Annotated in this window: 60 protein-coding genes (1 of these 60 running past the window's edge); 42 read left to right on the top strand and 18 right to left on the bottom strand. The window is 42.9% G+C overall.

The genetic code is table 11. From position 1 onward, the window contains the following. Window positions 1-181 precede the first annotated feature (181 nt). Window positions 182-1381, bottom strand: coding sequence for a DUF4407 domain-containing protein (locus P2W82_RS19445; protein ID WP_336517599.1), 1200 nt, complete (start codon window positions 1379-1381; stop codon window positions 182-184). 212 nt (window positions 1382-1593) lie between these two features. Between P2W82_RS19445 and yidC the strand changes: the two genes are divergently transcribed. Continuing rightward, window positions 1594-3432, top strand: coding sequence for a membrane protein insertase YidC (yidC, locus tag P2W82_RS19450; RefSeq protein WP_336517600.1), 1839 nt, complete (start codon window positions 1594-1596; stop codon window positions 3430-3432). A 97-nt stretch (window positions 3433-3529) separates the two neighbouring features. Next, window positions 3530-4189 carry a hypothetical protein gene (locus tag P2W82_RS19455; protein ID WP_336517601.1) on the top strand — a complete coding sequence of 220 codons (660 nt, stop codon included), beginning with the start codon at window positions 3530-3532 and terminating at the stop codon, window positions 4187-4189. 34 nt (window positions 4190-4223) lie between these two features. On the opposite strand, the gene P2W82_RS19460 is transcribed toward P2W82_RS19455, so the two are convergent. Further along, entirely contained in the window at window positions 4224-4574 is a 351-nt protein-coding gene (locus P2W82_RS19460) for a hypothetical protein (RefSeq protein WP_336517602.1), read from the bottom strand. A gap of 145 nt (window positions 4575-4719) precedes the next feature. Between P2W82_RS19460 and P2W82_RS19465 the strand changes: the two genes are divergently transcribed. From P2W82_RS19465 to P2W82_RS19475, 3 genes are all read left to right on the top strand, one after another. Then, window positions 4720-6141 carry a tetratricopeptide repeat protein gene (locus P2W82_RS19465; protein ID WP_336517603.1) on the top strand — a complete coding sequence of 474 codons (1422 nt, stop codon included), beginning with the start codon at window positions 4720-4722 and terminating at the stop codon, window positions 6139-6141. 97 nt (window positions 6142-6238) lie between these two features. After that, complete coding sequence (locus P2W82_RS19470; protein ID WP_336517604.1) at window positions 6239-7009, top strand: phosphosulfolactate synthase; 771 nt, start codon at window positions 6239-6241, stop codon at window positions 7007-7009. Then, the gene (locus P2W82_RS19475; RefSeq protein WP_336517605.1) at window positions 7006-7737 is read left to right on the top strand and encodes a shikimate dehydrogenase family protein; all 732 of its coding nucleotides are present in this window, start codon (window positions 7006-7008) and stop codon (window positions 7735-7737) included. The genes P2W82_RS19470 and P2W82_RS19475 overlap by 4 nt, the downstream gene beginning before the upstream one ends. Before the next feature lie 3 nt (window positions 7738-7740). Here P2W82_RS19475 and P2W82_RS19480 read toward each other — a convergent pair whose 3' ends face one another. Genes P2W82_RS19480 through P2W82_RS19500 form a run of 5 tightly spaced genes read right to left on the bottom strand, consistent with a single transcriptional unit; the run spans window position 7741 to window position 10548 of the window. Further along, window positions 7741-8172 (bottom strand): acyl-CoA thioesterase, encoded by a 432-nt coding sequence (locus P2W82_RS19480; protein ID WP_336517606.1) that lies wholly within the window; start codon window positions 8170-8172, stop codon window positions 7741-7743. A gap of 30 nt (window positions 8173-8202) precedes the next feature. Beyond that, window positions 8203-8835, bottom strand: coding sequence for a hypothetical protein (locus P2W82_RS19485; RefSeq protein ID WP_336517607.1), 633 nt, complete (start codon window positions 8833-8835; stop codon window positions 8203-8205). Between the two features lie 13 nt (window positions 8836-8848). Further along, window positions 8849-9418 (bottom strand): RNA polymerase sigma factor, encoded by a 570-nt coding sequence (locus P2W82_RS19490; protein WP_336517608.1) that lies wholly within the window; start codon window positions 9416-9418, stop codon window positions 8849-8851. A 35-nt stretch (window positions 9419-9453) separates the two neighbouring features. Beyond that, the gene (gene rdgB / locus P2W82_RS19495; protein ID WP_336517609.1) at window positions 9454-10047 is read right to left on the bottom strand and encodes an RdgB/HAM1 family non-canonical purine NTP pyrophosphatase; all 594 of its coding nucleotides are present in this window, start codon (window positions 10045-10047) and stop codon (window positions 9454-9456) included. After that, complete coding sequence (locus tag P2W82_RS19500; protein ID WP_336517610.1) at window positions 10048-10548, bottom strand: hypothetical protein; 501 nt, start codon at window positions 10546-10548, stop codon at window positions 10048-10050. Between the two features lie 77 nt (window positions 10549-10625). Here P2W82_RS19500 and P2W82_RS19505 point away from each other — a divergent pair, with 77 nt between their 5' ends. From P2W82_RS19505 to P2W82_RS19650, 30 genes are all read left to right on the top strand, one after another. Next, entirely contained in the window at window positions 10626-11690 is a 1065-nt protein-coding gene (locus P2W82_RS19505) for a branched-chain amino acid aminotransferase (protein ID WP_336517611.1), read from the top strand. Between the two features lie 120 nt (window positions 11691-11810). Continuing rightward, the gene (gene rpsL, locus P2W82_RS19510) at window positions 11811-12203 is read left to right on the top strand and encodes a 30S ribosomal protein S12 (protein ID WP_336517612.1); all 393 of its coding nucleotides are present in this window, start codon (window positions 11811-11813) and stop codon (window positions 12201-12203) included. A gap of 22 nt (window positions 12204-12225) precedes the next feature. Next, window positions 12226-12693, top strand: coding sequence for a 30S ribosomal protein S7 (rpsG, locus tag P2W82_RS19515; protein ID WP_336517613.1), 468 nt, complete (start codon window positions 12226-12228; stop codon window positions 12691-12693). Between the two features lie 256 nt (window positions 12694-12949). Beyond that, a complete protein-coding gene (locus P2W82_RS19520) occupies window positions 12950-13198 on the top strand; it encodes a hypothetical protein (protein WP_336517614.1) in 249 nt (82 codons plus the stop codon). Between the two features lie 353 nt (window positions 13199-13551). Continuing rightward, entirely contained in the window at window positions 13552-15696 is a 2145-nt protein-coding gene (gene fusA / locus P2W82_RS19525) for an elongation factor G (protein ID WP_336517615.1), read from the top strand. Between the two features lie 217 nt (window positions 15697-15913). Continuing rightward, window positions 15914-16219 carry a 30S ribosomal protein S10 gene (gene rpsJ / locus P2W82_RS19530; RefSeq protein WP_336517616.1) on the top strand — a complete coding sequence of 102 codons (306 nt, stop codon included), beginning with the start codon at window positions 15914-15916 and terminating at the stop codon, window positions 16217-16219. A gap of 304 nt (window positions 16220-16523) precedes the next feature. Then, a complete protein-coding gene (rplC, locus tag P2W82_RS19535) occupies window positions 16524-17141 on the top strand; it encodes a 50S ribosomal protein L3 (protein ID WP_336517617.1) in 618 nt (205 codons plus the stop codon). 19 nt (window positions 17142-17160) lie between these two features. Then, window positions 17161-17799 carry a 50S ribosomal protein L4 gene (gene rplD / locus P2W82_RS19540; RefSeq protein WP_336517618.1) on the top strand — a complete coding sequence of 213 codons (639 nt, stop codon included), beginning with the start codon at window positions 17161-17163 and terminating at the stop codon, window positions 17797-17799. 35 nt (window positions 17800-17834) lie between these two features. Further along, window positions 17835-18134 carry a 50S ribosomal protein L23 gene (rplW, locus tag P2W82_RS19545; protein ID WP_336517619.1) on the top strand — a complete coding sequence of 100 codons (300 nt, stop codon included), beginning with the start codon at window positions 17835-17837 and terminating at the stop codon, window positions 18132-18134. Window positions 18135-18176: 42 nt separating this feature from the next. Next, a complete protein-coding gene (gene rplB / locus P2W82_RS19550) occupies window positions 18177-19016 on the top strand; it encodes a 50S ribosomal protein L2 (RefSeq protein ID WP_336517620.1) in 840 nt (279 codons plus the stop codon). A 43-nt stretch (window positions 19017-19059) separates the two neighbouring features. After that, entirely contained in the window at window positions 19060-19332 is a 273-nt protein-coding gene (gene rpsS, locus P2W82_RS19555) for a 30S ribosomal protein S19 (protein ID WP_336517621.1), read from the top strand. A 55-nt stretch (window positions 19333-19387) separates the two neighbouring features. Further along, window positions 19388-19741 carry a 50S ribosomal protein L22 gene (rplV, locus tag P2W82_RS19560; RefSeq protein ID WP_336517622.1) on the top strand — a complete coding sequence of 118 codons (354 nt, stop codon included), beginning with the start codon at window positions 19388-19390 and terminating at the stop codon, window positions 19739-19741. Between the two features lie 26 nt (window positions 19742-19767). Beyond that, on the top strand, window positions 19768-20586 hold the full coding sequence (rpsC, locus tag P2W82_RS19565) for a 30S ribosomal protein S3 (RefSeq protein WP_336517623.1): 819 nt from the start codon (window positions 19768-19770) through the stop codon (window positions 20584-20586). A 60-nt stretch (window positions 20587-20646) separates the two neighbouring features. Beyond that, on the top strand, window positions 20647-21069 hold the full coding sequence (gene rplP, locus P2W82_RS19570; protein WP_336517624.1) for a 50S ribosomal protein L16: 423 nt from the start codon (window positions 20647-20649) through the stop codon (window positions 21067-21069). A gap of 32 nt (window positions 21070-21101) precedes the next feature. Continuing rightward, window positions 21102-21311, top strand: coding sequence for a 50S ribosomal protein L29 (rpmC, locus tag P2W82_RS19575; RefSeq protein ID WP_336517625.1), 210 nt, complete (start codon window positions 21102-21104; stop codon window positions 21309-21311). Between the two features lie 75 nt (window positions 21312-21386). Continuing rightward, window positions 21387-21647: a 30S ribosomal protein S17 gene (gene rpsQ, locus P2W82_RS19580; protein WP_336517626.1), complete on the top strand. Its 261-nt coding sequence runs from the start codon at window positions 21387-21389 to the stop codon at window positions 21645-21647. A gap of 89 nt (window positions 21648-21736) precedes the next feature. Continuing rightward, the gene (gene rplN / locus P2W82_RS19585; protein ID WP_116873575.1) at window positions 21737-22105 is read left to right on the top strand and encodes a 50S ribosomal protein L14; all 369 of its coding nucleotides are present in this window, start codon (window positions 21737-21739) and stop codon (window positions 22103-22105) included. Window positions 22106-22160: 55 nt separating this feature from the next. Then, complete coding sequence (gene rplX, locus P2W82_RS19590; RefSeq protein WP_336517627.1) at window positions 22161-22523, top strand: 50S ribosomal protein L24; 363 nt, start codon at window positions 22161-22163, stop codon at window positions 22521-22523. Next, on the top strand, window positions 22523-23092 hold the full coding sequence (gene rplE, locus P2W82_RS19595) for a 50S ribosomal protein L5 (protein ID WP_336517628.1): 570 nt from the start codon (window positions 22523-22525) through the stop codon (window positions 23090-23092). Before rplX ends, rplE begins: the two co-directional genes overlap by 1 nt. Window positions 23093-23145: 53 nt before the next feature. Further along, window positions 23146-23415 (top strand): 30S ribosomal protein S14, encoded by a 270-nt coding sequence (gene rpsN, locus P2W82_RS19600; RefSeq protein ID WP_336517629.1) that lies wholly within the window; start codon window positions 23146-23148, stop codon window positions 23413-23415. A 105-nt stretch (window positions 23416-23520) separates the two neighbouring features. Next, on the top strand, window positions 23521-23919 hold the full coding sequence (gene rpsH, locus P2W82_RS19605) for a 30S ribosomal protein S8 (protein WP_336517630.1): 399 nt from the start codon (window positions 23521-23523) through the stop codon (window positions 23917-23919). Between the two features lie 127 nt (window positions 23920-24046). Then, entirely contained in the window at window positions 24047-24601 is a 555-nt protein-coding gene (gene rplF, locus P2W82_RS19610) for a 50S ribosomal protein L6 (protein WP_336517631.1), read from the top strand. Between the two features lie 117 nt (window positions 24602-24718). Next, complete coding sequence (gene rplR / locus P2W82_RS19615) at window positions 24719-25072, top strand: 50S ribosomal protein L18 (RefSeq protein ID WP_336517632.1); 354 nt, start codon at window positions 24719-24721, stop codon at window positions 25070-25072. A 35-nt stretch (window positions 25073-25107) separates the two neighbouring features. Beyond that, window positions 25108-25626, top strand: a complete 519-nt coding sequence (gene rpsE / locus P2W82_RS19620) for a 30S ribosomal protein S5 (protein WP_336517633.1) — start codon at window positions 25108-25110, stop codon at window positions 25624-25626. Between the two features lie 67 nt (window positions 25627-25693). Continuing rightward, window positions 25694-25873, top strand: coding sequence for a 50S ribosomal protein L30 (gene rpmD, locus P2W82_RS19625; RefSeq protein WP_336517634.1), 180 nt, complete (start codon window positions 25694-25696; stop codon window positions 25871-25873). 82 nt (window positions 25874-25955) lie between these two features. Then, entirely contained in the window at window positions 25956-26405 is a 450-nt protein-coding gene (rplO, locus tag P2W82_RS19630; protein ID WP_336517635.1) for a 50S ribosomal protein L15, read from the top strand. Window positions 26406-26476: 71 nt separating this feature from the next. Further along, on the top strand, window positions 26477-27811 hold the full coding sequence (gene secY / locus P2W82_RS19635) for a preprotein translocase subunit SecY (RefSeq protein WP_336517636.1): 1335 nt from the start codon (window positions 26477-26479) through the stop codon (window positions 27809-27811). 1 nt (window position 27812) lies between these two features. Beyond that, entirely contained in the window at window positions 27813-28634 is an 822-nt protein-coding gene (gene map, locus P2W82_RS19640; protein WP_336517637.1) for a type I methionyl aminopeptidase, read from the top strand. A gap of 39 nt (window positions 28635-28673) precedes the next feature. Then, window positions 28674-29918: a BaiN/RdsA family NAD(P)/FAD-dependent oxidoreductase gene (locus tag P2W82_RS19645; protein WP_336517638.1), complete on the top strand. Its 1245-nt coding sequence runs from the start codon at window positions 28674-28676 to the stop codon at window positions 29916-29918. Window positions 29919-30110: 192 nt separating this feature from the next. Then, entirely contained in the window at window positions 30111-31397 is a 1287-nt protein-coding gene (locus P2W82_RS19650) for an aminotransferase class V-fold PLP-dependent enzyme (RefSeq protein ID WP_336517639.1), read from the top strand. Between the two features lie 7 nt (window positions 31398-31404). On the opposite strand, the gene P2W82_RS19655 is transcribed toward P2W82_RS19650, so the two are convergent. The 5 genes from P2W82_RS19655 to P2W82_RS19675 form a co-directional block, all read right to left on the bottom strand. Continuing rightward, entirely contained in the window at window positions 31405-33063 is a 1659-nt protein-coding gene (locus P2W82_RS19655; RefSeq protein ID WP_336517640.1) for a Kelch repeat-containing protein, read from the bottom strand. Window positions 33064-33381: 318 nt separating this feature from the next. Then, a complete protein-coding gene (locus P2W82_RS19660) occupies window positions 33382-35121 on the bottom strand; it encodes a Kelch repeat-containing protein (protein WP_336517641.1) in 1740 nt (579 codons plus the stop codon). 136 nt (window positions 35122-35257) lie between these two features. After that, window positions 35258-39568 carry an HYR domain-containing protein gene (locus P2W82_RS19665; protein ID WP_336517642.1) on the bottom strand — a complete coding sequence of 1437 codons (4311 nt, stop codon included), beginning with the start codon at window positions 39566-39568 and terminating at the stop codon, window positions 35258-35260. Between the two features lie 452 nt (window positions 39569-40020). After that, window positions 40021-40464: a DUF1572 family protein gene (locus P2W82_RS19670; protein ID WP_336517643.1), complete on the bottom strand. Its 444-nt coding sequence runs from the start codon at window positions 40462-40464 to the stop codon at window positions 40021-40023. 117 nt (window positions 40465-40581) lie between these two features. Beyond that, window positions 40582-41157: a hypothetical protein gene (locus tag P2W82_RS19675; protein ID WP_336517644.1), complete on the bottom strand. Its 576-nt coding sequence runs from the start codon at window positions 41155-41157 to the stop codon at window positions 40582-40584. Window positions 41158-41543: 386 nt separating this feature from the next. Here P2W82_RS19675 and rpsA point away from each other — a divergent pair, with 386 nt between their 5' ends. Continuing rightward, on the top strand, window positions 41544-43388 hold the full coding sequence (gene rpsA, locus P2W82_RS19680; RefSeq protein WP_336517645.1) for a 30S ribosomal protein S1: 1845 nt from the start codon (window positions 41544-41546) through the stop codon (window positions 43386-43388). Window positions 43389-43566: 178 nt separating this feature from the next. Here rpsA and hxpB read toward each other — a convergent pair whose 3' ends face one another. After that, entirely contained in the window at window positions 43567-44229 is a 663-nt protein-coding gene (gene hxpB / locus P2W82_RS19685) for a hexitol phosphatase HxpB (protein ID WP_336517646.1), read from the bottom strand. A gap of 254 nt (window positions 44230-44483) precedes the next feature. On the opposite strand from hxpB, the gene P2W82_RS19690 reads away from it, so the two are divergent. The 3 genes from P2W82_RS19690 (at window position 44484) to P2W82_RS19700 (ending at window position 48495) form a co-directional block, all read left to right on the top strand. Beyond that, entirely contained in the window at window positions 44484-46268 is a 1785-nt protein-coding gene (locus P2W82_RS19690) for a T9SS type A sorting domain-containing protein (protein ID WP_336517647.1), read from the top strand. Between the two features lie 104 nt (window positions 46269-46372). Further along, a complete protein-coding gene (locus P2W82_RS19695; protein WP_336517648.1) occupies window positions 46373-47143 on the top strand; it encodes a lysophospholipid acyltransferase family protein in 771 nt (256 codons plus the stop codon). A 227-nt stretch (window positions 47144-47370) separates the two neighbouring features. Beyond that, entirely contained in the window at window positions 47371-48495 is a 1125-nt protein-coding gene (locus P2W82_RS19700) for a carboxypeptidase-like regulatory domain-containing protein (protein ID WP_336517649.1), read from the top strand. A gap of 218 nt (window positions 48496-48713) precedes the next feature. On the opposite strand, the gene P2W82_RS19705 is transcribed toward P2W82_RS19700, so the two are convergent. Both P2W82_RS19705 and P2W82_RS19710 read right to left on the bottom strand, forming a co-directional pair. After that, a complete protein-coding gene (locus P2W82_RS19705) occupies window positions 48714-49226 on the bottom strand; it encodes an acyl-CoA thioesterase (protein ID WP_336517650.1) in 513 nt (170 codons plus the stop codon). 41 nt (window positions 49227-49267) lie between these two features. Then, a complete protein-coding gene (locus P2W82_RS19710; RefSeq protein ID WP_336517651.1) occupies window positions 49268-50368 on the bottom strand; it encodes a mandelate racemase/muconate lactonizing enzyme family protein in 1101 nt (366 codons plus the stop codon). A gap of 269 nt (window positions 50369-50637) precedes the next feature. Here P2W82_RS19710 and P2W82_RS19715 point away from each other — a divergent pair, with 269 nt between their 5' ends. Further along, a complete protein-coding gene (locus tag P2W82_RS19715) occupies window positions 50638-51159 on the top strand; it encodes a fasciclin domain-containing protein (protein WP_336517652.1) in 522 nt (173 codons plus the stop codon). A gap of 188 nt (window positions 51160-51347) precedes the next feature. Beyond that, complete coding sequence (locus P2W82_RS19720; RefSeq protein ID WP_336517653.1) at window positions 51348-52586, top strand: proline dehydrogenase family protein; 1239 nt, start codon at window positions 51348-51350, stop codon at window positions 52584-52586. Between the two features lie 187 nt (window positions 52587-52773). Here the strand turns inward: P2W82_RS19720 and P2W82_RS19725 are convergent, their stop codons facing one another. The 3 genes from P2W82_RS19725 to P2W82_RS19735 all read right to left on the bottom strand — a co-directional run bounded on the left by P2W82_RS19725 (window position 52774) and on the right by P2W82_RS19735 (window position 57275). Further along, complete coding sequence (locus P2W82_RS19725) at window positions 52774-53877, bottom strand: glycoside hydrolase family 43 protein (RefSeq protein WP_336517654.1); 1104 nt, start codon at window positions 53875-53877, stop codon at window positions 52774-52776. Between the two features lie 37 nt (window positions 53878-53914). Beyond that, on the bottom strand, window positions 53915-56059 hold the full coding sequence (locus P2W82_RS19730; protein WP_336517655.1) for an alpha-glucuronidase family glycosyl hydrolase: 2145 nt from the start codon (window positions 56057-56059) through the stop codon (window positions 53915-53917). Window positions 56060-56231: 172 nt separating this feature from the next. After that, window positions 56232-57275: a LacI family DNA-binding transcriptional regulator gene (locus P2W82_RS19735; RefSeq protein ID WP_336517656.1), complete on the bottom strand. Its 1044-nt coding sequence runs from the start codon at window positions 57273-57275 to the stop codon at window positions 56232-56234. 338 nt (window positions 57276-57613) lie between these two features. On the opposite strand from P2W82_RS19735, the gene P2W82_RS19740 reads away from it, so the two are divergent. Further along, window positions 57614-57671 carry the 5' portion of a SusC/RagA family TonB-linked outer membrane protein gene (locus P2W82_RS19740; RefSeq protein WP_336517657.1) on the top strand. The gene runs 3134 nt beyond the window's last position, so the window shows 58 of its 3192 coding nt (coding positions 1-58); it begins with the start codon at window positions 57614-57616; the stop codon falls past the right edge of the window.

Raw genomic sequence — 57671 nt, forward strand, 5'->3', positions numbered from 1 at the left:
ACCTCCTTTTTATACAGCTCAATTGTGTATAAACCTATATCCAAAACTGAAAATAAAAAAAGCTGCCTCATTTTACTTTTGAGACAGCCTCTTTTATTTGCAGTTTAATCAAAACCAACAGGTCCAGGTAACGTTTGTCTATAAATTAATCTCTGTCAGGAATTGTCAGGTCTGGGTTCTTTTAATTCTCCTGCTTACTCAATATATCTCTCTTTATTTCATTCCACATTCCGTCAAAACTTCTGTTATTATCCTCGCGGAATCTTGTAGAAAGAGATCTGATTTTTTCTTCCCTGTCTTCTTTTGTAAGATTGAAAAACCCGCGGATCATATCTGCATCATTTTCGTAGGCGAGTTCATTGTATAGTGTTTTGAGCGCCTTCTCTTTTTGGATATTATCAAAAGCCATATTCTTTTCCATCTCTTCGCGAAGCATCGCCTTCTGCTCATAACTTCCTGCCGGTAATAGTGATTTGGCAATGATCGGCATGAGTTCAATCAACATCAATATTGCTACAATCAGGTAATACCTGTATTTTAATGCATCATTACCTTTCAAAAGATTGTTCAAGGCTTCCGCGCGCGTAAGAAAACCGTTGTTCAATGTTGCTGCAAATAGTTCTTCTTCTTTTCTCTTTGTGGAGTCGATGCTTTGAAGAGAAGATTGGATCTGATCTTTTCCTGGCTGATTGACTCTTATCAGGGCCTGGAATTCAGCATCCAGTTTTTCATATTCTGCTTTTTTTGCGAGAGCTATTCTTTCAATACCCACTTTGCCGGTACCACCCGTACCATCAGCTTCGCGGATGTAATTTTCACGAGCGAGATTGACATCTTTAAGTAACGACTGCTCTTTGTCGTCGATTGAATTTTTTTCCTGTGTCAGCTCCAGTTTCTTTTTCTGGTACAGCGTGTCCAGCTCATTTGCTTTGCGTTGTTTTCTGCCTTCATTGTCCAGGCTGATCTGTACTTTGATTTCTTTATCAAACAAATAAAGAATTGCAGGTTGCGCCATAAAAACACCGATGGTCAGTGCGAGTAATCCTCGGAACAGGTAAGGCCGGATTTTCTTTTTGTTTCCTGAATGAATGCCTTTAATCAGGGCCCTGTCGATACTCAGGATAATAAATCCCATGAACAGACCCAGCGGAACAAATATCCAGGCCGACTCGATTGCGGTAGAAAAAAAGTAAGTCCATGCCAGGGTTGCAAAAAGCCACGTCGTCATCACGATCATACCGACGATTGAATATCGGTTTCTGTCGATCACGCATTCTGATACGATTTCTTTTTCGGCAGTGGAAAGCCACCATAAAAATTCCTGAAATGCAGAAGGTTCATAGGTTGCGCGCTGCGCAACCGAAATTGGTTGATTTGCCATTAAAGTCTGTTTTACCGTTTCAACAGACAGGGAGACGCTAAAACAATCCGACAGGTTGGAAGGAGATGTAAAGCTATCAGGAAAACGTGATTTGCGGTCTCAAAGTATTGATTAGCTGTTAAAAAGCTGTCAAAGCCACCACCGGAAAACATTCCTTCAAAGTTCCCGTCCTTTGTTACCTTTGCCGCTCAAATTTTGATAAACGATTTCAAATGAAACTGGATAGAAATTCGGTGATTGGTTTTGTGTTGTTGGCTGTATTGTTTTTTGGCTATTTCTACTTTACAAGGCAGGGTCAGATCGAGCTTGAAAAAAAGCAGAAGGCTACGCAGGACTCATTGGCAAAACTGCCCCGTCGAAATGATACTTCAAATGCTCCTGTAATTACACAAATTCCCGACTCCAACGTTCAGGTGCCAGCCACAGGGAGCCTGATCCAGCAGGGCCAGGGAACAGAAGAATTGAAAACACTTGAAAATGACCTGGTACGCATCGTTTTTTCCAACAAAGGCGGGCAACCGAAGATTGTAGATCTGAAGAAGTACAAATCGGTTGATAGTTCCCAGGTGAGAATGGTCGATACATCTTTCGATAAATTGTCATACATGATCAATACTGGTACGAATAACACCGCCAGCATAATTGATCTGTATTTCAGTGGCGGAGATGTAAAATCAAATCCTGACGGGAGTCAATCAATTTCTTATCGCCTTGGCGATTCAACCGGCAAAAGCATAGAGCATGTATTTACATTGAGCAAAGATCAGTACATGGTCGATTGGGCAGTGAATCTGAAAGGTGCAGACAAATTGTTTACCCAGAATGCGCTTAATCTGCTCTGGCAGACAAGGGCTGTTCAGCATGAATATGATATCAAGGGTGAGAAGAGAGAAACGCAAATCGGATTGTTGGAAGGAGATGGATTTGACTACTTCACAATGGGAGACGGACTGAACAAGAAATTTGAAGAAGGCGTGAAGTGGATCAGTCTTAAACAGAAATTTTTTAACACGACTGTCATTGCGGAGAGTGGTTTTTCTTATGCTGAGATTAACTGTCAGGTTCCACACGATTCAACTCAGATCGTGGCAAGTGCAGTAACCAATCTCAGATCTACCATTCCTGTAGGTTCGGACATTCCTTTGAAATACCGGATTTATTACGGACCGAATGATTTTAAAATTCTGAAGAGTTATAAAAATGACATGGAAGACCTGGTAAATCTGGGTCAGGGCTTTTATGCGTTTGTAAAATATATCAACCGGTGGATAGTATTACCGGTATTCAATTTTTTCACAAAGTTTGTTGTTAGTTATGGACTGGTGATTGCTTTGCTGACCATTTTCATCCGGTTGCTTACTTCTCCACTGGTGTACAGCAGTTACCTGAGTGGTGCGAAAATGAAAGCTTTACGTCCTGAAATTGATATCCTTAAAGCGAAATACAAGGAGGATCAGCAGGCATTCAGCATGGAACAGATGAAATTGTTCAGAACCGCAGGGGTTAACCCTTTGGGTGGTTGTATTCCGGCACTTTTACAGATACCGATATTCTTTGCGCTATACAGTTTCTTTAACTCCAATATTGCGCTCCGCGGAGAAAAATTCTGGTGGGCGAACGACTTGTCCAGTTATGATGCTGTGATTAAATGGAGTTACGAGCTTCCGTTTATAGGAAGTCACATCAGTTTATTTACCATACTCGCGGTTGTAACAAGTTTGTTGATTTCTCTGTACAGTATGAGTATGACACCGGATCAGAATAATCCTGTGTTGAAATACATGCCATATATTTTCCCGGTTTTGTTATTGGGCATATTCAATAGCCTTCCTTCAGCATTAACATGGTATTACACTGTGTCCAACGTAATTACGCTTATATTGCAGTTTGTAATTCAGAATTACATCATCAATCATGATAAGATCCTGGCGCAGCTGGAAGAAAACAAAAAGAAGCCGCGCACGAAACCCAAATGGCAGGAGCGATTAGAACAGATGCAGGAGACACAGAAGAAGGTGGATCAGATGAAAAAGAACAATCAGAAAAAATAATCAATACATGGCCCGCAATGCGGGTCATTCTTTTAACAGTTACGCCTGCAACCCGCGAAGGGATTTGATTATCTTTAATCCAATTTATAAATAACATATGAAGAAGAGCATTCTCTTCCCCGTTATACTGATCGTATTTTCTACAAATCTTTTTGCTCAGAAGACGTTATCTGAGGGATCAATACAATATGATGTATCTGTGCAAACAGGAACTACAGAACCTAAAATGGCTGATATGTTTGACGGTGCAAAAGCTACCTTATTGCTAAAGGGAACAATGAGTCGTTCAGAACTTAGCAGCGCATTAGGTAGCACAACAACAATTTTTGATCATCGTACGGGAACCGGCGTTGTACTAAGGGATTTCGGCTCTCAGAAGTTGCTGATAAAAATGAATCGCGCAAACTGGACCGACAAGAACAAGAAATATAGCGGAATCGTTTTTAAAAAGACTGGCGAAACAAAAATGATTGCTGGCTATAAATGTGAAAAAGCAGAAGCAGTTTTGAAAGACGGAAGTTCTTTCACGGTATTCTATACTCCTGATATCGTTCCTGAAAATGCAGAATATGATGCTCAGTTTAAAAATCTGCCGGGTCTTCCTTTGGAATATGAGTCCATCCAGGGTAAGATGAAAATAAAATATACCGCTTCTAAAATCAGCTTTGATCCGGTTCCGGTAGGAAGGTTTGAAATTCCCACTTCAGGATACCGGGAAATGACCTATGAAGAAAGCACAAAACGCCCAGGTCAGTAAAAAAATCAACAGAATTGGAATTTGCAGCGAAGAATTACCTGATAGCAGGAGCCATCGGAGTTTTGAATTTCTGCAGGAAAGTTTTGGTTTTGTAAGGGATAAAGATGGTCACATTGCCTTTTTGGTACGCCATCATTGAATTGAGGGTCGTAACCTTATCAGCCCTTCTTGAACCAAAAGTTTTGTTCGAGATATTATAACCTGAATTCAGAGAAATGTTCAGGTTCTTTTTAATACTTGAGAATGATGATTTCTTTGATTTGGATCCTCCACCATTCATGGTTCCGTCAACAGCAAAAACAGTCTGCGTAAAAGCGATCACCACGAAGATGGTGGCAATTTTTTTGCAAACATTTTTTAAGGTGCTATGTTTTGGTTTGTCCATGTGCTACAAATATAATTAAAAAGTTTTTATAAAATCAAGTGTCCAGGGAGAAACTTTAATAATGTATTAACGTAGTTTATTAAAAAAGGTTGCCTAAAATTGGGGCTTTCCGTTTTAAATCTTAACTTTCAAGAACCTGCAACAAATGAGTATAAATCCCTACCGTCAGGAACACGAAAATATACGCGAATTACTGAATCAATACGAGAACCTGAAAGCAGGCCGCCCAAACTCCTTTCTTGACGAGGAATCATTCGAACGAATTATTGACCATTTTGACGATATGGACGAGCTTAACCGTGCTATAGAGGCGGCTGAGGCAGGCATTTCCCAATTCCCTTTTTCTTCTTCCCTTTTCATTAAAAAGGCTGATTTACTCATTGCAGCCAGGCAATACAATAAGGCCCTGGACTTACTCGAACAGGCTGAAATCCTTGATAGTACAGATATCGATATCTATATTTTGCGGACAGATGCCTACCTCGCACTGGATCAACAGGAAAAAGCAGTGAAATTGCTGGAAGAAGCAATTGACCTGTTTGAGGGAGAAGAAAGATTAAATCTCCTTTTCGAGCTTGCGGATGTATACGATGATTATGAGGAATTCGACAAAATATTCGACTGTTTAAAGCTCATCCTGGAATACGATCCGAATAATGAGGAAGCGCTTTACAAGATATGTTTCTGGACTGATTTCACAGGAAGAAATGAAGAAAGCATCAGGCTGCATCAACTCGTAATAGATGAATATCCCTATAACGAACTTGCCTGGTTTAACCTGGCAGCAGCGTACCAGGGGTTGAAGCTGTATGAGAAATCCATAGATGCATACAAATATGCACTTGTCATCAATGAAAAATTCGATTACGCCTACAGGAATATGGCTGACGCGTATATCCGTCTGCGTAAGTACAAAGATGCCATTGATGCATTAGAAAGGGTAGTAGAACTTACAAGACCTGAAGATGTGATTTATGAAGCGATCGGACACTGTTATGATAAACTGAAAAACTACGCACAGGCCAGGTTTTACTACAGGAAAGCATCACACCTGAACCCGGAAGATGCAAAGTTGCATTTCAAAATTGCCGGCACATATATCAATGAAAAAATATGGCCACAGGCCATCAAGTACCTTGAGCAGGCACTTCGTATAAACAAAATGCAGCCGGAATTTAACCTTGCTATGGGTGAGGCTCAAATGCAGATCGGACGGCAGAAAGAGGCCATCCAATACTTCTCGAACGTGGTACATAACCGGCCAAGGAAAAGTGCAGGATGGGATGCTCTGATCAGATGTCTTTACGCAGCTAAAAATTTTGATGAAGCAGAAAAACACGTAACTGCAGCATTAAAAATCACCATGGGGAAACCTGTTTTCCTTTTCTATCATTGCGCCATACTTTTTGCCCAGGGAAGATCAAAAGAAGCATTACTCATGTTGGAGAGTGCAATGGAGAAAGCTCCGAAAATGCTCCGGAAAATGCTGCTATTAAATCCTTCACTGCTGCAGAACCAGCAGGTAGTCGATATCGTAGCCAGATTCAAAAGAAGCCGTTCAATCTGAAAAGTCCATCAATAATCAGCTCTGATATTTGAATTTCCTTCAACGCAACTCCCCGTTTTCTTTCTTAATATTGCACAAATTTTAACCCAGCAGATTAATGAACTTTAACCTCTCTCAAATTCCGGAACGCATACCAAAACCGCGTAAGTCCGGATTGACGATGGTAATGGACAAGGGCCTGAGCATTGAGGAAGCGAGGAATTTTTTGAGTATCGGAAAGCCCCATGTGGATATAGTGAAACTTGGATTTGGAACATCCTTTGTAACACCTAATCTCCGTGAAAAAATAGAACTGTATCATTCGCATGATATTCCCATTTATTTTGGTGGAACACTCTTCGAAGCATTCCTGATTCGTGGTCAGTTTGATGACTATATCAGCGTCTGCAAAGATTACGGTGTCCGTTATATGGAGGTAAGCGATGGTTCCATTACAATTCCACACGCTGAAAAATGTGGCTACATCGAAAAACTCACCAAACACGGAATAGTTCTTAGCGAAGTTGGTAGTAAGGATGCTGCACACATAATCCCGCCATACAAGTGGATAGAACTGATGAAAGCTGAACTGGAAGCGGGATCTTCTTATGTAATTGCTGAAGCACGCGAAGCCGGTAACGTGGGTATCTATCGCGGAAGCGGTGAAGTCCGTGAAGGTCTGGTACAGGAAATTCTCACTCAAATACCTGGTGAAAAAATCATTTGGGAAGCTCCGCAAAAAGCACAGCAATTGTATTTTATCGAATTGCTCGGGTGTAATGTAAACCTCGGCAATATCGCACCAACCGAAATAATTCCATTGGAAACAATGAGGCTGGGTTTAAGGGGAGATACTTTCGACCTTTTCCTGAACAAGGCGCAGTCATGAAGAAATATGGATTGATTGGATTTCCGTTGAGCCATTCATTCTCGAAAAAATATTTCGCCCGGAAATTTCAGACTGAAAAAATCGGCGATTGTGTATATGACAATTACCCGATCGAAACCATAGATGCGTTTCCGGAACTGATTCACAGCAATCCTGAATTACAAGGATTGAATGTGACAATACCTTATAAAGAAAAGGTGATTCCCTATCTCACAAATGCGTCTCCGGTGGTCAATACGATCAGAGCTTGTAACTGCATAAGAATTCAAAATGGCGAGTTAACTGGTCACAACACAGATGTAGCGGGTTTTTCGTTTATTCTTAACCGACAGTTGAATCCCAAACACAAAAGAGCTTTGGTGCTTGGTACCGGTGGCGCATCGAAAGCGGTGAATTATGTTCTCGATATTCAAAATATAGAAAGAATATCTGTCAGCAGAAACCCTGCGCCTGGTGTAATTACATACGATGATCTGACGGAAGAAATAGTGAAGGAGCATTTACTGATTATCAATACCAGTCCTGTAGGAATGTATCCCGGAATCGGGGATGCACCCTCAATTCCATACAGTGCAATCACCGGAAATCATCTCTGCGTTGATCTCATTTATAATCCCGCTAAAACAAAATTTCTTCAACTCGCAGAAGAGAAAGGATCAGCTATTCAAAATGGTGAAGAAATGCTTGTTGTGCAGGCTGAAGAAAGCTGGAAGATCTGGAACTCATAAAATTCAGGGCTTTATTATTTTCAACACCCCCTCAGGTATCGGTCTGATTCTTTTTGTTTCATAGTCAAAACAAACCATGCCGGTACGAATGTTCGCGGCTACTATATGTTTGCCATTCTTATCAGATTTTATCTGGTAAACCAGGTCGAAAGTCACTTTGGAAATATCGGAAACAGCAACACCAATAATCGCTGTATCACCGTACATCAATTCTGCTTTAAAATCAACCGCCAGTTCTGACATTATCAAACTGACACCTCCGAAATTCATTTCGGAAAATCCTAATGAAGACAGAAACTGCATGCGCGCTTCATGTGCGATTGAAAGCACACTGTCGTTTCCCAAATGTCCGCCATAATTTATGTCAGTAATCCGAACCGGAATATTTGTCTGAAAGTCGAAAGATGATGGAACTATGATATTGTTTTTGCCCATGATGTCCGTTCGGCAATGTAAGGATCGATGTTATTTCTCGTCAATCACATCAGCCATTTCCGCAAGATCAAAGAAGTTGGAACCGGTTGGCATAAATTGTGAGTGTTCCATTTTCTGTTTCCAGCGAAGTAAGGTGTTATTCCAACGCTGCCTTACCTGGCTATCCTGCTGACCTGTATTGTATACTGACTTTACCATATCATTCAGCTTGTAAGACACTCTGTTGTAACTACCATCGTTTGCAGGAACCAGGATATAATTAGAATCAGAATATGAAACCTGCGGCTGTATTTTTTTGGACTCTCCGGCCCCGATACTTGTCCTGATACTTTCTGCATTCAGGCCTTCATTTTCATTCCTGATAAGATTTACCAATGCAGAAATAATTAAAAGGGTTGAAGCTATCACCGCCGCGTAGGCGAAGATTCTTTTTCTGTGAAATCTGACTACCGGAGTCTCGGTGGTTGTTTCAGTTTCGGTAACTGACTCAGCATTGATTCCTGCTTTGATCAGATCCCAGGCTCCGGTGGGAGGCTCTTCCTCCAGTGCATCAAGGGAACTACGCAATTGAAAAGGTTCTTTTTCAAGTTCCTTTTTCAGCAATTCCCAAACTTGCTCAGGAGGTTCTTCAGTGTATTGATATAATTTCTGTTGCCACTGCATAACCGCAATCGGTTTAGTGCTTCTGCTTTTGTTGTTTCAAAATGACGTTCTGCAAAATTGTCTTTGCTCGTGCTAACTGCGACTTACTCGTGCCCTCGCTTATACCCATCATCTCAGCGATTTCCCTGTGCGTGTATCCTTCGACTACATACAGGTTGAAAACTGTTCTGTAGCCGGGAGATAAATCCCTGATAATCTTCACCAGGTCTTTCAGCGCGAGATGGTCAAATGTGGACCAGTCTTTATCTTCCATCGACCTTTCCTGCGATTCTGTAACCGGATAAAGATGAACCGACTTTCTGTAATGTTCAATCGCCGTGTTCACAAAAATCCGTCGAATCCAGCCTTCGAAAGAACCCTCACCTCTGAATTTGCCGAGGTTCTTGTACACTTTAATAAAACCTTCCTGTAATATGTCCTGTGCATCTTCAGCGTTTCCGGAATAACGCATACAAACTGCGTACATCTTTGGTGAAAATCGCTGGTAGAGCAATTCCTGCATTTTACTGTCTCCGTCCAGGCAACCCCGGATTAAGTCGGAATCAGATACCGTATGGTTGCCTGTATTCATTCTTAATTGCAAAAAAAATCAAAATTGATCGCAAAGCAATCCATTTTTCAATGAAATTCAAATTTTTCCAAAAAACTTCCCATCTTTTCCAACGCTTTGCGTCTATGACTGAATTTATCCTTTTCCGAATCACCCATTTCTGCGAAGGTTTTTTCCGAGCCATTGGGAATAAACACTGGGTCATAACCAAATCCGTTTTCTCCGGATTTTTCCTTGCTGATTTTGCCTTCGCAGACTCCCTCAAACCTGTATTCTTCACCGTTGACAATTAATGATATAATGGTTCTGAACCGTGCATCACGATCGTCCTTGTCTTTCAATGCGTCAAGAAGTTTGGCCAGATTCATCTCAGCCGTAGCATTTTCACCCGCATATCGTGCGGTTTTGACGCCCGGCCTGCCGTCGAGGGCTGTTACTTCAAGACCAGTGTCTTCACCAAAACAATTGGCATTCGTTATACTGTAGATCACCGAAGATTTCTGGTAAGCATTTTCCTCCAGCGTATCCCAGGGTTCTGGAATTGATTCGGTAATTCCAGCTTCTTCGAGAGTGAGGATTTCATATCTGTATTTTAAAATTCTTTTGATTTCCCTTGCTTTGTTGGGATTATGCGTTGCAGCGATAAGCTTCATGGTACCCATCTAGCTGAGAAATAATTTTTGTAAGCTTGTCCAGAGACTTTTCTTTATTTCCTTATTTGCTTCAATGGTGGATAGGTCCGGCGCTGCCACCATTTTTATTTTACTGAACTGATATATATTATATAATGGAAAATTAACCGGGAGGTCAATTTCAGATGGAGCCACTCCCAGCATTAACATTGTCTGCGGTTGAAATTGATTGAAAATGAATTCATAACCCGTTGTTTCAAATTCTGCAATATTCGACAGTGAAATATCTCTCAATGATAATTTACATGCTGCCAGAATTCTGTTGAGCACAGCAAGGTCCTCATCCGAAATTACCGGTACGGATTTGTCTTTTATAAGTACAAGGATCTTCTGCTGATTGTCCCCAAGCGTGTGATTTTTCAGACTATCAGCCGATTTTTCTTGAGTACTATTTTCATTCAGGTCGTATAATGAATCCTTATATAAATTTCTGATGATGGATGCGGGCAATTGAAAATCTTCAAAATTCATGTGCTCGGTATGGTTTATATGTTGTTTAACGCTACAGGTTAGGGCTTTTTTTGTTTATTTGTGTACAAATAAACTTTATGGTTGCAGCATCGGGAATGAAGATTACAAAGGTGGAAAGATCAAAATTACAGGATATCAATCTGGATCATCTTCCGTTCGGGAAATATTTTTCAGATCATATGCTGGAGGCAGATTTTGAAAACGGCGTATGGAAAAACGTAGAGATAAAACCTTATCAGCCACTGCTGCTTGAACCTTCGCTTGCCGCACTTCACTACGGTCAGGCAATTTTTGAAGGTATTAAAGCTTATAAGCATTCAAATGGCGATTCGTTTATTTTCAGACCATTCGATAATTATAAGAGATTCAATATTTCCGCAGACAGGATGGAGATGCCAGTAGTTCCGGAAGAAATATTTATCGAAGGCATGCGTCAGCTGATAGAATTAGACAACAGCTGGATTCCATCGAGACCTGAACACAGTTTATATATCAGGCCATTCATGTTTTCCTCAGACGAAGTCATAGGAGTGAAACCTTCTGAAACGTATAAGTTCCTCATCATTTTGAGTCCTACCGGACCATACTATGCTGAACCAATGAAAATATATGTAGAGGAAAATTTTGTTCGTGCCGCTCCCGGTGGTGTTGGTTTTGCAAAAACTGCGGGCAACTATGCAGCGGCGATGAAGGCAACTTCAGTCGCTCGTAAACAGGGATACGACCAGGTATTATGGACCGATGCTTTGGAACATAAATATATCCAGGAGATCGGAACTATGAATGTTTTCTTTATTATAGGAGATAAAGCCATAACCCCTGATCTTGAATCACAGACAATTCTCGCTGGCGTTACGAGGGATTCCGTACTGACATTGCTGGAGGAAGCCGGATTGAAAGTCGAAGAGCGGCCTATTTCAATTGATGAAGTTGTTGAAGCGTACAAAAAAGGCGATCTTAAAGAAGTTTTCGGAACAGGAACTGCAGCTACCATTTCATTGATAAAAGAACTTAAATATATCAGGGAGGTATTGACATTTAATCCGGCAGAATGTAAGGTGTCGGCAATGATCAAACAGCAGATGGCAGATATCAGGGAAGGTCGCATCGCAGATAAGCACGGCTGGTTATACAGAATTTGATTTTCCGCTGGATAAAGCGGGATAAATCAGCTCCGTATTTTTTTGACTGATTTTTATATTTTCTCTTTTGGTGTTTGAAAATTTACCCCTACCTTTGCCGTCCTGTTAAAATAGGGTAGAATGCCAACTATTCAGCAATTAGTAAGAAAAGGTAGAGAAATCATCAGGGCGAAAAGCAAATCCAGGGCTCTGGATGCGTGCCCTCAGCGTCGTGGTGTATGTACACGTGTGTATACTACAACTCCTAAAAAACCGAACTCAGCACTTCGTAAAGTAGCGAAAGTTAAACTGACAAATAAAGTTGAGGTTATCGCATATATCCCGGGTGAAGGGCACAACCTCCAGGAGCACTCAATCGTGTTAATCCGTGGTGGTCGTGTTAAGGATTTGCCAGGTGTGCGTTACCATATCGTACGTGGAAGCCTCGATACTGCAGGTGTGAAGGATAGGAAGAAGAGCCGTTCTAAATACGGTACCAAACGCGATAAAAAGGCAGCAGCCGGTAAAAAATAATCAATCTTAGAAATTTTCAATAATGAGGAAAGCAAAAGCAAAAAAGTTACCCTTAGCAGCTGATCCAAAGTATAATGATACGCTGGTTAGCCGCTTTGTAAACAACATTATGTGGCAGGGTAAAAAAGATGCTTCTCTGACAATATTTTACGATGCGCTGGATAAAGTGAGCAAGCAGACCGGGGAAAACGGTTATGATATTTGGAGGAAAGCATTATCAAATGTTACTCCGGGTGTTGAAGTACGTAGCCGCAGAATTGGTGGCGCAACTTTCCAGATTCCATCTGAAGTTCGCCCTGACAGGAAAATTTCACTTAGTATCAAATGGCTGGTTCGTTTTGCCCGCGAAAGGAATGGACGTAGCATGGCTGATAAACTTGCTAACGAAATCGTAGCAGCAGCCAAAGGTGAAGGCGGTGCGTTTAAAAAGAAAGAAGATACTCATAGAATGGCTGAAGCAAACAAAGCTTTCGCTCACTTCAGGGTATAAAATCATATAGTTGATGTTTTTTACAGCCATACGCCTTTAGCGTGTGGCTTTTTTTATCGAAAAAATCGATTCATTGATCGAAAGGTGTTAATGGAATCATTGGGAAATCTACTTCGTAAAACCGTAAGTATTAGGCTCAAAGCCATTTTCCATCCCCTTTTCCCTTTTTTTGCAGCTGTTAACAGGCTTGTTTTTCATCAGATTTGGGACTTATTTTATACTCGTATTCTAACCCGAAATCTGAAAATCAGTATTTATGAAAACCAAGCCAGGATTAATCAAAGCGTCTGGATATTTTGCCCTCCTGTTGGCGATCTCTTTCTTCTACTCAAAAATCAATTCAGGGCATACTACACACGATAAAAACTGCAACGCGAAATTTCCCCTGAAAATGATGGTTTCCGGTTTTTCATTGTCCGGTCATGTATGTGGAGAGAACAAGGTTTATAATATGCCTCAGGTAAATTTCCGAATCAAAGGCGACGATATTTCCGAAGCTAAATAAAATTAACACAGATAACCTGACCCTGTCAAATTGCTCATATTTTTTTGTGTTTTGCTTCATTAGGTTAGGTCATGGAACCGCCCCACCGGGCGGTTTTCTTTTGCGTTTAACAACTGCCTGCATGCAAGGCAGGTTGAACGTTTTATGTTAAACGGAAAAGGTTTCTTGCCAGATCGGTTTTTATTTTTACCTTTGCACGCTCAAATCCGAAGGGTTTTTTGCTGAAATTTTAGCTGTTGAAAATCAATCATTTAGGATCGTTCTTTTTGATTGATGGCAGAAATATCAGTATTGGAAGTTCACAATACTTCTGCCGCTCGGACAGAGGTTCAAAAATTATAATTAAAACAGTCATGGCAGACTTATCATTTCAGAGAAATTTTGGTATTGCGGCGCATATTGATGCCGGTAAGACCACCTGTACTGAGCGTATATTATACTATACCGGGCAGTCACACAAAATCGGTGAGGTTCACGATGGTGCAGCTACAACCGACTGGATGGAGCAGGAAAAAGAAAGGGGCATCACTATTACTTCCGCAGCGGTAACCTGTTTCTGGAATTTTCCAACCACGCAGGGAAAGGCTTTACCAGATACTAAAAAATACAAGTTCAATATCATCGATACTCCGGGCCACGTGGATTTTACGGTGGAAGTGGAACGTTCTATGCGTGTGCTTGACGGTCTCGTTGCATTGTTCTCTGCAGTAGATGGAGTTGAGCCGCAGTCTGAGACAGTTTGGCGCCAGGCTAATCGTTACCGGGTACCGCGTCTTGGATTTGTAAACAAGATGGATCGTGCAGGTGCAGACTTCCTGAATGTAGTAAAGCAGGTTCGTGAGATGCTGGGTGCAAAATCAGTTCCACTGCAGTTACCTATTGGTGCAGAAGACAATTTCAAAGGAATTGTTGATCTGATCACCATGAAAGGTATTATCTGGGATGAAGCTGGTCTGGGTGCAACCTACCAGGAAGTTGGGATTCCTGAGGATATGAAGGAAGAAGCAGATTACTGGAGAGGTCAATTGATCGAAGCAGTAGCTGAGTATGATGATAAATTGATGGAGAAATTTTTTGACGATCCGAATACGATCACTGAAGGTGAAATTCATACTGCGATCCGTAAGGCAACAATTGATATGTCGATAGTGCCAATGCTTTGCGGTTCAGCTTTCAAGAATAAAGGTGTGCAGACTCTTCTTGATTGCGTAGTAAGGTACCTCCCTAGTCCAATGGACATCGGTGCGATAAAGGGGACAGATCCTGAAACTGGCGAAGAAATTTCCAGAAAGCCGGATGCAAAAGAACCATTTGCTGCACTGGCGTTCAAAATCATGACAGATCCATTCGTAGGTCGTCTGGCCTTCTTCCGTTGTTACAGCGGTAAGCTCGATGCAGGTTCCTATGTAAAGAATATGCGTAGTGGTAAAAATGAAAGGATCAGCCGTATCATGCAGATGCATGCGAATAAGCAGAATCCGATCGATTTTATCGAGGCTGGCGATATTGGAGCTGCAGTAGGTTTCAAAGAGATTAAAACCGGAGATACACTTTGTGATGAAAATCACCCGATCGTTCTTGAAAACATGTTCATCCCTGAACCGGTAATTGCAATTGCGGTTGAGCCGAAAGCTCAGGCTGATGTTGACAAGATGGGTCATGCTATCCAGAAGCTGATCGAGGAAGATCCTACGCTACGCGTAAAGACAGATGAAGAGACCGGCCAGATTGTATTGAGCGGTATGGGTGAACTTCATTTGGAGATCATTGTGGACAGGATGAAGCGTGAGTTTAAAGTTGAGGTTAACCAGGGTGCTCCCCAGGTTGCGTATAAGGAGGCTTTCCAGGCTACTATCGAACACAGGGAAGTACTCAAAAAGCAGACTGGTGGACGTGGTAAATTCGCAGATATTGTTTTTGAATTCGGTCCTGCTGAAGAAGAGTGGCTGAAAGAAAATCCGGGCAAACAGATGCAGTTCGTGAACGACATCTTCGGAGGTTCTATCCCACGTGAGTTTATTCCTGCAATTCAGAAAGGATTTGAGCAGTCAATGAACACAGGTGTGTTGGCGAGCTATCCTGTTGAGCACATGAGAGTGCGGATTTTTGACGGAAGCTTCCACCAGGTTGACTCTGACTCCATGTCCTTCGAGCTTTGTGCAAGGCAAGGTTTCCGTGAAGCAGCAAGAAAAGCTAAACCAGTATTGCTCGAGCCGATCATGAAGATTGAGGTTATCACTCCTGAGCAGTATATGGGTGATGTTACAGGTGACCTTAACCGTCGCCGTGGTATGCTGGAGGGTATGGACAGCCGTGCTGGTGCGCAGGTGATCAAGGCAAAAGTTCCGCTTAGCGAAATGTTTGGTTATGTGACCCAGCTCAGGTCATTGTCTTCAGGCCGTGCCACTTCTACCATGGAATTTTCACATTATTCTCCTGCACCAAACGGTATTGCAGAAGAGGTGATCGCCAGGGTAAAGGGCAAAGTGAACGCTTAATTTCAGCGAATCATATAAAAAGACCTCTCCGGGGAAATTCCCAGGGAGGTTTTTTATTGATTAAAATACCCTGGAACCAAGGCTGGGATTGAGTTAGACGTAAAGATAGCCTTCTGGAAAAAAGGCGGAAATAAATTGAAATTTCATTGCCGAATCTTTTGCTTGTATCACTAAACCTCTTACCTTTGCATCCCCGTTGAAAAGTGGGATATCAGTTATGTCTCAGCGAATAAGAATAAAATTACAGTCATACGACCACAACCTGGTCGATAAATCCGCAGAGAAAATCGTTAAAACCGTGCGCAGCACCGGAGCAGTGGTAACTGGTCCGATTCCTCTGCCTACACGTAAAAAGATTTTCACTGTACTGAAATCACCGCACGTGAACAAGAAGAGCCGTGAGCAGTTCCAGCTCGCAACGCACAAGCGTTTGCTGGATATCTACACTTCCTCTTCAAGGACAGTTGATGCGCTGAGCAAACTGGATCTGCCAAGCGGTGTGGATGTTGAAATCAAAGCCTGACAAATCAGGAAACAACGAAAGCGTTGTCTCCGGTCAGCAATAGTTCTTACAAATTCATCTCCCAATTTTCCGACAGTGTCGGATGAAGTAGGAGCGCTGAAAATTAAAAATGTTTTCCGGGTCAGATCCGGATCAAAATATGAACAAGCCCTTCGAGGTTTGTTTACCATCGGTACTTCTGTCTGCAGTTTGAGCGAAAGCGACTGGAGACTAAAAGAAAAGGTCGGTGGCAAACTGGGATTGAAGTATGGGTTATCCTTACCCTTACTGTCCTCATAACCGAGAGTGGTATAAAACACAAACAATGAAAGGTATTATCGGTAAGAAAATCGGGATGACCAGCATCTTCAGTCCTGATGGTAAGCAGACTTCCTGCACCATCATTGAGGCCGGACCGTGCACGGTTACACAGGTAAAGACCAAGGATACGGACGGCTATACTGCTCTCCAGCTTGCTTATGGTGACAAAAACGACAAGCATTCTTCAAAATCAGAAAAAGGTCACTTCGCTAAGTCTTCTTCCTCTCCCAAGCGCTTCGTTAAAGAATTCAGGGATTTTTCTCTCGAAAAAAATATAGGTGAATCAATTACTGTTGACATTTTCGCTGAAGGCGATAAAGTTGATGTAGTTGGTACTTCAAAAGGAAAAGGTTTCCAGGGTGTTGTTAAACGCCATGGTTTCAGTGGTGTGGGTCAGCAGTCTCACGGTCAGCATGATCGTCAGCGCGCCCCGGGTTCTATCGGTAACTCATCGGATGCATCGCGTGTATTCAAAGGTATGCGCATGGCTGGTCGTATGGGTGGAACAAGAGTGAAAGCAAGAAGCCTGAAAGTGGTAAAAATTTTCCCTGACAAAAATTTCATTCTGGTAAGCGGTTCGGTTCCGGGTCATAACGGATCGATTGTACTGATTCAGAAATAACCTTTTTAACAGCAGCAACATGCAAGTAGACGTATTAACAATACAAGGTGCAAAAGCAGGAAGGTCTGTGGAACTGCCTGACCGTATTTTCGGAGTGGATCCAAATAACCATGTTATTTATCTCGCAGTAAAACAATTTCTTGCTGCACAGCACCAGGGAACACATAAAGTGAAAACCCGCGCTGAAGTACATGGTGCAAGCCGTAAACTTCATCGTCAGAAAGGTACAGGTGGTGCTCGTAAGGGGAATATCCGTAACCCATTATATAAAGGTGGTGGTACTGTATTCGGACCCAAACCACATGGCTACGATATCAAACTGAACAGGAAAGTAAAAGATCTTGCAAAAGCAAGTGCTCTTAGTCATAAAGCAAAAGCTGATGCAATTGTTGTAGTAGAAGACCTGAAGTTTGAAGCACCCAAAACCAAAAACTTCGCGACAATTCTGAAAAGCCTTAACGTAGCTGGTAAAAAAGCGCTGGTAGTATTCTCAGATTTTGATGATAATGTTTTTGCAAGCGCAAGGAATATCACTTCTGTTATGCCGGTGATCCTGCATGACATCAATACTTACGATCTGATGAATGCAGACGTACTGGTATTTACTGAGTCTGCAGCTAAAATGCTGAACGAAACAGAAGAAGAGGTAGCAGCATAAGATAATAGATAATTAACCAGATTCAAATTGGTAATATGAAAGTTTCTGAAATACTGATCAAACCGATACTGACTGAGAAGGCGAACGCACTTCAGGAAAAACGTAACATCTACGCTTTCCGCGTTGCGAGAAAAGCCAACAAGCTGGAAATTAAAAAAGCTGTTGAGTCTTTTTATTCAGTAAGTGTGGCTGAAGTAAGAACTACAGTTGTTCCTTCAAAAGCAAAAGCACGCAGCACAAAAGCTGGTATCATCACTGGTCGCAAACCAGGTTACAAGAAAGCTTATGTTGTAGTGGCAGAAGGAGAAACAATTGACCTGTACGCAAATATCTGATTGGCCGATAATATAAACCGTTAAACGGAAAAAGATTCAAAAATGGCACTGAAAAAATACAAACCGATTACTGCTGGTACGCGCTGGAGAATCGGTAATGCATATGCAGAGATCACAACTGATACGCCTGAAAAATCACTGGTGAAAGGTGTGAAGAAGACCGGCGGCCGTAATGCCCAGGGTAGAAGAGCTATGCGTTATATCGGCGGTGGAAGCAAAAAGCTTTTCCGCGAGATCGACTTCAAAAGAAACAAGAAAGGAATAAGTGCGAAAGTGGTTTCTATTGAGTATGATCCAAACCGTACAGCTTTCATCGCATTGCTGAGTTATGCCGATGGTGAGAAAAGATACATTCTTGCTCCCCAGGGTTTACAGGTAGGCATGACCGTAGTAAGCGGTGATGAAGTTGCGCCTGAAATAGGAAATGCGCTGTTGTTAAAAAATATGCCACTCGGTACAAATGTTCACAACATTGAACTACAGCCTGGTCAGGGTGGTAAGATTTCCAGAAGTGCAGGTGCCAGTGCACAGCTGACCAACAAGGAAGAGAAATATGCGGTGCTGAAAATGCCTTCTGGAGAGTTGAGGAAAGTGCTGATCAACTGTTATGCGACAGTGGGTGTTGTTTCCAACTCTGATCATAACCTGGAGAGCATGGGTAAAGCAGGCCGGAATCGTTGGAAAGGTATCCGTCCGCGTAACCGTGGCGTTGCGATGAACCCTGTTGATCACCCGATGGGTGGTGGTGAAGGTAAAGCTTCAGGTGGTCACCCAAGAAGCAGAACGGGTAAATACGCTAAAGGCGAAAAAACCAGGACAAAAGGGAAAGGCAGTGATAAACTTATTCTTCAGCGTAAGGATGGTAAGAAGCTGGCAAAATAATCAGAAATCTATTTCAATTTTTAGTACAAATATTTAAAGCAATATGGCTCGTTCAATAAAAAAAGGTCCCTACGTGCAGGCCAAACTGGAAGGCAAAGTGGAGTCAATGAATGAAGGCAAGGCAAAAAAAACGGTGATGAAAACATGGAGCCGCAGAAGCACCATTACTCCCGATTTTGTAGGGCACACGTTTGCTGTCCATAACGGAAACAAATTCATTCCGGTGTATGTAACTGAGTTCATGGTTGGTCACAAACTCGGAGAGTTTGCTCCGACCAGGAATTTCAAGGGGCATTCCAGCAAGAAGATAGCGTAAACGTATAGCCGAAAAGCTGAACAGATTAATAAAAGAATTCAGAAAAAGATATCAAATGGAAGCAGTAGCAAAACTGAGAAATTATCCCACCTCTCCGCGCAAGATGCGTTTACTCGCTGATATGGTTCGTGGCATCACGGTGGAAAAAGCAGTGGCTTTACTGGAACATCATCCGCAGCACAGTGCTACGCCTTTGCGTAAACTGGTTCTTTCTGCGGTGAGCAACTGGAAGCAGAAAAATGAAGATGGGGATGTGAGCGGCCTGGTAGTGAAAACCATTTTTGTTGACGGTGCAAGGAGTATCAAACGTATGTTGCCTGCTCCACAGGGTCGTGCTTACAGGATGCGTAAACGCAGTAATCACGTAACTGTAATCGTAGATGTTAAGCCAGTTGATGTTAAAAAATAAAAGATAACCATAACAAATCACAATACATGGGTCAGAAAACAAATCCGATAGGTAACAGGTTAGGCATCATCCGCGGATGGGAGAGTAACTGGTACGGAAATAAGAAGGATTATGCCGGAAAGCTGATCGAGGATAACAAGATCCGTACTTACCTGAATGCACGTATCAACAAGGGCGGCATTTCAAAGATCGTGATCGAGCGTACACTCAATAAGCTGATTGTTACTATCCATACTTCCAAACCCGGTATCATTATCGGTAAAGGTGGTAATGAAGTTGACCGTATAAAAGAAGAGCTGAAAAAGCTGACCGGTAAAGAAGATGTTCAGATAAACATCCTCGAGATCCGCCGCCCTGAGCTCGATGCGAATATCGTTGGTGATACCATCGCTAAACAGATCGAGAACAGGATTAACTATAAAAGAGCGATCAAGATGGCGATTGCTTCTACGCTCCGCATGGGTGCTGAAGGTATCAAAGTAAAGATCAGTGGTCGTTTGGGTGGTGCTGAAATTGCCCGTACCGAAGAAATCAAACAGGGTCGTGTACCTCTGCATACTTACAGAATGGATATCGACTACGCTTCTGTATTCGCGCTGACTGTGTATGGTAAGATCGGAATCAAGGTATGGATCTGTAAAGGTGAGGTTCTGGCTAAACGTGATCTGAATCCAAACTTCGTTGGTGGTAAGAGTGAAGTGAGCGACAGAAGAGATCGCAGGGATGGCGCACCTGGTGGTGACAGACCTGACCGCAGAGATGGTGGCGACAGAAGAAGAGGTGGTGGAGATCATCGCGATAGAGATCACCGTGGTGGTGGCGATCGCAGAGAAAGGAGAAATTAATCTTTTTAAAAATTTTGCCTTTTACGTTTCGGCAGCGAAGGCATTCAGAAACATAACAAGATGTTACAACCGAAGAGATCAAAACACAGGAAGGCACAGAAAGGCCGGATCCGCGAAGTAGCAAAACGTGGCACCACTTTATCTTTTGGTTCATTTGGACTGAAAGCCATGGAGCCCATCTGGTTAACGAACAGGCAGATTGAAGCTGCACGTCAGGCAATGACCCGTGCCATGAAACGTGAGGGTAATGTATGGATCAGGATTTTCCCTGACAAACCAATTACCCGTAAGCCACAAGAGGTGAGGATGGGTAAAGGTAAAGGAAACCCTGAGTTCTGGGCAGCTGTGGTTGAACCAGGAAGGATCCTGTTCGAAGCAGAAGGAGTAACCGCAGCAGTAGCAAAAGAAGCTATGGAACTGGCGGCTGCAAAACTGCCGATCAAAACCAAGTTCGTTACACGCAGGGATTATTCTGCAGCTTAATCAAATTAAGAGCTAAGTAAAATCAAGATATCATGTCAAAGAAGATCGATTTCCTGAAGAGTCTGAGTGGAATGAATGTGAATGACCTGACAGCCAGGATCAAGGAAGATGAATTGCGTATCAAGAAACTGAAATTTGCTCATGGCATTTCTCCATTGGAAAACCCGGCGAGCATCAGAATTCTGCGCAGAGAAATTGCAACGTTGAAAACTGAATTGCAGAAAAAGAAAGCGGAAGCATAAACAACTTGCCTGGTGATCAGGCATAATCATAACAGAAAAGCTGGTTCAAAACAGCTGATCAGAAAAAGCTAAAAAATGGCTGTAGAAAGAAAAATCAGGAAAACAAAAACGGGTGTTGTCAGCAGCGACAAAATGACTAAAACCATTACAGTTGCTGTAGAACGTAAAGTAAAACATCCGATCTACGGTAAGTTCGTAAAAAAGACTACCAAGTTCCATGCGCATGATGAGAAGAGTGAGGCGAAAGCTGGTGATGTAGTAAAGATCATGGAAACAAGACCCCTCAGCAAAACAAAACGCTGGTTGCTGGTTGAGGTGATCGAGAAAGCAAAATAGTTTTTTTCCTGCAGCCCGGTTATGCCTGGCTGTTACCAAGATATAGTATTCACTGCCTGGCGCCACGGCGCCGGCTCAAATGAAATAAGATGATTCAACAGGAATCCAGGTTAAATGTAGCGGATAACAGCGGTGCTAAAGAAGTGCTTTGCATCCGTGTACTGGGAAACAGTGGTCAGGACTATGCTAAAATCGGCGACAAGATTGTAGTTACTGTAAAGGATGCAATCCCGGCCGGTGGTATAAAAAAAGGAACAGTTACCAAAGCGGTTATCGTTCGTACCAAAAACAAATTACGTCGTAAGGACGGATCCTATATCCGCTTCGATGACAATGCAGTTGTGTTACTCAACCAGGCTGATGAGCCCAGAGGCACACGCATCTTTGGCCCTGTAGCCCGCGAGTTGAGGGATAAAGGGTACATGAAGATCATATCTCTTGCGCCTGAAGTTCTGTAAGGCGGGAGTGTAATCCAAATGACAATATTCTCTAACAGGAGATAAAGTATAAAAAATGAGCAACAGATTTAAACCGAAGTTTAATATTAAAAAAGGCGACCTGGTGATTGTGATTTCAGGCGAATCCAGGCCTAAAAAAGACGATAACGGAAAGATCGTCTATAAGCCGAGGAAAGTACTGGAAGTGTTACCTGAAAAGGAACGCGTACTGGTTGAAGGCGCCAATATTATTACACGCCATACAAAACCTTCTGCGCAGAACACCAAAGGTGGACTGGTGAAGAAAGAAGCGCCTATCCATATCAGTAATGTTATGCTGTGGGACGCTAAGAAAGGTGAACCTACCAAAGTTAAACGCAGCAGGGAAGGCGGTAAACTCGTAAGAATCTCTAAAAAATCAGGGGAGGTGATCAAATAATGGAAACGCTGAAATATACACCCAGACTGCAGTCAAAATATCAGAAGGATGTTGTGCCTGCATTGATGAAGAAATTCGAATACAAAACCGTAATGCAGGTTCCAAGGCTTGAGAAGATCAGCCTGAACCGTGGTGTAAATGGTGCCGTTGCTGATAAGAAACTGGTAGATGTTGCTCTTGATGAGCTGACAACGATCACTGGTCAGAAAGCAATCGCGACAATGTCGAAGAAAGACATTTCTAACTTCAAGTTGCGTAAAAACATGCCGATTGGTGCAAAGGTTACGCTTCGTGGTGAGAAGATGTATGAGTTCCTCGATCGTTTGATTTCATCTGCATTGCCAAGGGTTCGTGACTTCAAAGGTGTAAACGAAAAATCATTTGATGGTCGCGGTAACTATACATTAGGTATAACCGAACAGATTATTTTCCCTGAGATCGATATTGACAAAGTGAGCAAGATTACAGGAATGGATATCACTTTTGTAACTACGGCTAATACCAATGAGGAAGCATATGAATTGCTGAAAGAGTTGGGAATGCCTTTCAGAAACACCAAAAAGGACTAATATTCATAACATAACAGCGCACCGGTTGTGCTGTTTAGCTAGACAATCAAAATATGGCAAAAGAATCAGTAAAAGCCAGACAAAGAAAAAGGGAAAAATTGGTTGCCCGCTACGCTGACAAACGTGCTGCTTTAAAAGCAGCAGGTGATTGGAGCGCGCTGGATGAGCTTCCAAAGAATTCCTCAAAGGTTCGCCTGAAAAACAGGTGCCAGCTTACCGGACGTCCAAAAGGATACATGCGTTATTTCGGATTATCCAGGGTAACATTCCGTGATATGGCACTCGCAGGTAAGATACCAGGTGTGAAAAAAGCAAGCTGGTAAGTAATTACCGTTTGAAGTAAATAAGTATTAACAGCAAAAGAACCGAAATACGTTTCTACCTCTCCGCCGCGGCGGAGAAAGGAGAAAATAAGGAGGGTATAAAATATGACAACAGATCCTATAGCAGATTACCTGACAAGAATCCGTAATGCTCAGATGGCGGGTCACAGGATTGTAGAAATCCCGGCTTCCAATCTTAAAAAACGCATGACTGAAATTCTGTACAACCAGGGATATATCCTGAAATACAAGTTTGAGGACGACAGCAAACAGGGAGTTATCAAAATTGCATTGAAGTACGATCCTACGACTAAAGAACCCGCGATCAAAACGCTGGAGAGAATCAGTCGCCCGGGTCTGCGTCAATATGCAAAACCAGCTGAGTTTATTCGCGTGAAGAATGGATTGGGTGTTGCGATCATCTCTACTTCAAAAGGAGTGATGACGGATAAAGACGCTAAGCAGGCGAACGTTGGTGGTGAGGTTTTGTGTTACGTTTATTAAAAACATCGACCGGAGTTGAACATGCTCCGGTGGATAATGGCTGGAGGTTGCGCACTAAGTTTTTCATACGGAACTGAAACCACCACGGCCCCAATGTTCAATATTTATCAAATTCAAAACTTAACGTATGTCTCGTATAGGTAAGAAGCCGGTAGAAATTCCTAAAGGAGTTACAGTAACCCTGGGAAAAGACAATGTGATTTCAGTAAAAGGTCCTAAAGGTGAGTTGAAACAGGCAATCGATCGCGATATCACTATCGATGTGAAAGATAATGTTGTTTCACTTAACCGTCCTACTGATCAGATCCGTCATCGTGCATTGCACGGTTTGTATCGTGCATTGGTAAGCAATATGGTGAAAGGTGTTACTGATGGTTTCAAGAAAGAACTGGAACTGGTGGGTGTAGGTTACAAAGCTTCAAACCAGGGACAGTTACTTGATCTTTCTCTCGGATATTCGCATAACATCATTTTCGAAATCCCGAAAGAACTGAAAGTGGCTACGGCTACTGAGAAAGGGGATAACCCAAGAGTATTTCTTGAAGGATCTGATGTCCAGTTGCTCGGCCAGGTTGCAGCAAAAATCCGCAGCCTCCGCAAACCTGAACCATATAAAGGAAAAGGTGTCAAATACAAAGGTGAGTTTATCAGAAGAAAAGCTGGTAAAGCTGCTGGTAAGTAAAACGCCTGCCTGCCGGTAGGCGGGTTTTACGTTTAACGTTCAACGTTAGACCGTTAATTTGAACGCTGATTAATAATGTAAAAGGTCCTGGCAGAATCAGGGCATCAAATAAATGATATGGACACTAAAGCACTAAGAAGAAAAAAAATACAGTTGAGTGTTCGCAGGAAGATTTCCGGCGAGAAAGCAAAACCCAGGCTCAGTGTATTCAGAAGCAATACCGATATCTATGCTCAGCTGATCGATGACATAAGTGGTGTAACCATCGCTTCTGCATCCTCAAAAGAGAAAGATGTAGTTGCTCAGAAGGTAAATAAAACAGAAAAGAGCAAACTGGTAGGTCAGTCACTGGCACGTAAAGCTGTTGAGCTTGGTGTTACCAATTGTGTATTTGATCGTTCAGGTTACCTTTATCACGGTCGTGTGAAAGCAGTTGCAGAAGGTGCACGTGAAGGCGGTTTGCAGTTCTGATCTTATTTGAATAAACATTTTAATAATAGAAATAAATGTCAAAAGTTAATTTCAGCAAGGTAAAAGCAGGCGACCTTGAATTAAAAGAAAAAGTGGTGGCAATCAACCGTGTGGTGAAAACTACCAAAGGTGGTCGTGCATTCAGTTTTTCTGCGCTGGTGGTTGTTGGAAATGAGGCCGGTGTTGTAGGCCATGGTCTGGGCAAAGCAAAAGAAGTTCAGGAAGCTATTACCAAAGGAATTGAAGATGCAAAAAAGAACCTGATCAAGGTTCCGGTAATGAAGGGTACTATTCCTCATGACCAGTTTGCAAAGGAAGGTGCAGCAAAAGTGCTGATCAAACCAGCTGCTCATGGTACTGGTGTGATCGCGGGTGGAAGTATGCGTTCAGTACTGGAGAGCGCCGGTGTTACAGACGTACTCGCAAAATCACTGGGTTCTGCCAACCCTCACAACGTGGTAAAAGCAACTTTCAAAGCGCTTGCTTTGCTGAGAGAGCCTATCCATGTTTCAAAAACACGCAGCCTTTCCCTGAAGAAAGTGTTCAACGGCTAGTCTGTTGCTGAGCGTGTGGAATTAATTACTATTGATCATCTCTATTGAGACTTATAAGGATAGAATCATGAAAAAGATTAAAATCACCCAGGTAAAGAGCGTAATTGACAGACCTGAGCGCCAGAAAAAAACTATGGCTGCGTTGGGTTTGAAGAAAATGAATGCTTCTGTTGAGGTTGATGCTACTGCCCAGATTCTGGGAATGGTTAGAAAAGTAGAACACCTGGTAACAGTAACTGAACTGTAGTTCTTCTCCCTGTAAAGAATTACTTATTATTTAAAGATGCGAGCAGTTTTCGGGGAAACTGCGTTGAGTAAAACAAAGAACAATGAAACTCCATTCATTAAGGCCTGCAAAAGGCGCAACAAAAAAAGAGAAAAGGCTTGGTCGTGGTGAAGCTTCCGGTAAAGGTGGAACTTCAACAAAAGGTAACAAAGGTCAGCAGGCACGTACGGGCTATCAGCGTAAAATTGGTCACGAAGGTGGTCAGATGCCTATCCAGCGTCGTATCCCTAAACGCGGTTTCAAAAACAACGATCGTATTGAGTACAAGGTGTTTAACCTTGGTCAGATCGAGGCCCTGGCAGAAAAATATGGTATCAGCGAATTCTCTCCTGAGAACCTGTATATGAATAGCTTGATCAGCCGTACCGATAAAGTAAAAATCCTCGGTAATGGTGCAATCACAAATAAATTCGGGTTTAAAGTTCACGCGGTTAGCGGAAAAGCCAAAGAAGCTATCGAAGCAGCCGGTGGATCAGTTGAGATAGTGAAATAATTCCGATATTTGCCCGACGCATATACCATGCGTTTTTTTCGTTTACATTAGGCTCAACTAAACTATAGGTTGTGAAGAAATTCATCCAAACACTTAAGAATATCTGGAGCATTGAAGAACTGCGGAGTAAGATCCTGATTACCCTGCTCCTGATATTTGTTTATCGTTTCGGTGCCCACATCGTGCTGCCTGGTATCGATCCAAATAAACTTGATCTTTCCGGCGCGAAAGAAGGTCTGCTTGGCCTGTTCGATACTTTCGCTGGCGGGTCATTCAGCAATGCTTCCATTTTTGCTTTGGGTATCATGCCCTATATCTCCGCTTCGATCTTTATGCAGCTGATGACTATCCTGGTTCCTCAGATGCAGAAATTACAGAAAGAAGGTGATAGCGGGAGAAAGAAAATCAATCAGTGGACCAGGTACCTTACCGCTGGTGTTACGGTTCTGCAGGCAGCAGCTTATGTTGCTTATCTCCGTGGGGTGAACCGTGATGCGTTGATCGAATCTTATCACGCTTATTTCTGGATTTCAACTGTGATCACTCTGACAGCAGGTACACTGTTTGTAATGTGGCTGGGCGAAAAAATCCAGGATAAAGGAATGGGTAACGGTACTTCAATCATCATTATGATTGGTATCCTCGCCCGTTTGCCGCAATCATTCCTCGGTGAGTTTTATGCAAAACAAACCCGTGGTGGTGGTGGTCTTCTTCTGTTCCTCGTGGAAATTGCTTTCCTGATCGTAATCATTCTTGGCCTGATCATCCTCGTACAGGGCGTTCGCAAGATCCCGATCAACTACGCAAAACAAATCGTTGGTAACAGGCAGTTTACCGGTGCAAGACAGTTCCTTCCATTAAAAGTGAATGCTGCTGGTGTAATGCCGATCATCTTCGCCCAGGCGATTATGTTCCTGCCAACTTTGTTCTCGTTCACGAGTTTTGAGACAGGAAAAGGGCTGGCTCGCATTTTCAACGATCCAAGTAATGTCTGGTACATGATCATATATGCAGTTATGGTAATTGCATTTACTTTCCTGTACACAGCCCTGATATTTAATCCGAAACAAATGTCGGACAACCTCAAGCAGAGCAACGGGTTTATTCCTGGTGTTAAGCCGGGGCAACCGACGGCAGATTATATCGGCCAGGTGATGGATCGAATCACTCTCCCGGGAGCAATCTTCCTTGCTGTTGTTGGTATCCTTCCAGGTATCGCCCAGCAGCTGGGTATTACACAATCATTTGCTTCTTTCTTTGGGGGTACTTCCCTCCTGATCATGGTAGGTGTAGTGCTCGACACTCTGCAGCAGATCGAAACACATCTGCTTATGCGTCAGTACGATGGCCTGATGAACAGCGGCCGTATCCAGGGAAGGCAACCTGCTACGACGTCTCCGATTTAAGATGATTTATATAAAAACGAATGCTGAAGTTGAACTCATGCGCGAAAGTGCATTGCTCGTGAGTTCAACTTTATGCGAAGTTGCAAGATACCTGAAACCTGGCCTCACCACGCTTCAGGTTGATGCTTTTGCAGAGAAATTTATCCGCGATCACAACGCGATTCCTTCCTTTAAAAATTTATACGGATTCCCGTTTGCCACCTGCATTTCTGTGAACGATGCTGTTGTTCATGGTTTCCCAACAAATCAACCTTTGAAGCCAGGAGATATTATTTCTGTGGATGTTGGTGTTTTGAAAAACGGCTTCCATGGTGATAGTGCATATACATTTGCTATTGGTGAAGTCTCCCAGGAAGTCCGCGACCTGATGCGCATTACAAAAGAGTCTCTGTATAAAGGGATCGAAAAAGCGGTTGCGGGTAACCGTGTGGGTGATATATCTTCCGCGATATTTGAACATACCGAAAAGAAATACGGTTACGGTGTTGTAAGAGAATTGGTAGGTCATGGTCTTGGTCGAAAGCTGCACGAAGATCCGCAGGTACCAAACTATGGGAAAAAAGGATCGGGCCAGAAGCTGAAAGAAGGAACAGTCATCGCTATCGAACCGATGATCAATATGGGCACTAAAGATGTGTACCATGATAAAGACGGATGGACCGTTCGTACCCGCGATGGTAAGCCTTCGGCTCACTACGAGCATAATATCTGCGTCAGAAAAAACAAACCTGATGTACTCTCCTCATTCGCAGGAATTGAAGAGGCTGAGAAAGCAAATCCTGAGTTGGACTCTGCCTACCTTGAATTAATACCTTCTTTGTAAATTTCTATTTTATTCTGCATTCAACGGTTTCTCATCACTATGACAGAGGACAGAAAAAGACATTGTATCGTTGTAATCGGTGGTGGTGCAGCCGGATTTTTCTGTGCTGTAAATGCTGCCAGGTTAAATCCCCACACGCGGGTTGTGCTGCTGGAAAAAACCAGTAAATTATTATCGAAAGTGAAAGTGAGCGGGGGTGGCAGATGCAATGTTACGCATGCCTGTTTCGAGATTGCAGAAATGGCGAAAAGATATCCGCGAGGTGCAAATTTTGTAAAGAAAACATTCCACCAGTTTTTTACAACGGATACAATTGAATGGTTTCAGACCCGTGGTGTCGAATTGAAAACAGAAGAAGATGGAAGGATGTTTCCTTCCACGAACAGTTCAGAAACAATTATCCGTTGTCTTCTCGATGAAGCTGCGAAATATAAAGTGGAGATTGTACTTCAGGCAGAAGTTGCCGAAATTCAGAAACACGATGCAGTCTTTGTGTTGACACTTGCTGATGGTCGGGTTGTCGAAGGAAATATGGTTTGTATTACCTCAGGAGGCTACCCGAAGTCGGCACAGTTTCATTGGATTTCAAAACTTGGCCATCGCATTGAAGAGCCAGTGCCATCGCTGTTTACATTCAATATGCCCGCACATCCCATTACCGAACTCATGGGTGTATCAGTAGCTGATGTCCTTATAAAAATACCTGCCCTGAAATTTAAGGAGCGCGGGCCGGTACTAATCACGCATTGGGGATTCAGTGGCCCCGCTGTGTTAAAACTTTCAGCTTTTGCTGCGCGTGAATTAAGCAAATGCGATTATGGATTCTCGATACAAATCAACTGGATACCGGAATATAATGAGGAAAGCCTGAGAGGATATCTTCAGGAACTTCGCGAATCGCAGGGTTCTGTTTTTATTGGTTCCAGAAATCCATTCGGACTTCCACATAGGCTCTGGCAATATTTTATACAGCTGGCGGCAATTTCTCCGGTTACCCGATGGAGTGAGTTCAGCAGTAAGCAGCAGCATCAGCTTATAAGAATATTATGTGGCGATGTATTTTCAATTAAGGGGAAGACAACATTCAAGGAAGAATTTGTCACTTCGGGTGGAGTATCGTTGAATGAAATAGATGCCAATTCGATGCAAAGCAAGATTGTTCCAGGCGTTTATTTCGCTGGCGAAGTTATGGATGTGGATGGCGTTACCGGGGGATTTAATTTCCAGCACGCCTGGACGAGCGGGTATATAGCCGCTGTTTCAATGTCAAAAAACATTTCCTGACGGTATAAAACACTTTGCCGGCCTGCTAAAATTCCGAACTTCGTAAATTCCAAAAAAGGTATCCGATACTTTGATGGATACCTCAGGTTGAACATGCTTAAAGAAGTATCGGATACCTTTTCCGGCATCCGGAAGCGGACGCTTTGCTCACAAATCTTTTTTATATTTAGAGTTCATTCCCAGTTTACAAACATGAATTCCAGGAGACAGTTTTTAAACAGACTCGCTGCCGCCGGTGGCGGACTTTCACTATTATCATTTGCAGATCCTGTATTTGCTGCAGAGGCAGAGGACATAATGAAAAAGATGAGCGCGCGTGAGGAAGCGGGAGATGTGGAAGATGAAGAGTTCTGGGGATGGGTTCGTTCTTCATTCACCGTATCACCCAACATCATCAATCTCAACAACGGTGGAGTAGCGCCGCAACCAAAAGTAGTGCAGGATGCGCATATCCGGTTCTATCAATATTGCAATGAAGCGCCGAGCTATTACATGTGGCAAATACTCGATCAGGGGCGTGAGCCGTTACGGGAAAAGCTTGCTGGCCTTTGTGGTTGTTCGGCTGAAGAAGTAGCCATTAACAGAAACGCTACTGAAGGACTTAACAGCATCATATTCGGATTGAATCTGAAAGCGGGAGATGAAGTCATTCTCACCAAACAGGATTATCCCAATATGATGAATGCATGGAAGCAGAGAGAAAAAAGAGATGGAATAAAACTGGTTTGGCTGAATCTGCCTTTGCCTCTCGAAAACGAAGCTGATATTGCGAAATACTATATCAATGCATTCACTCCAAAAACAAAGGTGGTGCATGTTACACACCTGATCAATTGGGTCGGTCAGATTACACCAGTTAAGATGATTGCACAGGCAGCTCATCAACGTGGTATCGAAGTGATTGCTGATGGTGCTCATACTTTAGGACATTTCGAATTTAAAGTGCCGGACCTGGAATGTGACTATTTTGCATCCTCTCTTCACAAATGGCTGAGTGCTCCATTCGGTAGTGGACTTTTATATATCAAAAAAGACAAGATTAAAAACATATGGGCATTGCTTTCAAACAATGAACCTGATGGTCCGGATATCAGGAAGTTTGAATCGCTTGGGACGCGTTCATTCGCGTCTGAAATGGCCATCGGAACTGCAGTAGATTTTCATGACATTATCGGAGGTGCGAGAAAGGAGAGAAGGCTAAGGTATTTAAAAGACTATTGGGTGAATCAGGTGAAAAATATTCCGGGTGTGAGTTTTAATCAACCTGTGAATCCAAAACTTTCCTGCGCAATCGCCAATGTTTCAATCAAAGGAAAAAAGCCTGAAGAAGTTTCGGGAGAACTTTTCAATAAATATAAAATACACACAGTCGCGATCAATTGGGAGGATATCCATGGGGTCAGAGTTACTCCTAACGTGTATACATCAACGAAAGATCTCGACAAACTGGCGGGAGCAATCAGGAAGATCGCCTCCTGAAAAATTCTTAATAATTAATGGTCCAGATTTTATCGTTGGGCAGTTTATCGACTGTACCGCCCGCCATGTATATTTTGTTTTTGTGTGCAATGAATTCTGCACCAAAAACATTGTGATCTAATCGTCCTTCGGTACTTTTTCCTGTACCTATTTCATATTTGTTGAAATAAACTCTTGTAATTCCATCACCTGAAAAAAAGAGGATTGAATTATCATTGACGATGGCTTTTGATTTAAACCCGGTAACGGGGCTACTCATATAGTCAAAGCTTTTATCAGTAGTGATGAAATTCAGTATTTCGATTGTTGCTTTTGGTTTTGCGCTGTCGCCATAACCACCGCCCCAGTATCCTATACCACCAGCCAGTCCTGACATAATGTATGCTCTCGGCTCTGACAGAGCAAGCGATGACCAGGCATTTGAATTGGCATCAAAAACATCTATACCTTTTCTTCCGCATTTGGCATCACCACCCGCTACAAAAACTTTGTTTCCGTAGGTAATGGAAGATGTTCCAAATGCACGCTCAGTCATTGTAGTTACGGACCAGGTTTTTGTTCCAAGGTCGTAGATGTCTGCAACGTTTGAACATTCCTCTCTCTGAGGATTGGTACATCCTCCTGCGAAAACTATTTTATTACCCGTGGTTTCACCGGAAACAAAAAACCTCGCACGACTCAATTCATCTGTTGTCCATGTATTCGTTTTTGAATCGTAAATATCAATCCTCGAAACAGGTTTATCATTATAACTGATTCCTCCTGCGAAATATACCTTGTCACCAACAGTCACTGCAGCCATATACATGCGGGGAACACTTAATTCGGCAGTCGCATGTGTATTGGTTCTTGTATCATAAATATCCACCCGTGATGAAAAGCCATCATCCTCATACCCACCTGCAAAAATTAGTTGATCCCCTACTGAAGCGCCCGTAGGATAAAAACGATGAACAATATTTTTACCAACATCAATCATTTGCGCAGTAATAAATTCGGCTGGAGTGACGCGAATAACGACAGTATCTTTTGAAGAAAGTCCGCCCGCATCAGTAACCGTCAGTTCAAATGCATATGCATCTTCAGAAACGCTGTATGCAACAGTCTGCACCCGCTCCGTAAAATAGATATAGGTCGATGAATATCCTGAAAGTTTCCGCCACTTGTAAGTGGTAATGTTATTTTCCGGATCTGTCGATGCGCTACCATCCAATTGCAGTGTATCCTTTGGTAGAATAGCAATCCTGTCAGGACCTGCATTCGCAACAGGTGGATTATTCACATCTGTAACAAGCACTTCAACTGTATCGGAGGAACTAAGATTGCTGTTATCCGTGACAGTTAGTGTAAAACTGTAAATACCTTTTTTCAGCGATTTTACTCTCGTAGTTGCGGCGTCTTTATTTGCGATATTTGATTGCCCTGGCCCTTCAATCTGTAACCAGCTATACTTTATTATCGATCCATCTGCGTCAGAAGATTTCTCTCCATGCAAAACTGCAGTATCAGCGGGAATAACAATTATTGTATCGTTGCCTGCATTCGCAATGGGCGGAATTCTCGAAAAGCCGCAATAATCGCACAAAAATTCTTTCTGGCAGGAAGCAATAAGAACTACCACAACCAGCAAAGTGAATATGTATTTCAGGAAATTGCTGAAGCGCATCAGGTCTCAAATTTTATAGAATTGTACTGTGGAAGCTCGTTGGTATGCAGAAACAAGATATTCTTAGAATATCTGAAATCAAAATCAATTTTTCAGGACAAATGAGAGAAATACAGGCAAAAGTGAGCAGGCAAAAATAACAGCCGGCACTTGCGTAGACAACGCAGAATACAGAATACACGGTACAGAATACAGAATATCGAGAGTAAAAAATGAAACTGAAGAAGTGTAAGGGCAGTATCGGTTACCCTGTGGAGAATGTTGCTAATACCGCTTAGGCTCAATGCAGTATATCTGCTGCCTGTTTCCCTGGAGTAACTACTGAAATTCTATCTTCCAGACTTTTCCCGAAGCGCCATCTGCAACAAAAAGTTGATCCTGTGCAACTACGAGCGAAGGCCAGTAGATCTCACGGTCGAGTAAACCGATATGCCAGCTTTTTGTTACGGTATTATAGAGCTCAAAAGTTTTTGGATTATATACGAGATCAGGGAAAATAATGACCCAGCTCTTCCAGTATGTTACCCCGTTATGTCCTAACAACCAGGGTGTTGGGTTGTTCAGGCAATTAAAGGTGGAAGTACCGGCAACAGGATCAAAAACTTCTACCTGTGCTGATGCATTAGCAACACTTCCTTTTAACGTATACCCACCAATCCATGCAATTTTGTTATCGAAAGTGATTGCATTGAAATTAGTTTTGGGTTCATTGAGATTCCTTACTGACCAGGATTTTGATGATGGAGTATATATATCAATTACTGATTTTGTGTTTAGTTGCCCTGTACTTCCTCCTGCGAAATAAATTTTTCCATCAGCAACCGCGGCCCTTAAGTCAAACCGGGGAACGGAAAGATTTGAAATCTCCCAGGTGTCAGCTGATGGATCATAAATATCAACAACAGAACTCATTTTGTTGTTTGGCGAAAAGAGTCCTGCGAATTCTGTAGCACCTCCTGCGAAGTAAATTTTTCCATCAGCGATCGCTGATGTTAATCCCATGCGTGCACTGCTGAGTTTCTTATAGGACCAGCTGTTCGTTGAAGCGTCAAAGATGTCAATGTTGGAAGTTGTATTTCCGGTAGCCATGTCCAACTCATAGTCAATTCCACCCGCAAAATAAATTTTGGTACCATATACGGCAGTGGCCATACTTACTCTATTAAAGCTTAGCTGTGAAGTTTCCCAGCGTTTAGTGCCGAGATCATAAATGTCAACTGTGGCCAGTGGATTGTCATCATAATCCGGATATCCTCCTGCAAACACAATTTTATTTCCTACTGCAGCTGCCGATAGAAGTCTTCGTGGAATTGATAACTGTCCTATAGGAGTTGTTTTCGCAATAATGTTTGTCCGGATAGTGCCGGGACAATTGTCATTTGTGAGCGAACCAATGGTAAAGCTTACTGTGTCTGTAGCAAATAAACCTTTTGTATCTGTTACTTTCAATTCAAAAACGTACAAACCTTTGTCGCCAAAGGTGACGAGTGTAATGCTGTCTTCCGGATCGCTGATGGTTGCTATGGGATGAGTTGAGATCTGTGTCCATTGATAGGCTTTAATATCATTGTTGGGATCATAAGATTTACTTCCATCAAGAAAAATTCCGGAAGAGTAACTTGCTATCATTGAATCATTACCCGCAACAGCAACAGGTGGTGAATCAGCACTACCGGCCTCTGAAACTGTAATTCTTACGGTATCCTTCGACGTTAGCCCCAGGTTGTCGGTCACTGTCAGTTCGAAATGATACACACCTTTTACAGGTGTTGAGGTTACCGTTTTGAGATCTTCTTTATTGCTGATGAGAATAGGTTCCGGACCCAGCAGTTTTTGCCAGATTGACCGAATGATCGTTCCGTCACTATCATAAGATCCTGAGCCATCGAGTATCAGGTTGCTGGTGGGTAAAAGATACAAGCTATCGATGCCCGCATCAGCAACTGGCGGCTGGTTAATATCGCAATCCGGACAATACAGTTCTTTCTGGCAACCGAAAAAAAATAACACTGGTACACAGAAAAAAAAGAATTTTTCAGAAATGGATCTCTGCGGCATGGGCATATTCCATTCTTTTTAAGTATCTGAAGTTAGTATTGTTCGCTGGAATCCTGGATTCATTCAAAGTGAAAAGGCGTAATCTTTTTGTGACTACGCCTTTTACGGAAATGGGTTGCCTTGTTATTGAATTTGTCTATCTGGATACAACCATTTTTCTATTCAGTATTACCGGGTTTCCATTCTGATCCTTCGCTTCGAGCCGGTACAGGTATGTTCCGGACGCAAGCTTTTGCGTTGCAAGATTGATCTGATGAATTCCTGCATTCATTTGACCATCCACCAGCTGAATCAGTTTCTGCCCCTGCAGACTATAAACTGCAATCTGAATGCGTGTCGTAATCGGAACACTGTACCTGATCACCGTGTTGCTATTTGAAGGATTGGGGGCATTTTGTTCGAGCGTGAATTCCTGAACAATCGCCAATGGCTCTGGTTGCTGCTGTAGCTGTACTCCGTCTGCTGTGCGCCAGTCCCAACCAAACAGGAAGTCGAAACCACAATAACAGAATTCCCAGTATATCGGCCAGTTTTCAACAGCCGTTGTTGCACCCTGCGTTTTAGGCACATACACTTTGATCTTGTTGGTGCCTGTGTTGCCGCTCGCATCGCTTACAGCGAAATAGATGGTATATACCCGTCCATTACCTGTACTCATTCTTTCTTTCCGTAGCTGAACAGATTTACAATCGGAAGCAATCCTGATATCTTTCGTCGTATTTCCGTCAGCATTTCCAGGTGCGTTTTCCAGTTCGTCGCTGGTTACTTTAATAATATTCACATCCCGTATGTTGAGCTGGCTACAATTGTCATATACGGATTGTATACAATCGGCCAGGCTTAATGTCCGGTAGCTGCCGTCGGCATTGCCGCTGAGTACAATCGGCTGTGGTTTTACCTGAATAGATGGTGCCTTGTTTTCTTTGACTTTAACACGGAATGTAGCCGTTGATTTGTTTCCGGAAGCATCAGTTGCGGTAGCAGTAACCGTAGTTGTACCTGCCGGGAATACAGATCCTGAAGCAGGACTTGTTGTCACTGTTACACCAGGACAATTGTCCGTCGCGCTTACTGTGAAATTGATCTGCCGGCTGCAGGATCCGGAAGACGCATTCACACTGATATCCGGAGGATAGCGCAATTCCGGTTTTTGATTATCAATCACCCTGACAATAAAATTGCAGGTAGCTCCTGATGATGAAGTAACTGTGACTACAGTATTTCCAACAGCAAAGTACGAACCGGAAGAAATGCTGTAACTAAGTGTTCCACAGGCACCGGCTTTTGTTGCCTGCGGGAATGTAACATAAGCACCGCATTTACCACGGGCTGTATATTGCGTAATGTCCGACGGGCAAGTCAGTGTACAATTACTGCATCCAGCAACTGCCGGAGCTGAAATTGTTCTTACACAATTTTGCTCATCTGCGGAGAATTGAATTTCAATTGCAAAGGGGGCTCCGGTCGATTTCAGTTTTATTGCTGTAAAGGTATGCGAGTTTCCGGAAACAGAACTAACGGGGACGGATACTGCCTGCAGTACATTGGGATTGCCTGCTTCAACTTCAAGTGTACCTGTTGCCGGCGCATTTACGAAGTTTACTATCAGATTAGCAGTAAAATAGTCGTCGGCAGGATCCGAAGTTCCGTTATTCTGACATGCACTGACATTTGTTAAGGATGCTGACGTTATTATACACAGAGGTGAACAGCCGCTGACTGCGGGAGCAGCGATAGTTCTCACGCAATTCGTCTGATTGACAGAGAACTGTATTTCTACAGAAAATATAGCGCCTGTAGCTTTTAGTTTAATGCCTGTAAATGTGTGTGTGCCACCGGTCAGCGAGCTTACAGGGACGGATACTGTTTGAAGCACGTTCGGATTGCCGGGCTCGATTTCAAGTACGCCGGACGACGGCGGATTCTGAAAATTGACCGTCAGGTCCGCAGTGAAGTAATCGTCACCCGGGTTGCTCGTGCCATTATTATTGCAGGCACTAATGTTTGAGAAAGAAGCTGAGGTGATCGAGCATTCTCCCGGACAGTTTCCTGGCTGAAGAATGAAAATCTCCACTTCGTCTTCTCCGCCCGAACATACATTATTGCCGGGATCACTACTGAAAGCCTTGAATTTTATACTCGTCTGAGCCTGGCCGTTAGCATTGAGTACAAATTGTGCTTCTGTTTCTGTATCGGGAGTGATGAAAGTACCAAACTCCACATTTTTCTGCCAGACCATAGCATCTGCAACACCGCCCAATGTCGCTTTAAGATTTATTACACTCGTAGCACAAACTGTCTGGTCAGGTCCCGCATTGATGAGTGAAGCAGGATCGATCCGGTATTCCACCTGATCAGTTGCAGCAGGGCAGTCTCCATCAGGATCATTGGTGGTTAACGTAAGTGTGAGAATTGCTCCGCTGGCCAGCTCTGCTGCGGAAGGATTATAAGTAGCATTGAGCGTGTTGGCATCAGGTGAAAATGTTCCTGTTCCTCCACTCCAGGTTGCACTGGTTGCTGTTCCCGAAATTGAACCAGCCAGTTGTGGCGGATTAGCTGTCGCGCAGATCCGGATATCCGTTCCTGCATTTACGATTGGTGCGGGAAGAATAAAAATCTCCACTTCATCTTCTCCACCCTGGCAAACATTGTCGCCAGGATCATTTGTGAAAGCCTTGAATTTGACGCTCGTCTGTGCCCGACCGTTAGCATTGAGTACAAATTGTGCATCTGGTCTTGTATCCTGTGTAATAAAAGTTCCGAATTCAACATTTTTCTGCCATACCATACTGGTGGCTACGCCGCTGAGTGTCGCATTGAACTGAATGACTCCAGTGGCGCAGATCGTCTGGTCAGGGCCGGCATTCACGATTGGCGCCGGATCGATCCGGTATTCGATCTGATCAACAGCTGCAGGGCAATCACCATCGGGATCGTTGGTTGTCAAAGTAAGTGTGAGAATTGCGCCGTTGGCCAGTTCAGAAGGAGAAGGATTATATGTGGCATCGAGTGTGTTGGCATTGGGAGAGAAAGTTCCTGCGCCGCCACTCCAGGTGGCGCTGGTGGCCGTTCCGGATATTGATCCTGCCAGTTTGGGTAAAACGGCAGCAGCACAGATCCTTATATTTGTACCTGCTTCCACTTTCGGTGTAGCAAGGATAAAAATCTCCACTTCATCTTCACCACCCTGACAAACATTGTCCCCGGGATCATTTGTAAAGGCCTTGAATTTAACACTCGTCTGCGCCTGCCCGTTAGCATTGAATACAAACTGTGCGTCTGGCCTTGTATCCTGAGTAATAAAGGTTCCGAACTCAACATTTTTCTGCCATACCATTTGAGTAGCAACACCGCTGAGTGTGGCATTGAACTGAAGGACGCCTGTTGCACAGATTGTCTGATCCGGGCCTGCGTTTACAATTGCTGCCGGATCTATCCGGTATTCCACCTGATCGGTTGCAGCAGGGCATTCACCAGCAGGATCGTTGGTTGTTAACGTAAGTATAATGATAGCGCCACTGCTGAGCTCTGCGGTGGATGGAACATATGTTGCATTAAGCGTGGTGGCATTGGGAGAAAACGTTCCTGCACCACCACTCCAGGTGGCACTCGTTGCTGTTCCTGAAATCGACCCACCAAGCTGCGGAAGGGTAGAGGTAGCGCAAATCCTTATATCTGTCCCGGCACTTACGATTGGCGCGGGAAGAATAAAAATCTCCACTTCATCTTCTCCTCCGGGGCATACATTGTCTCCAGGGTCATTACTGAAAGCCTTGAATTTTACACTCGTCTGTGCCTGGCCGTTAGCATTGAACCGGAATTTTGCATCAGGGTCAGTATCAGGGCCGATGAAAACCCCGAAATCGACATTCTTCTGCCATACCATCTGCGTAGCAACACCGCCGAGTGTGGCATTTAACTGAACTACGCTGGTAGCACAAACAGTCTGGTCCGGTCCGGCATTGATGAGTGAAGCAGGATCGATCCGGTAATTCATCTGATCAGCAACAACAACACAATTTTCGTCAGTGGTGTTTACTGTTAATGTAAGCATGATGGTACCACCGTTAGCGAGTTCTGCTGCGGATGGGATATATTTTGCATTCAGCGTATTTGCATTCGGCGAAAATGTGCCGGCTCCTCCGCTCCAGACAGGGTCGATTGCACTTCCACCCATTGTACCGGAAAGCAGAGGCAGATCTGCTGTTGCGCAGATACGAATGTCTTCACCCGCAGAGGCCGTAGCAGTGCATAACTCTCCGGTTGAACGATTTTCGTTTGCCGCGTTTATGACTGCAGTTTTTTTCTGTCCCGATTGAAAGCTTTGCGATGTCTGCGCCTCAGCATCAGTTACAAACACGTTGATTAAAAAAATACACATTACAAGAGAAAGGCTTTTGAAATATTTTCCCGGTGAAAAGCAGAGATAGGAGTATAGGTATGCCATGAGCATTTAGTTTATTATTCAATTGAAGTGTGTTTCAGCCTGAATTAAAAAAGTGGCATCCAGATTATCGAAATAGCATTAAATCAAATATTCGGACGATGCAAAGTATTTGTGGGTCGGAGGAAAAGATATTGACTCAAAAAAAAGTAATTCGGGTAAAGAAGCTACCGGGCATCACAGCCAAATGTCAGTTAGAGAGGAATAACAGTTATAAGATCAGTAAAAGAAAAATGATATGGATAGGGATCAGATAAAAAATTAATCCTGATTAAAATAACAGGTTTTTTTGAATATTCAAAGTTTTCCGAAGCTTAAATTAAAATTCAGACAAGGGTGAAAAGGCAAAACAGGAATCAAAAATGAAAAAAGTTTTTACTCAATCGCTTGATTCATATGCAAAAGAAAAAGGATTACCGTTGTGCCGGTAATCCTTCTCAATGAAAAAAATACTTTTATTTCACAAGTCTCCGATGGTAGTTGATCTGGCCGATATGATAGCTCAAATGGCTCAAGAAGAAAACAAGTATATATTCTGTTGATTTTGGTTCATCAAGGAATGTGATTGGAAAATTACTGTCCAGCTCTTTTTTTGAAATCTGCTCAAGTGTATCTGTAACGATTCTTTTGGAGTTGGCAATTTCTTCCAGTAATTTTTGTTTGGGGATATTTTTCAGTTTGAATTCTGCATCACGATTGCGGATATACCCTGAATCACCAAGAGTAGCGCCAATGAAGTGCTGCAGATTACCTGTGAGATGTAAACAGAGATTACCACCGCTATTCAGAATATCACCGCCGATCTTCCACAGTTGTTCATCACTTTCATATAAACTAATTTCTTTTTCGAGCTTATCCAGTTCCTTGTCATACAGGTCAATCAATACCGTGGTGATCATATTTGATTTTTGAGGCAGCTAAATTAATAAAACAAGTTTGTTATTACCCAGTAAAATTTATTGTTTCAGGCAAAAAAATTGTTGCAGGAGAATTGGAATAAACAAAAAAGAAGATTACTACTTTATGCTTTTTACCATCAGATCAATTCCTGCGGCTGTTCCGGTTATTTTCAATAATACAGGATAAGAATCATCATTCAGAATCCACATACGTGTAGAACCAGAACTATTTTCTGCATAGACCGCATCGATTGTTTTTCCATCGACAACAATTTCTTCACCTTTCGGAACTGCTTTCCATGTAAAATCCATGCCATCATATGTTCCTTTTTTCAACGACTTGAGATCTTTTAAAAATTTACGTGAAGCCATCAGGATCGTTTGATCTTCGCCCAACCTGCGTTCTTCACCCGCTTCCGGTTGATCCCAATTGAAAGAGGAACCTTTTTCAAGATTGTTTTTTGTATTTACGAATTTTCCGGTTGTAGTCCCCATGAAGTCATAATCAAGAATTATTTCCGCATCACTGACTGTTGCCACTTTGGTCGTGAGGGGCATCGCCTGTCCCTGAGAGATGACTTCATAATCGAGTTGCAGACCCGGTTTTACAGAAAGTTTCGAGGGTTTAGTTTGAGCATTGGTTCCCAGAGTAACTGATAAAAAAAGAAATGTCAGGAGAGAGGATAATTTCATAAAGACTAAGTTTTTGAAGATGAAAATATTCAGATTAGATTGATGAGCCATCTCTTTGTGAATAATTCTCACAGATTTTTTAGGAGCGGCAAAATTATAGTTGACTGCTCAATTAAATTGATTTTCGCTTAAGATCCATGTATATGCAATGAATGATCGTAAATAATCGTGTGCAGTAGCTTCTTTTCAGCCCTTGGTGTAAATTGTATATAACTGAAAGTCAATAATTTAGGTTGAACCGGAACTGGTGCTACAACGGCTTTTAAAATCAGTGAAAAAACCTGCGGGAAAAGGATCGTCTGAGCTTTAGTTTATATAACTTTGCACTCCCCAAATCAGACCTGACAAAACAGGCCTGAAATTCAAACAAAAGGAGGACTTAAATAGTGGAAGAAAACACAACACTACAAACAGCCCCTGCTGTGGCACCAACAGCACACGATGATTTTGATTGGAGCATTGACAAACGCAATGTTGCCAGTTATGACACTGCCGAAAAAGAAAAATACGATGCAGTGTATGAAGGAACTTTCAAAACGATCACCGACGGTGAGATGATTGAAGGTACCGTGGTTGCGCTTACCAAAACTGATGTAGTTATCAACATTGGTTTCAAAAGCGACGGACTTGTTTCTCTCAATGAGTTCCGCGATTTGCCGAATCTGAAAACCGGCGAAAAAGTTGAGGTAATGGTGGTTGAAAAAGAAGACCGTGAAGGTCATCTTCACCTTAGCCGCAAACAGGCACGCATCACCCGCGCCTGGGAAAAAATTGTTGAAGTACACAAAACCGGCGATGTTGTTACCGGTCTCGTTACCAGCAAAACCAAAGGTGGTCTTATCGTTGACATTTATGGTATGGAAACCTTCCTTCCAGGTTCTCAGATCGATGTTAAACCTGTTACTGATTACGATCAGTTTGTGGGTAAAACAATGGAATTTAAAGTGGTTAAGATCAACGAAACCATTAAGAATGCTGTTGTATCTCACAAAGCGCTTATCGAAAGCGATATCGAAGCACAACGTGCCGAGATCATGGGTAAACTTGAGAAAGGCCAGGTACTCGAAGGAACCATCAAGAATATTACAGACTTCGGTGCATTCCTTGACCTGGGTGGCGTAGACGGTCTGCTGTATATCACTGATATCAGCTGGGGCCGTATCAACCATCCATCAGAAGTACTGAAAATGGATCAGAAACTGAATGTGGTTGTCCTTGATTTCGATGATGAAAAACGCCGCATCAGCCTTGGTCTGAAACAACTTACTCCTCATCCGTGGGATACTCTTCCAACATGGGTAGCCGAAGGTGCTTCAGTAAAAGGTAAAGTTGTAAACATTGAAGATTACGGTGCATTCCTGGAAATTCTGCCTGGTGTTGAAGGTCTGGTTCACGTCAGCGAAATTTCATGGGCGAATTCACCAATCAATGCAAAAGAATTCTTCAAACTCGGTGATGAGTATGAAGCGAAGATCGTTACACTGGATAAGGACAGTCGTAAGATGAGTTTGTCTATTAAACAACTCACTGTTGATCCATGGAGCGAAATCGAAACAAAATATCCCGTTGACAGCCGTCATAAAGGAACAGTGAAGAACATCACTCCTTACGGTGTATTTGTTGAACTTGAACCAGGCATCGGTGGCATGATCCACATCAGTGACCTGAGCTGGCTGAAACGCTTCAATCATCCTTCTGAATATACAAAAACAGGTTCACAGATCGATGTGGTTATCCTGAATATTGACAAAGAAAACAGGAAGCTGCAGCTTGGTCACAAGCAGCTGGAAGAAGATCCCTGGAATACATTACAGGATACTTTCGCAGTTGGAACCATTCATGAAGGAACTGTAACCCGCAAAGACGATAAAGGTGCTATCGTTCAACTGCCTTACGGACTGGAAGGATTCGCTCCTAACCGCCACCTGGCAAAAGAAGATGGTAAATCTATCGTTGCTGACGAAACAGCTCAGTTCATGGTGATTGAATTCGATCGCAATGAAAAACGTATCGTTCTTAGTCATGCAAGAATCTGGGAACAGTCAAAAGCAGAAGAGAAAGAAGCACAGAATAAGGAGAAGAAAGCAGAAGCTTTGAAAACGAAGAAAGCAGTAAAAGATGTTCAGGGTAAAGTTGAGAAGACAACTCTCGGCGACCTTGGCGTTCTTGCTGAATTGAAGAAGAAACTGGAAGGTGGAAGTGAAGAAGCTTCAGGCAATGAAGAGAAATAATCATTCCGAATGATCATAAAAATCCCGGCCGTCAAGCCGGGATTTTTCGTTCAACGTAAAACGTATAACGTTGGACGTTAACTGATCCGTTGGTGAAACTGTTCGTAATTGATAGTCATTGTGATTGTAAGGTTATTTGCACTTTCATAGGCTTACGTCTAACCTTATACGTTAAACGTTATACGTTAAGCCTCCTAAGTATTTCATCATCAAAATTTGTGAGACTGTCAAGAACGTAGTCTGCAGCAAGCCATCGCCACTCATGACGGCGGGCAGGATCTGGTACCACCACACATTTCAGTTTCGCTGCTTTTGCTGCAATCATTCCATTATATGAATCTTCAAAACAAAGAACAGAAGAATGATGACTGCCTAATGCTTCAACACAATTCAGGTATACCTGTGGGTGGGGCTTACCGTAAGGAAGGGCTTCTGCTGAACATATCGCCTGGAAATATTCTTTCAGTCCTGTACGTGCAAACATCGCATCAACAATGACAATAGGAGAGGAAGTTGCAAGTCCGATTTTGAAATCCTTGTCGCTGAAAAAAAGAATTTTATCGATTGCGCCAGGCATGAGTTTACCCTGGTTGCGTATATGGTCGACCACTAACCCAGTGATAGCCAGTTCAGCAGCAGGTAACTCATCATAAGAAATCGAATGCCGTGTAAACCAGAAGTCAAGAAACTCGCGGGTCCGTAAGCCGATTGTAGTTGCATATTCTTCTTCATTGAGCGCCACGCCATATCCTGCCATCACTTTAACCGCTGCTTCGAACCATAAAGGTTCCGAGTCGAGGAGCAACCCATCCATATCGAAAATAACCGTGTTCAGATACATTTTTCAAAGATAATGGACTGCTTATTAATCATTTGTTGTGAAATTGAAAGATAAAACCCGATTATGTAAAGCGTATAATTACCATCGCAAATGCAGCAGGGATAAGGGTTTCAGGTTCCTTATCAAAAATATTTCGGAAATAAAATAGGAAAAACTCCGTTCCATATATATTAACGCAGTCCGTACACTATCCAATAAGCAATAAATCCTTCGTGTCCATGAAGAACCTCCTAGCTCTGGTTATATTGACGTGCATGACATATACGGTAAGCATGGCACAGCCAGAGGTGTCCGGATCTTTTCATAACCTCAGTAAACCGCAGGGCGGCCCCGTTTCGAATGGTGATATCATCGAAATTCGGTCAGTTATTAGTGTACCTAAGAACGTTACCATTACCCGTTTACAATTTTCTGATATCATACCTGCAGGCACTACTTACGTGCCTAATTCAATGAAAGTGATGACGAATGAAGCTGTGTATGGAGCTCCAGTCACCAATACAGGGGTCTATACAGATCTTGCGGGGGATGATGCTGCAACTTTTATTTCCGGCAATACAATTCATATTAATCTGGGAGATGCTGCCGGAACGGGCACTGGTAATACCTCCGGCGGCAATGTTGTTGGAGGAGTAACTGTACCAAGATTCCAGGACCGGGCTACCATATTACAGGCCGCGTATCGGGTACAGGTAACTGCCGCTGCAAATCAGACGGTTCAGCTTGCGGGTTCTTTTTCATATCGTGATGCCGGATCAGTTGATCGTACACGTCCGGTACCAGCAAGGATCATTACCATTTTACCTGAATTGTATTGTTCGGGTGTTGGTTTCAGCAATTTTATCCTGGATGAAAACGGTGGGACATTCAGCAATGGTACAAACCACGACAGGGGTGCTTCTGTGAATACATTCGATTTCAGCTATACGCCGGTTCAGATGTATAATCCTGATGATGGCGAGTATTCAATTACAAAAAATTCCAGCCCGACGCAATTTACTGCTCTCAACCCGGTAGTGACTGATAAAGTGTTTGGTATCTGGGACATTATTGGCGACCATACCGGCACTTTCAGCGCCACAGGTAATCCTCCGGCAGCAAATGGTGCTGCGGGTGGCTATATGTTGCTTGTAAACGCTTCCTATGCACCCAGCGCCATCTTCTCGACTACGGTAAATAACCTTATACCCGGAATGATTTATACTTTGAGTTTCTGGGTGAGAAATATATGTCCGCTTTGCGGATACGATCCGGTAACCGGCAATCCTGTGTTTGCAGCTGGAGTAAAACCCAACCTGGCATTTTCAGTGAATGGTGAAGATCTGTATACCACAGGTGATATTGATTATACAGGAGCGTGGGTTCAGAAATCTTTTACTTTTAGTTTGGGATCTCTTACGAGTGCAAACATCACGATAAAAAATAACGCGCCAGGTGGCGGAGGAAACGACTGGACGCTGGATGATATCACCATCTCTTCCTGCATTGCACTTCTTCCTGTTTCAATTGAAAATTTTGAGGCACAACCGCAACAGAACCAGGTAGGACTGCGATGGACGGCAGTAAATGAACAACCAATTAATTCGTATGCAATTGAATTCAGTGAAGATGGAAGGGTATTTCAGCAAGCCGGTGAGGTGAAGGCCAGGGGAAACAAAGCGGAGTATTCGTTTGTTCATAACCGTAAGCCAACCGCCACGAATTTTTACCGGCTCAGGTACACAGATCTTAACGGTCGTATTTTATTCAGTAATATTCTTCGCGTCTATGGAGAATCAAAGGAGGAACAATCATTTACCCTGGTACAGGATCCAAACCAGCAGATGCCGAGGGTTGATGTCTACTCGCGGGCTGCAGATCAGCTGGAGATAAGGGTAGTTGATGTTTCGGGAAAATCAGTTGCCACCTCAAGAAAGACAGTATCATCTGGGTATTCCGTTCTACAACTGAATAATATCGGAAACTTCAGCAGTGGAATTTACTTTGTTCATATCAAAACAAGCCGGAAGAGTACAGTCCTTCGTTGCCTTATCCGTTAGCACATCTCAGCAAATTCGCCTGTTGTTTTTCGGGCAGGCAGAATGCCTTCCGTTAATCAATATTTCCTTAATTTGGTTGATTGGTATTGTTCAACCTGTTATTCATGGACTCTTTCTTTCAGCGGTTAAGGAATGTCAGCCTTTTCAGGAAAGCATTATATGCGGTCGTAGGAGTTTTTACCTATCCAGGAATTGCGCTGGTAAACAGTATCCGTATTTCCGGAACAGAACATTTGCGTAACCTGCCCAGCAACAACGTACTTTTCGTCAGCAATCACCAGACTTACTTCGCAGATGTAATCACTTTCCTTCATATTTTCTGTGCAGTAAAATGGCGAAAAGAGAACAGGTTGGGGATACCGTATTACCTGCTTAATCCATTCAGCAATGTATATTTTGTAGCTGCGGAGGAAACGATGAAAGACAACTGGCTCACAAAATTGTTTGCGATGGCCGGCGCACTAACGGTAAAGCGTACATGGCGGACAGAAGGTACGGAAGTGAGGCGCAATCTTAACCCGTCAGACACCAGAAAAATACAAAGGGCGCTGAGCAAAAGCTGGGTCATTACTTTTCCACAGGGAACAACAAAACCATTTGCGCCCGGAAGAAAAGGCACAGCATATATCATCAAGGAAAATAATCCAATTGTGATCCCTGTAGTGATCAACGGTTTCTGGCGAGCATTCAATAAAAAAGGATTGAAATTCAAGAAAAAGGGAAGTCTGCTGTCGGTGAATTTTAAAGCACCTATGCATTTTTCACCCGATGAATCTCTTGAAGGAATTCTCGATCGTGTAATGGATGCCATCGAGCAAAGCAGGAAATTTATGATGAAGGGACGTCATCACCTGATGACAAAACTTGACAAGTAAATCAGGCAACAGGCAAAAGGCAAGAGTAAGAAAGCCAAAGGAACAGCCGGCGGTTGCAAGAGCCACTTTCGTGCTTCTGTTTCTTGTTCCCTGGTTCTGTTTTCTATTGTGTTGTAAGTCGATGGCTCTGGTGGATGTTATAAATGTGCAGGCGCAAGTCAGACCGGGAAATGCCATCTAAAGAAAAAATGATGGCAACACCTGACAAATAAAAAATTGATCCGTACATGTGCAGCCGGTGTATTTTTTGTTTTATTCTGCTGATTTTTTTTCTGGATGGATTTTGCCAGGTTACCATCAGTGGTCGAATCCTGAATGACGAAACCGGTGAACCGGTGCCGAATGTTTCTGTGTATATCAATAACACAACCATTGGTGTTAATTCTGATGCAGAAGGCAATTACATTTTAAAATCGATCAGGCCGGGTATTTACGAGATCATTACATCGCATGTGGGTTTTGACATGCTTGTACATCGTGTGGAAGTTACCAATCAGCATCTTCGCGTAAGTTTCCGGCTAGTTCCGAAAATAAAACAGATGCGGAACATCGTGATCATGACCACCGATCTCAGAAAAAAATGGATTGGCATTTTCAAAGAATATTTTCTTGGTCAATCACTCGCCGCTTCAAAATCAAAAATTCTGAATGAAGATGAAATCCTTTTTGAGAAGGGAAATGAGCCGAAAGCGTTAAAAGCATTTACAGAAACGCCATTGATCATAGAAAACCGTGAATTAGGTTATCGTATCCATTTTGACCTTGTGGAATTTTATTATGACGAAGCATCCGGACGTACATATTTCTATGGATTCAGCAGGTATGAAGATTTAGAAGGTCGCGAATCTGCGAAAAACAAATGGGTTAAAAACCGCCAGCGTGCCTATTATGGCAGTACACAACATTTTTATCATTCATTGTTGAATAATGATCTCGAAAATCAACAATATGTAGTGTTTTTGAGAAAGCCACCCGATTCCACGCCGGTAGTAAAAACCAGCGGATCAAATGTGATCATCATCCCGGCGCCAAAAGCACCTGTGGCAGTTAATGTATCCGTGAACGATATTTTATCGAAAACAGATACCCTGGGAGGAAAGAATCAACTGAAATGGAAGGGGCGGCTGGTCGTTCGGTATAAGCTTAATCCTTATGGAAAAGATTTTCTTAGACGCAAAGGAATGTTGTCTGGCTTTTTACCGAAAGGTGTGCAGTCGGAGCTTGATATGATTGATGAATATGTTTTTGTAGATAGTAATGGATGTCTGGAGACGCCGCTTTCTGTTTCTTATTCAGGATACTGGGCTTATGAAAGAGTAGCTGATATGTTGCCGATTGATTATAGGCCGTGAGTAAGTTATCGGGCAGCAGTAGGGGGACAACTCACTAGCGCATCACCAATGCATCTTAAATAATAAAATAGATCTTCCTGATGATAGCCTCCGCCAGGAAGGAAATAGTTTAAGTTAAACTAAATGATATTTTAATCGCTGGTGGCAGCGATTTTTTGCCTCTTGCCTGTTGCTTCTCTTTAGATGTGAAACTTCAACGTTGCGCTTGTAACTCCCAATTATTTAATAAAGAGTGCTTTCAATTCCGCCGCGTCATCAGGTTTCATTTTACCGCCAAGGATGAGTCGCAATTGTCTTCTGCGAAGAGCCCCGTCAAAGAGCCGAATTTCTTCTTCTGTTTCGGCAATCAGTTCAGGAACGCGTCTTGGTTTGCGATTGGGATCCAGCGCCACAAAAGTGTAGTATGCCTCGTTGCTTTTGTATTTGTATTGTTGTGTCAGGTCTTCACCCCAGACCTTGAGGTGTACTTCCATGGAAGTAGTAAAAGCACGGGTAACCATTGCCGTTATATGAACAACATTGCCCAGTTTGATTGGAGATTCAAAAGAAATATTATCAACAGAAGCTGTTACTACGGGAAAATTACAATGCTTGCCCGCGGATAACGCTGCAGCAATGTCCATCCAGTACATCAGGCGACCACCCATCAGGTTACCAAACAGATTCGTATCATTGGGCAACACCAGCTCCGTCATATTGATCTCACTCTCCGGTACTTTTTTAGGTTTCAATTTTTTGATGATTTTGTTTTCAGATAAAAGTTGAACATTATTTAAATCACAACACGCTCACAGTTTTTGAGAAATGCGGGATCGATATCCGCACCTATTCCTGGTTCCTCGGGTATTTCCAGGAAATAATTCCTGTATTCGGCACCTCCAATCACCGGGTCGATCAACTGCCCCAGGAGACAGGTGTCGAGATCGTAGAAAATAATATTGTTGTGGGACATGGCCAGGTGCACTTTTGCCGTCAGCGCCAGCCGGCTTTCCAGCATACCGCCCAGCATACAGGGAACACCGTATGACGCTGCGATGTCAGCAATACGAATGGCTTCCATTATTCCTCCGGACTTCGCCAGCTTGATATTGATATAATCACATGCGTCCGCTTCAATCAGCCTGATTGCGTCGTGATGATTGAAAACACTTTCATCAGCCATTATCGGGATTGCAGTTTCCTTTCTTAACAACGGCAATAGATAATCATAATGATGATGAATAGGCTGTTCACAGAATTCAATCTCATACTGTTCGATTGCATTCAGTGTTTGTAACGCGGTATCATAATCCCAACCCTGGTTGGCATCTATCCTTAACTTTATATTTGGCCCGACTGCTTCGCGGATGAGCTTTATCCTTTCTACATCTTCCGGTCCTTTCTTTCCCAGTTTTACTTTAATAATTGTCACCCCGTTGTTGATGTAACTGATTGCAGTCTGCGCCATTGCTACAGGCTCACCGATTCCGATGGTGAGGTCAGTTTTGATTGTTTTTTTTGTGCCGCCCAATAGTTGATATAAGGGTATTCCCTGGGCCTTTGCTGATATGTCCAGCAAAGCAATATCAAAAGCACTCTTGATAGTGGTATTAAAGGCAATATAAGTATCAAGTTCGTGAAGCCTTTCCTGGATTTTCAAAGGATCTTTTCCTGTGATGATTTTTGCAAAGTCTTTTGCCACTTCAAAACATGTCGACTGTGTCTCGCCCACTAACATTGGGAAGGCTGAGCATTCGCCCATGCCGACAATACCATCATCGGTATGTATTCTTATGAAAATGTTTTTCGCTTCGGTAGAAACTTCTGTTGCGATCACAAAAGGTTCCATCGGTAAACTGAGTCTGAAAATTTCGGTCCTGGTTATTTTGGCCATATGCGTGGCCGAAGGTAAGAAATCTCCACTTTCCCCACTTGTCCGGTGATTTGTATCAAGTATTTGAAGAAAACTGCTCCGGCAAAAAACAATGCCCGGCAATGCGCGGAGAATAGTACACGAATTCCACAAATCCATTTTTGTTCAGTGAATCCTGTTGAACTACTCATAAAAAACAAAACAGGTGTTAAAGATTTACTAAGCAGGCCTTCAATTGGATTTTTGGTCTGATAATGGATTTGCAAACCGAAACTATAAAAGCATACAATATGAAAAAACTACTTTCCGTATTTATAATGGCTGTTGGGTCATTCGCAGCTGTTAGTAACGCAGACGCACAAACGAAAGATGTTCTTGATGTGGCTGCTGCTTCTCCTGCACATAGTACATTGGTATCTGCAGTAAAAGCTGCTGACCTTGCGTCGACATTGAAAGGTGCAGGTCCTTATACTGTATTTGCTCCGACAAATGATGCATTTGCAAAATTGGGTAACACGGTACAAGACCTGATGAAACCCGAGAACAAAGAACAGCTCGCCTCAGTTCTGTCGAACCATGTTGTAACTGGTGCATACACAACAGCCGATGTTCAGGCTGCCATCCAGAAAGGAAATGGTAAAGCGGAATTGCCCACAGTAAGTGGCGGAAAATTAACCGCAACACTTGATGGTGATAAAGTAAAACTGACAGATGAGAACGGGAACAGTTCGATTCTTTCCGGTCCTGATATGAAAGGATCCAACGGGATCGTTCATTCCATCGATGCGGTAGTATTGCCGAAAGCGAAATAGTCTTAATGTATAATTACCGGATTATTTATTTTATGCGTTTATTTTTAGTTGGCATGACCAATAAAAATTGTTGAATCATGCATTGTGAGTAAAAAAAGAGTTGGCTTTACGCCGGCTCTTTTTTTTATAGGTACCGGCCATTTTCTGCTCCTTCAGTTCTTCACTATATTTGCCCGCAATAATCTTTTATGGGCCAGGAACGGGGATCAATTTCATTTGACAATACAAAAAATGCATTCGCATATAAATCCGATAAGGAATTAAAGAAAGCGCATTTTCTTTTTTCTTCGATGGGGTATCAGTTCCTGGTTTCTGTCGGCATCAGGCTCACGAAGTGGGCCATAAAGATGCGGCTGCCCGTGAACGGGATAATTAAGAATACCATTTTCCAGCAGTTCGTGGGAGGAGAAACGCTCGCACAAACTGCTCCGGTGGCCAGAAAGCTGGGTGAATTCAATGTACAGGTGATCCTGGATTATGGTGTTGAGGGTGGAGAGAGCAGCGAGTCAGCATTTGACCATGCATGTGAGGAATTCATAAGGGTGATAAGGTATGCCGCAACTCAGCCAAATATTCCTTTCATGAGTATTAAGGTGACGGGAATTGCCAGATTTTCGCTTCTTGAGAAGCTGGATAAATCAGCCGAGGAGCAAAGCGGTAGTCTGATGAAGAGATTTGCAGCAGCTTACGATTCTTTGACGAAGGAGGAAAAAGGAGAATGGGACCGGGTAAAGGAAAGGATACATAAGATCTGTACTGCCGCTGGTAGTCTTAAAATTGGTGTTTTGGTTGATGCGGAAGAAACCTGGATACAGGATCCCGTGGATGTACTCACTATGCAAATGATGGACGAATTCAATAAACAAAAAGCGATTGTTTATAATACCATTCAGCTCTACCGCCATGATCGTTTTTCATTTCTGAAAGATTCGATAACAGCAGCAGAACAGAGATCATTTGTTCTCGGTGTGAAACTCGTTCGTGGTGCTTATATGGAAAAAGAACGTGCGAGGGCGGAGGCTAACGGTTATCCATCACCGATTCAACCGGATAAGGGTACAACCGATAAGGATTACAATGCAGCGTTACGTCTTTGCGTCGATCATATAGACAATGTATCTTTCATCGTTGCGTCGCACAATGAATACAGTAATCTTCTCGCTACAGAATTACTTGATGAGAAAGGTTATTCGCATCGCCATCCTCATGTTCATTTTTCTCAATTGTATGGCATGAGCGATAATATAACATTCAACCTTGCAGGAGCAGGATGCAGTGTAAGTAAATATCTTCCTTTTGGCCCTATCCGGGATGTAGTTCCCTACCTGATGCGCAGAGCACAGGAAAACAGTTCAGTCGCAGGACAAACAGGTCGCGAGCTCGGGTTAATAAAGAAAGAAATTGCCAGAAGAAAAAAAGAAAGATGAGGTGGTTTTCAGTTGTCGGTTGTCAGTTGTTGGTTGTCAGCCTGCATGCCGGCAGGCAGGTTGTCAGAACTCACGTAAATGATCCGACGAATGGCCGGCGTCTTGCCTTCCCGGTTTTCTGTTTTCCCAGTTTTCAGTTTTCTGTTTCTGTTTTTTATCGCTGTATGTTGTTCCTGTATTCTGTACCCTACTTATACGGGTTTATTGTTTTAATCGTTCCATCCGGATTGTATTCGAGTTCAGTAACTTTTATATTGCGCAGATGTGTTTTGCCGGATAACTGTACATCGTGATAAAAAAGATACCATTTGCCATCCTTTTCAACAATTGAATGGTGGTTTGTCCAGCCCTTCACAGGTTTTAGTAGAATTCCTTTGTACGTGAACGGACCGTTCGGACTTTCTCCAATCGCGTAACAGATATTATGTGTATCTCCGGTGGAATAGGAAAAATAATATTTGCCATTGAATTTATGTACGAAAGGTCCTTCGAAAAACCTCTTGTCATTGTCTTTTTCTTTAAACAGATTTCCCTGTTCATCAACCAATTTGATTTCTTTGACAGGTTCCGCTAAACTTTTCATGTCAGGTTTAAGTTTCGCCATACGTGGAAGTATAGCTGTTTCTTCTGCCTGTTTCAATTTACCTGAGGAGTCATACTTGTTATTGTTCCAGCGTTGCAGCTGACCGCCCCAGATGCCGCCAAAATACAAATAAAAGGAGCCATCATCATCTTTAAAAACACAGGGGTCGATGCTGTAAGTTCCGTCGATCGGTTTTGCTTCTGCTTTAAAAGGTCCCTGCGGTGAGCGCGAAGTAGCTACGCCGATTTTGAATATTCCTTTTTTGTCTTTTGCAGGAAAATAAAAATAATAGGTATTGTTGGCAAATGCTGCATCCGGCGCCCAGAGCTGTTTCCCGGCCCACGGGATATCGCTCAGTTTTAACGCAACGCCATGATCGGTAACTGCACCATCAATTGAATCCATAGAAAGAATGCGATAGTCATTCATGTCAAAATGATCTCCGTTGTCATTTTCAGGCGCGCCGGTTACCGTATCATGTGAAGGATAAATGTAAATGCGACCGTTGAAAATATGTGCCGAAGGATCTGCAGTGTATATATGGGAAACCACCGGCTGTGAAACCGGTGTTTCAGCCACCGTGGCAGCAGGGGCTACTGCAGCTGTCGAATCCTTGCTTTCTTTGTCGGCCGGAGCGTTGCAGGAGTTCAGGACTAAAATTGCTAACGCAAACGAATAGTTGAACTTTGAAGAGGATCTGATTTTCATATGAACAATTTAGTTGGTTTAGGCCATTTATGCAGGTTTAAGGTGCATAAGGGAACTTCAGGCTTTTATAATATTCAAGTGTTTTATCGGGCTTTTCATAGCCGGCGGGAATCGGCATTTTTGAAAAAGTCTGAAAATATAAAACACACGAATTCCTCCACCATATCGCTTCATCATATTGAATCTGCAGAAGCATTTTCACCTCTTCAAATCGTTCTTTATCGACGAAAGGTTTTAGTAAATTCCATTTTTCCTGCAAAGATTTCACACGATTCGCTCCTGTGTAATAATCATAGCACAATTCATCCCACAGTGTTCGACCGCTTTTCAATTTGAAGGTCCAGGGTACATGATGAAACCAGAGCAGGTATTTCTCATCACAGGTATTCGGATCTCCCCATTGTTGCTGTACCTCCGTAGCGTATTGACCTAGAGCATTGCTGCCGGTAGATGTGCGGTTAAATCCAAGTCCGATGCTGTCCGCTTTGTGATAATATACATTTGTCCAATCTGGTCGCTGACCTTTATCTACCCAGGGCGCAGGACCGTAATGACTGCCATAGGTGATCAGGTGATGAAGACCCATCGGCATGGTGTATTGCGTATACATTTCCCTGCTTTCCAGCATGATTTTTTTGACCGGTTCAAGAAATTTCGGTTCTTCCGAAAAAGTCATCCTGATCCATTCATCGGCAATTTGTTCCGAAGAAATGGAAGCATCCCAGCTCAATCTTCCGAGCGCATACCAGTTGGCCTGCGCGAAAGGGTGTCCGCACCAGTTGAAATCATTCCCGATATTGGCCACCCCTGCCATACCTGTGAGTTGCTGTTGTTGTGATGCGCCATTGATAATTTTACCCACTGTACTTCCTTTGCCGTTACGCCACGTATCTGAATCAAGAACTTCTTTGAATAAAGGTGCAAGAAATACTAACGTGGTGGCCTGACCGAGATATTCCTGCGTAACCTGGAATTCCATCATGGTCTGTGTCTGCGGCATAGCGCCAAACAGCGGATGAAAAGGTTCACGTGGCATAAAATCGATTGCTCCGTTTTTTACCTGTACCAAAACATTTTTTCTGAATTTTCCATCGAGGGGTACAAATTCATTATAAGCCTGCTTATGCCGGTCTTCAGGCACTTCATCACTGTATACAAATGCGCGCCACATGACAATTCCGCCATGCGGTGCTACAGCATCGGCAAGCATATTCGCTCCATCGGCATGTGTGCGTTTATAATTCTGCGGACCAGGCTGCCCCTCTGAATTAGCTTTCACCAGGAACCCGCCAAAATCGGGAACGTGCTTATAAATTTCATCGACCTTCTCCTTCCACCAGCGTTGTACCTCAGGATCAAGAGGATCAGCAGTTTTTAAACCACCCAGTTCTACAGGTGCACTGAACCTTGCCGTCAGATAAACTTTTATTCCGTAAGTGCGGAAAAGGTTTGCAAGTGCAGCAACTTTTTCGAGATAGGGGTTTGTCAGTACAGTTGCATTGGCATTTACATTCGTTAGCACCGTTCCATTGATGCCGATTGATGCAGTTGCACGCGCATAATCAACATATCGTTTGTCCATATATGTTGGAAGCTTATGCCAGTTCCAGATCGAGAAACCTGCATAGCCACGTTCTACCGTGCGGTTGAGATTATCCCAGTGATTGAGGAGGCGAAGTTTCAGTTTGGGTGCAGAAACTATGTTCAGGTTATTTATCGGCTGTCCGGTCTGTATCAATCTCAGTAAATGAAAACTGCCATAAAGAACACCCGCATCTTCATTTGCTGTTATTACGATACAGTTTTTACCGCTGCGAACGATTGTCTTTATCAGAAATCCCTCGCTTCCAAGTTGCGCCAGGTCAGCTTTTAGCAGAGATTTTATTTCCGGTTGAATTCCATTGGTTCCAATGATCAGGTCTCCCACTGTTGTGTTTGATCCTGATATTGTAATTTTTTTTCCCAGCAGCCCAGACAGGCCGTTTAATAGTTCTGCTTGGGCTGCAACTATTGTTGATGAGCTTCCATTTACAATGATTGAAGAAAGAACCTTACGATATTCTTCCAGTTTCCGCTTGTTCGGGACCAGGTTATACCTCAACCAGAGATCGTAACCTGTTTCGGCGGAAACGGAAACGGAAATCAGAAGGGTGAGGATAAAAAACAACTTTGCTTTTTTCATAAATCGTTGAGCGTTCAAATGGTCCTGCTGACAAACAATTTCAAGGTCAAAAAATCTACACCCTGGCAAAAACTTTTCATTCAAGAGGTTAAATTTCCCACTGTAAACCAGGGTGAATCCGCTTTTCAGCTATTATTATTGCAATCGGTTGCATCTATATTCAGTAAAAAACTCATTTCCCCTCCTTATTTTTTAATGAAGAATCCCGGACAATGATATCAGATCGTAACATGATCAGGTTTGTCGTCTGGCTGCTATGAATTCCCCTGATGTTGTTCAGCAGACTCATCACTGCAGCTTCACCCATGATATATCCGGGATAATTCACTGTTGTAAGATTCGGTTCTATCACTTTACTTATGGGATCGTTATTGAATCCCGCGAATGCAATGTCTTCGGGGATCTTTACTCCTGCTGCTTTTAATCTTATCATACAATGTACGGCTGCAGTATCATTTGCAGAGAAAACAGCATCAGGTCTTTGGGAAGGGGCCATATTCAAAATATACTCGGCTGCTTCCACGCCAGCCTGTTCACTAAGACTGCTTATGTAAAGATATTTATCGTCGTGCGGGATCTTATAATCTTTTAAAGCCTGTTTAAATCCCCTGTAACGATCAGCATAAACATTCCGGAGCATACTTGCACTGAGGTGCATGACCCGCCTGCAACCCTGATCCAGCAAATGTTTGGTGATTTCGTACGCCGCTTTAAAATTGTCAATAACAATACTGGTACTGTCCGGATGATTATGAATGCGGTCGAAAAAAACCACCGGTATTTTCTTCTTGAAAAATGGTTGAAGATGGTTGATGTCCTCCGTATCATAAGCAAGGGATACCAGCAAACCATCCACTCTTTTATTGAACATGGTATGTGTATTGGCAATCTCCTTCACTGAACTTTCGAGTGACTGGCTGATAATAAGATTATAATTTTCGCGACTCGCGGTGTCCTCCATTCCTGCAAGTACACTGGCCAGGAAGTAGCTGTTTAATCGAGGTGCAATAACACCAATCGTGTTTGTTTTTCTGCTGCGCAAACTGCTGGCGAAAGTGTTTGACCGGTATCCCAGCTCCTTAGCCGCTTCGGCAATTTTCTTTCTTGTATTCTTATTGATGGCAGGATGATTCTTCAACCCTCTGCTTACAGTAGTTGCAGAAATGTTCAGTCTTTTAGCAATGTCGTAGATCGTAATTTCTTTTCCTTCTGTCATGGCAGCAATTGTTTACAAATAACGGGAGCAAAAATCGAAAAAAAAATTGCAATCGGTTGCAATTTTTAAAAAATGCCTTACATTAGTGACTGTCAGGTCCCCAAAGAGCTGATTTCACAAGGCTTTTCCCAGCCAAACGAGTTGTTGTATGAAACAAAAGCTTCCATATGCATATGTCGGCTTTACGGCTGTGCATGTCCGCTTTTCGCGGTTTTCTCCCCCGAATTCAGCCAGGGTTGATTCCCTTCATTATCATCCGGCACTGTTCCAGCCGGTTCCGGTTCACTACGCATTTAATAACCAGACAAACCTCAACTATCAACGCCAAAACAAGCATTATGAAAAAAAATGAATCTCCATCTAAACCTTTGAGCACCCTTTCTGCCATGCGAAAGT

It is taken from the genome of Pollutibacter soli (genome assembly GCA_029269725.1).
In the GTDB taxonomy this organism is placed as follows: Bacteria; Bacteroidota; Bacteroidia; order Chitinophagales; family Chitinophagaceae; genus Pollutibacter; species Pollutibacter soli.

Bases quoted from the DNA above. Each gene is read 5' to 3' on its own strand.
- P2W82_RS19645 (WP_336517638.1), top strand. From the start codon at position 28,674: ATGACAGAGGACAGAAAAAGACATTGTATCGTTGTAATCGGTGGTGGT.
- P2W82_RS19735 (WP_336517656.1), bottom strand. From the start codon at position 57,275: ATGACAGAAGGAAAAGAAATTACGATCTACGACATTGCTAAAAGACTG.
- rdgB (WP_336517609.1), bottom strand. From the start codon at position 10,047: ATGGGTACCATGAAGCTTATCGCTGCAACGCATAATCCCAACAAAGCA.
- rpsH (WP_336517630.1), top strand. From the start codon at position 23,521: ATGACAACAGATCCTATAGCAGATTACCTGACAAGAATCCGTAATGCT.
- fusA (WP_336517615.1), top strand. From the start codon at position 13,552: ATGGCAGACTTATCATTTCAGAGAAATTTTGGTATTGCGGCGCATATT.
- rplD (WP_336517618.1), top strand. From the start codon at position 17,161: ATGCAAGTAGACGTATTAACAATACAAGGTGCAAAAGCAGGAAGGTCT.
- rplP (WP_336517624.1), top strand. From the start codon at position 20,647: ATGTTACAACCGAAGAGATCAAAACACAGGAAGGCACAGAAAGGCCGG.
- P2W82_RS19475 (WP_336517605.1), top strand. From the start codon at position 7,006: ATGAAGAAATATGGATTGATTGGATTTCCGTTGAGCCATTCATTCTCG.
- rplO (WP_336517635.1), top strand. From the start codon at position 25,956: ATGAAACTCCATTCATTAAGGCCTGCAAAAGGCGCAACAAAAAAAGAG.
- P2W82_RS19520 (WP_336517614.1), top strand. From the start codon at position 12,950: ATGAAAACCAAGCCAGGATTAATCAAAGCGTCTGGATATTTTGCCCTC.
- rpsL (WP_336517612.1), top strand. From the start codon at position 11,811: ATGCCAACTATTCAGCAATTAGTAAGAAAAGGTAGAGAAATCATCAGG.
- rpsJ (WP_336517616.1), top strand. From the start codon at position 15,914: ATGTCTCAGCGAATAAGAATAAAATTACAGTCATACGACCACAACCTG.
- rpsE (WP_336517633.1), top strand. From the start codon at position 25,108: ATGTCAAAAGTTAATTTCAGCAAGGTAAAAGCAGGCGACCTTGAATTA.
- rpsS (WP_336517621.1), top strand. From the start codon at position 19,060: ATGGCTCGTTCAATAAAAAAAGGTCCCTACGTGCAGGCCAAACTGGAA.
- P2W82_RS19650 (WP_336517639.1), top strand. From the start codon at position 30,111: ATGAATTCCAGGAGACAGTTTTTAAACAGACTCGCTGCCGCCGGTGGC.
- rplV (WP_336517622.1), top strand. From the start codon at position 19,388: ATGGAAGCAGTAGCAAAACTGAGAAATTATCCCACCTCTCCGCGCAAG.
- P2W82_RS19460 (WP_336517602.1), bottom strand. From the start codon at position 4,574: ATGGACAAACCAAAACATAGCACCTTAAAAAATGTTTGCAAAAAAATT.
- P2W82_RS19480 (WP_336517606.1), bottom strand. From the start codon at position 8,172: ATGGGCAAAAACAATATCATAGTTCCATCATCTTTCGACTTTCAGACA.
- rplF (WP_336517631.1), top strand. From the start codon at position 24,047: ATGTCTCGTATAGGTAAGAAGCCGGTAGAAATTCCTAAAGGAGTTACA.
- P2W82_RS19500 (WP_336517610.1), bottom strand. From the start codon at position 10,548: ATGAATTTTGAAGATTTTCAATTGCCCGCATCCATCATCAGAAATTTA.
- P2W82_RS19455 (WP_336517601.1), top strand. From the start codon at position 3,530: ATGAAGAAGAGCATTCTCTTCCCCGTTATACTGATCGTATTTTCTACA.
- P2W82_RS19675 (WP_336517644.1), bottom strand. From the start codon at position 41,157: ATGAAATTATCCTCTCTCCTGACATTTCTTTTTTTATCAGTTACTCTG.
- rplW (WP_336517619.1), top strand. From the start codon at position 17,835: ATGAAAGTTTCTGAAATACTGATCAAACCGATACTGACTGAGAAGGCG.
- P2W82_RS19700 (WP_336517649.1), top strand. From the start codon at position 47,371: ATGTGCAGCCGGTGTATTTTTTGTTTTATTCTGCTGATTTTTTTTCTG.
- P2W82_RS19695 (WP_336517648.1), top strand. From the start codon at position 46,373: ATGGACTCTTTCTTTCAGCGGTTAAGGAATGTCAGCCTTTTCAGGAAA.
- P2W82_RS19470 (WP_336517604.1), top strand. From the start codon at position 6,239: ATGAACTTTAACCTCTCTCAAATTCCGGAACGCATACCAAAACCGCGT.
- rpsN (WP_336517629.1), top strand. From the start codon at position 23,146: ATGGCAAAAGAATCAGTAAAAGCCAGACAAAGAAAAAGGGAAAAATTG.
- P2W82_RS19720 (WP_336517653.1), top strand. From the start codon at position 51,348: ATGGGCCAGGAACGGGGATCAATTTCATTTGACAATACAAAAAATGCA.
- P2W82_RS19710 (WP_336517651.1), bottom strand. From the start codon at position 50,368: ATGGCCAAAATAACCAGGACCGAAATTTTCAGACTCAGTTTACCGATG.
- rpmC (WP_336517625.1), top strand. From the start codon at position 21,102: ATGTCAAAGAAGATCGATTTCCTGAAGAGTCTGAGTGGAATGAATGTG.
- P2W82_RS19465 (WP_336517603.1), top strand. From the start codon at position 4,720: ATGAGTATAAATCCCTACCGTCAGGAACACGAAAATATACGCGAATTA.
- P2W82_RS19445 (WP_336517599.1), bottom strand. From the start codon at position 1,381: ATGGCAAATCAACCAATTTCGGTTGCGCAGCGCGCAACCTATGAACCT.
- P2W82_RS19670 (WP_336517643.1), bottom strand. From the start codon at position 40,464: ATGATCACCACGGTATTGATTGACCTGTATGACAAGGAACTGGATAAG.
- rplX (WP_336517627.1), top strand. From the start codon at position 22,161: ATGAGCAACAGATTTAAACCGAAGTTTAATATTAAAAAAGGCGACCTG.
- P2W82_RS19485 (WP_336517607.1), bottom strand. From the start codon at position 8,835: ATGCAGTGGCAACAGAAATTATATCAATACACTGAAGAACCTCCTGAG.
- P2W82_RS19690 (WP_336517647.1), top strand. From the start codon at position 44,484: ATGACATATACGGTAAGCATGGCACAGCCAGAGGTGTCCGGATCTTTT.
- P2W82_RS19730 (WP_336517655.1), bottom strand. From the start codon at position 56,059: ATGAAAAAAGCAAAGTTGTTTTTTATCCTCACCCTTCTGATTTCCGTT.
- P2W82_RS19505 (WP_336517611.1), top strand. From the start codon at position 10,626: ATGGTTGCAGCATCGGGAATGAAGATTACAAAGGTGGAAAGATCAAAA.
- yidC (WP_336517600.1), top strand. From the start codon at position 1,594: ATGAAACTGGATAGAAATTCGGTGATTGGTTTTGTGTTGTTGGCTGTA.
- P2W82_RS19665 (WP_336517642.1), bottom strand. From the start codon at position 39,568: ATGGCATACCTATACTCCTATCTCTGCTTTTCACCGGGAAAATATTTC.
- rpsQ (WP_336517626.1), top strand. From the start codon at position 21,387: ATGGCTGTAGAAAGAAAAATCAGGAAAACAAAAACGGGTGTTGTCAGC.
- rplN (WP_116873575.1), top strand. From the start codon at position 21,737: ATGATTCAACAGGAATCCAGGTTAAATGTAGCGGATAACAGCGGTGCT.
- P2W82_RS19655 (WP_336517640.1), bottom strand. From the start codon at position 33,063: ATGCGCTTCAGCAATTTCCTGAAATACATATTCACTTTGCTGGTTGTG.
- P2W82_RS19715 (WP_336517652.1), top strand. From the start codon at position 50,638: ATGAAAAAACTACTTTCCGTATTTATAATGGCTGTTGGGTCATTCGCA.
- hxpB (WP_336517646.1), bottom strand. From the start codon at position 44,229: ATGTATCTGAACACGGTTATTTTCGATATGGATGGGTTGCTCCTCGAC.
- P2W82_RS19725 (WP_336517654.1), bottom strand. From the start codon at position 53,877: ATGAAAATCAGATCCTCTTCAAAGTTCAACTATTCGTTTGCGTTAGCA.
- rplC (WP_336517617.1), top strand. From the start codon at position 16,524: ATGAAAGGTATTATCGGTAAGAAAATCGGGATGACCAGCATCTTCAGT.
- rplE (WP_336517628.1), top strand. From the start codon at position 22,523: ATGGAAACGCTGAAATATACACCCAGACTGCAGTCAAAATATCAGAAG.
- rplR (WP_336517632.1), top strand. From the start codon at position 24,719: ATGGACACTAAAGCACTAAGAAGAAAAAAAATACAGTTGAGTGTTCGC.
- rplB (WP_336517620.1), top strand. From the start codon at position 18,177: ATGGCACTGAAAAAATACAAACCGATTACTGCTGGTACGCGCTGGAGA.
- P2W82_RS19660 (WP_336517641.1), bottom strand. From the start codon at position 35,121: ATGCCGCAGAGATCCATTTCTGAAAAATTCTTTTTTTTCTGTGTACCA.
- map (WP_336517637.1), top strand. From the start codon at position 27,813: ATGATTTATATAAAAACGAATGCTGAAGTTGAACTCATGCGCGAAAGT.
- rpsG (WP_336517613.1), top strand. From the start codon at position 12,226: ATGAGGAAAGCAAAAGCAAAAAAGTTACCCTTAGCAGCTGATCCAAAG.
- rpsC (WP_336517623.1), top strand. From the start codon at position 19,768: ATGGGTCAGAAAACAAATCCGATAGGTAACAGGTTAGGCATCATCCGC.
- rpmD (WP_336517634.1), top strand. From the start codon at position 25,694: ATGAAAAAGATTAAAATCACCCAGGTAAAGAGCGTAATTGACAGACCT.